The sequence below is a fragment of the Brachyspira hampsonii 30446 genome, assembly GCF_000316195.1.
GTDB classification, from domain to species: Bacteria; Spirochaetota; Brachyspiria; order Brachyspirales; family Brachyspiraceae; genus Brachyspira; species Brachyspira hampsonii_C.
Map to the genome: position 1 here is coordinate 245,605 of NZ_JH994111.1, position 57,671 is coordinate 303,275.

The 57,671-nt window shown below is 27.9% G+C and carries 53 protein-coding genes, 1 tRNA gene and 1 pseudogene; 35 read left to right on the forward strand and 20 right to left on the reverse strand.

What is annotated here, in order from left to right:
• The 11 genes and pseudogenes from A966_RS05950 to A966_RS05990 all read left to right on the forward strand — a co-directional run.
• A pseudogene (locus A966_RS05950) lies at window positions 1-1,306 on the forward strand (hypothetical protein); the annotation flags it as partial.
• Between the two features lie 20 nt (window positions 1,307-1,326).
• The gene (locus A966_RS05955; protein ID WP_008723563.1) at window positions 1,327-2,001 is read left to right on the forward strand and encodes a ribonuclease HII; all 675 of its coding nucleotides are present in this window, start codon (window positions 1,327-1,329) and stop codon (window positions 1,999-2,001) included.
• 39 nt (window positions 2,002-2,040) lie between these two features.
• Window positions 2,041-2,832: a Cof-type HAD-IIB family hydrolase gene (locus A966_RS05960; protein ID WP_008723565.1), complete on the forward strand. Its 792-nt coding sequence runs from the start codon at window positions 2,041-2,043 to the stop codon at window positions 2,830-2,832.
• Window positions 2,833-2,875: 43 nt separating this feature from the next.
• Window positions 2,876-3,010 carry a hypothetical protein gene (locus tag A966_RS13950; RefSeq protein ID WP_256093394.1) on the forward strand — a complete coding sequence of 45 codons (135 nt, stop codon included), beginning with the start codon at window positions 2,876-2,878 and terminating at the stop codon, window positions 3,008-3,010.
• Window positions 3,011-3,037: 27 nt separating this feature from the next.
• Window positions 3,038-3,310: a hypothetical protein gene (locus tag A966_RS13260; RefSeq protein ID WP_008723568.1), complete on the forward strand. Its 273-nt coding sequence runs from the start codon at window positions 3,038-3,040 to the stop codon at window positions 3,308-3,310.
• Window positions 3,301-3,373, forward strand: a tRNA-Gly gene (locus A966_RS05965). The genes A966_RS13260 and A966_RS05965 overlap by 10 nt, the downstream gene beginning before the upstream one ends.
• A gap of 80 nt (window positions 3,374-3,453) precedes the next feature.
• A complete protein-coding gene (locus tag A966_RS05970; protein WP_008723570.1) occupies window positions 3,454-4,764 on the forward strand; it encodes a trigger factor in 1,311 nt (436 codons plus the stop codon).
• 43 nt (window positions 4,765-4,807) lie between these two features.
• The gene (clpP, locus tag A966_RS05975; protein ID WP_008723572.1) at window positions 4,808-5,389 is read left to right on the forward strand and encodes an ATP-dependent Clp endopeptidase proteolytic subunit ClpP; all 582 of its coding nucleotides are present in this window, start codon (window positions 4,808-4,810) and stop codon (window positions 5,387-5,389) included.
• 178 nt (window positions 5,390-5,567) lie between these two features.
• Window positions 5,568-6,803, forward strand: coding sequence for an ATP-dependent Clp protease ATP-binding subunit ClpX (gene clpX / locus A966_RS05980; protein ID WP_008723575.1), 1,236 nt, complete (start codon window positions 5,568-5,570; stop codon window positions 6,801-6,803).
• Window positions 6,804-6,865: 62 nt separating this feature from the next.
• The gene (gene efp / locus A966_RS05985; protein WP_008723578.1) at window positions 6,866-7,429 is read left to right on the forward strand and encodes an elongation factor P; all 564 of its coding nucleotides are present in this window, start codon (window positions 6,866-6,868) and stop codon (window positions 7,427-7,429) included.
• The gene (locus A966_RS05990) at window positions 7,429-7,992 is read left to right on the forward strand and encodes a hypothetical protein (protein WP_008723580.1); all 564 of its coding nucleotides are present in this window, start codon (window positions 7,429-7,431) and stop codon (window positions 7,990-7,992) included. The genes efp and A966_RS05990 overlap by 1 nt, the downstream gene beginning before the upstream one ends.
• A gap of 400 nt (window positions 7,993-8,392) precedes the next feature.
• On the opposite strand, the gene A966_RS05995 is transcribed toward A966_RS05990, so the two are convergent.
• The gene (locus A966_RS05995) at window positions 8,393-9,979 is read right to left on the reverse strand and encodes a peptide ABC transporter substrate-binding protein (protein ID WP_008723583.1); all 1,587 of its coding nucleotides are present in this window, start codon (window positions 9,977-9,979) and stop codon (window positions 8,393-8,395) included.
• 89 nt (window positions 9,980-10,068) lie between these two features.
• Window positions 10,069-11,670 carry a peptide ABC transporter substrate-binding protein gene (locus A966_RS06000; protein ID WP_039955696.1) on the reverse strand — a complete coding sequence of 534 codons (1,602 nt, stop codon included), beginning with the start codon at window positions 11,668-11,670 and terminating at the stop codon, window positions 10,069-10,071.
• A gap of 929 nt (window positions 11,671-12,599) precedes the next feature.
• On the opposite strand from A966_RS06000, the gene A966_RS06005 reads away from it, so the two are divergent.
• The 8 genes from A966_RS06005 (at window position 12,600) to A966_RS06040 (ending at window position 22,717) form a co-directional block, all read left to right on the forward strand.
• Entirely contained in the window at window positions 12,600-13,946 is a 1,347-nt protein-coding gene (locus tag A966_RS06005) for a butyryl-CoA:acetate CoA-transferase (RefSeq protein ID WP_008723587.1), read from the forward strand.
• A gap of 64 nt (window positions 13,947-14,010) precedes the next feature.
• Entirely contained in the window at window positions 14,011-15,930 is a 1,920-nt protein-coding gene (locus A966_RS13955) for an acyl-CoA dehydrogenase family protein (protein WP_008723589.1), read from the forward strand.
• Window positions 15,931-15,969: 39 nt separating this feature from the next.
• Window positions 15,970-17,184, forward strand: a complete 1,215-nt coding sequence (locus A966_RS06015; RefSeq protein ID WP_008723591.1) for an FprA family A-type flavoprotein — start codon at window positions 15,970-15,972, stop codon at window positions 17,182-17,184.
• Between the two features lie 137 nt (window positions 17,185-17,321).
• Window positions 17,322-18,944: a hypothetical protein gene (locus A966_RS06020; RefSeq protein WP_008723593.1), complete on the forward strand. Its 1,623-nt coding sequence runs from the start codon at window positions 17,322-17,324 to the stop codon at window positions 18,942-18,944.
• 86 nt (window positions 18,945-19,030) lie between these two features.
• Window positions 19,031-20,107, forward strand: a complete 1,077-nt coding sequence (prfA, locus tag A966_RS06025; RefSeq protein ID WP_008723594.1) for a peptide chain release factor 1 — start codon at window positions 19,031-19,033, stop codon at window positions 20,105-20,107.
• A gap of 6 nt (window positions 20,108-20,113) precedes the next feature.
• On the forward strand, window positions 20,114-20,821 hold the full coding sequence (locus tag A966_RS06030; RefSeq protein WP_008723597.1) for a hypothetical protein: 708 nt from the start codon (window positions 20,114-20,116) through the stop codon (window positions 20,819-20,821).
• A gap of 22 nt (window positions 20,822-20,843) precedes the next feature.
• Window positions 20,844-22,283 carry a spiro-SPASM protein gene (locus A966_RS06035; RefSeq protein ID WP_008723599.1) on the forward strand — a complete coding sequence of 480 codons (1,440 nt, stop codon included), beginning with the start codon at window positions 20,844-20,846 and terminating at the stop codon, window positions 22,281-22,283.
• Between the two features lie 2 nt (window positions 22,284-22,285).
• Window positions 22,286-22,717 carry a hypothetical protein gene (locus tag A966_RS06040; protein ID WP_039955577.1) on the forward strand — a complete coding sequence of 144 codons (432 nt, stop codon included), beginning with the start codon at window positions 22,286-22,288 and terminating at the stop codon, window positions 22,715-22,717.
• A 59-nt stretch (window positions 22,718-22,776) separates the two neighbouring features.
• On the opposite strand, the gene A966_RS06045 is transcribed toward A966_RS06040, so the two are convergent.
• The 10 genes from A966_RS06045 to A966_RS06090 form a co-directional block, all read right to left on the reverse strand.
• Entirely contained in the window at window positions 22,777-23,763 is a 987-nt protein-coding gene (locus A966_RS06045) for a sugar phosphate nucleotidyltransferase (RefSeq protein ID WP_008723603.1), read from the reverse strand.
• Between the two features lie 83 nt (window positions 23,764-23,846).
• Window positions 23,847-24,401, reverse strand: coding sequence for a DJ-1 family glyoxalase III (locus A966_RS06050; RefSeq protein WP_008723605.1), 555 nt, complete (start codon window positions 24,399-24,401; stop codon window positions 23,847-23,849).
• Between the two features lie 66 nt (window positions 24,402-24,467).
• Window positions 24,468-25,055: a tetratricopeptide repeat protein gene (locus A966_RS06055; RefSeq protein WP_008723607.1), complete on the reverse strand. Its 588-nt coding sequence runs from the start codon at window positions 25,053-25,055 to the stop codon at window positions 24,468-24,470.
• Window positions 25,056-25,200: 145 nt separating this feature from the next.
• Window positions 25,201-25,827 (reverse strand): bifunctional 4-hydroxy-2-oxoglutarate aldolase/2-dehydro-3-deoxy-phosphogluconate aldolase, encoded by a 627-nt coding sequence (locus tag A966_RS06060; RefSeq protein WP_008723609.1) that lies wholly within the window; start codon window positions 25,825-25,827, stop codon window positions 25,201-25,203.
• Window positions 25,828-25,870: 43 nt separating this feature from the next.
• Window positions 25,871-27,277 carry a glucuronate isomerase gene (uxaC, locus tag A966_RS06065; protein ID WP_008723612.1) on the reverse strand — a complete coding sequence of 469 codons (1,407 nt, stop codon included), beginning with the start codon at window positions 27,275-27,277 and terminating at the stop codon, window positions 25,871-25,873.
• Between the two features lie 82 nt (window positions 27,278-27,359).
• Entirely contained in the window at window positions 27,360-28,427 is a 1,068-nt protein-coding gene (uxuA, locus tag A966_RS06070) for a mannonate dehydratase (protein ID WP_008723614.1), read from the reverse strand.
• Between the two features lie 19 nt (window positions 28,428-28,446).
• A complete protein-coding gene (locus A966_RS06075) occupies window positions 28,447-30,075 on the reverse strand; it encodes a mannitol dehydrogenase family protein (protein WP_008723616.1) in 1,629 nt (542 codons plus the stop codon).
• 81 nt (window positions 30,076-30,156) lie between these two features.
• Complete coding sequence (locus A966_RS06080; protein ID WP_008723618.1) at window positions 30,157-31,596, reverse strand: MFS transporter; 1,440 nt, start codon at window positions 31,594-31,596, stop codon at window positions 30,157-30,159.
• 76 nt (window positions 31,597-31,672) lie between these two features.
• Complete coding sequence (gene uidA, locus A966_RS06085; protein ID WP_008723620.1) at window positions 31,673-33,478, reverse strand: beta-glucuronidase; 1,806 nt, start codon at window positions 33,476-33,478, stop codon at window positions 31,673-31,675.
• 40 nt (window positions 33,479-33,518) lie between these two features.
• Window positions 33,519-34,391, reverse strand: coding sequence for a hypothetical protein (locus A966_RS06090; protein WP_008723621.1), 873 nt, complete (start codon window positions 34,389-34,391; stop codon window positions 33,519-33,521).
• A 321-nt stretch (window positions 34,392-34,712) separates the two neighbouring features.
• Here A966_RS06090 and A966_RS06095 point away from each other — a divergent pair, with 321 nt between their 5' ends.
• On the forward strand, window positions 34,713-35,420 hold the full coding sequence (locus tag A966_RS06095) for a GntR family transcriptional regulator (protein ID WP_008723624.1): 708 nt from the start codon (window positions 34,713-34,715) through the stop codon (window positions 35,418-35,420).
• A 5-nt stretch (window positions 35,421-35,425) separates the two neighbouring features.
• Here the strand turns inward: A966_RS06095 and A966_RS06100 are convergent, their stop codons facing one another.
• From A966_RS06100 to A966_RS06125, 6 genes are all read right to left on the reverse strand, one after another.
• A complete protein-coding gene (locus A966_RS06100) occupies window positions 35,426-36,448 on the reverse strand; it encodes a sugar kinase (RefSeq protein ID WP_008723626.1) in 1,023 nt (340 codons plus the stop codon).
• A 170-nt stretch (window positions 36,449-36,618) separates the two neighbouring features.
• The gene (locus A966_RS13270; protein WP_218069654.1) at window positions 36,619-36,906 is read right to left on the reverse strand and encodes a thioredoxin family protein; all 288 of its coding nucleotides are present in this window, start codon (window positions 36,904-36,906) and stop codon (window positions 36,619-36,621) included.
• Between the two features lie 140 nt (window positions 36,907-37,046).
• Window positions 37,047-37,364 (reverse strand): thioredoxin-like selenoprotein Sec.1, encoded by a 318-nt coding sequence (sec1, locus tag A966_RS06110; RefSeq protein ID WP_218069652.1) that lies wholly within the window; start codon window positions 37,362-37,364, stop codon window positions 37,047-37,049.
• Between the two features lie 85 nt (window positions 37,365-37,449).
• The gene (locus tag A966_RS06115; RefSeq protein WP_008723632.1) at window positions 37,450-37,755 is read right to left on the reverse strand and encodes a thioredoxin family protein; all 306 of its coding nucleotides are present in this window, start codon (window positions 37,753-37,755) and stop codon (window positions 37,450-37,452) included.
• 17 nt (window positions 37,756-37,772) lie between these two features.
• Window positions 37,773-38,786, reverse strand: a complete 1,014-nt coding sequence (locus A966_RS06120) for a permease (protein ID WP_008723634.1) — start codon at window positions 38,784-38,786, stop codon at window positions 37,773-37,775.
• Between the two features lie 16 nt (window positions 38,787-38,802).
• On the reverse strand, window positions 38,803-39,126 hold the full coding sequence (locus tag A966_RS06125) for an ArsR/SmtB family transcription factor (protein ID WP_008723636.1): 324 nt from the start codon (window positions 39,124-39,126) through the stop codon (window positions 38,803-38,805).
• Window positions 39,127-39,308: 182 nt separating this feature from the next.
• Here A966_RS06125 and A966_RS06130 point away from each other — a divergent pair, with 182 nt between their 5' ends.
• Genes A966_RS06130 through A966_RS06140 form a run of 3 tightly spaced genes read left to right on the forward strand, consistent with a single transcriptional unit; the run spans window position 39,309 to window position 41,663 of the window.
• A complete protein-coding gene (locus A966_RS06130) occupies window positions 39,309-40,334 on the forward strand; it encodes an aldose epimerase family protein (protein ID WP_008723638.1) in 1,026 nt (341 codons plus the stop codon).
• A gap of 46 nt (window positions 40,335-40,380) precedes the next feature.
• Complete coding sequence (locus tag A966_RS06135) at window positions 40,381-41,022, forward strand: class I SAM-dependent methyltransferase (protein ID WP_008723641.1); 642 nt, start codon at window positions 40,381-40,383, stop codon at window positions 41,020-41,022.
• A 26-nt stretch (window positions 41,023-41,048) separates the two neighbouring features.
• A complete protein-coding gene (locus A966_RS06140; protein WP_008723643.1) occupies window positions 41,049-41,663 on the forward strand; it encodes a rubrerythrin family protein in 615 nt (204 codons plus the stop codon).
• Window positions 41,664-41,725: 62 nt separating this feature from the next.
• On the opposite strand, the gene A966_RS06145 is transcribed toward A966_RS06140, so the two are convergent.
• The gene (locus A966_RS06145) at window positions 41,726-42,976 is read right to left on the reverse strand and encodes an NAD(P)-dependent alcohol dehydrogenase (RefSeq protein WP_008723645.1); all 1,251 of its coding nucleotides are present in this window, start codon (window positions 42,974-42,976) and stop codon (window positions 41,726-41,728) included.
• Window positions 42,977-43,684: 708 nt separating this feature from the next.
• Between A966_RS06145 and A966_RS06150 the strand changes: the two genes are divergently transcribed.
• From A966_RS06150 to leuS, 3 genes are all read left to right on the forward strand, one after another.
• On the forward strand, window positions 43,685-43,885 hold the full coding sequence (locus tag A966_RS06150; protein ID WP_008727892.1) for a type II toxin-antitoxin system HicB family antitoxin: 201 nt from the start codon (window positions 43,685-43,687) through the stop codon (window positions 43,883-43,885).
• On the forward strand, window positions 43,882-44,088 hold the full coding sequence (locus A966_RS06155) for a type II toxin-antitoxin system HicA family toxin (RefSeq protein WP_008723648.1): 207 nt from the start codon (window positions 43,882-43,884) through the stop codon (window positions 44,086-44,088). The genes A966_RS06150 and A966_RS06155 overlap by 4 nt, the downstream gene beginning before the upstream one ends.
• A 462-nt stretch (window positions 44,089-44,550) precedes the next feature.
• The gene (leuS, locus tag A966_RS06160; RefSeq protein WP_008723650.1) at window positions 44,551-47,112 is read left to right on the forward strand and encodes a leucine--tRNA ligase; all 2,562 of its coding nucleotides are present in this window, start codon (window positions 44,551-44,553) and stop codon (window positions 47,110-47,112) included.
• A gap of 661 nt (window positions 47,113-47,773) precedes the next feature.
• Here the strand turns inward: leuS and A966_RS06165 are convergent.
• Window positions 47,774-48,778, reverse strand: coding sequence for an AAA family ATPase (locus tag A966_RS06165; RefSeq protein ID WP_008723652.1), 1,005 nt, complete (start codon window positions 48,776-48,778; stop codon window positions 47,774-47,776).
• Window positions 48,779-49,203: 425 nt separating this feature from the next.
• Between A966_RS06165 and hisA the strand changes: the two genes are divergently transcribed.
• The 9 genes from hisA to A966_RS06210 all read left to right on the forward strand — a co-directional run bounded on the left by hisA (window position 49,204) and on the right by A966_RS06210 (window position 57,614).
• A complete protein-coding gene (gene hisA / locus A966_RS06170) occupies window positions 49,204-49,920 on the forward strand; it encodes a 1-(5-phosphoribosyl)-5-[(5-phosphoribosylamino)methylideneamino]imidazole-4-carboxamide isomerase (protein WP_008723655.1) in 717 nt (238 codons plus the stop codon).
• 82 nt (window positions 49,921-50,002) lie between these two features.
• Window positions 50,003-50,962, forward strand: coding sequence for an FkbM family methyltransferase (locus tag A966_RS06175; RefSeq protein ID WP_008723657.1), 960 nt, complete (start codon window positions 50,003-50,005; stop codon window positions 50,960-50,962).
• Between the two features lie 87 nt (window positions 50,963-51,049).
• On the forward strand, window positions 51,050-51,535 hold the full coding sequence (locus tag A966_RS06180) for a bactofilin family protein (protein WP_008723659.1): 486 nt from the start codon (window positions 51,050-51,052) through the stop codon (window positions 51,533-51,535).
• 17 nt (window positions 51,536-51,552) lie between these two features.
• Window positions 51,553-52,347 (forward strand): type I methionyl aminopeptidase, encoded by a 795-nt coding sequence (gene map / locus A966_RS06185; protein ID WP_008723661.1) that lies wholly within the window; start codon window positions 51,553-51,555, stop codon window positions 52,345-52,347.
• A 328-nt stretch (window positions 52,348-52,675) separates the two neighbouring features.
• The gene (locus A966_RS06190; RefSeq protein WP_008723663.1) at window positions 52,676-53,506 is read left to right on the forward strand and encodes a tetratricopeptide repeat protein; all 831 of its coding nucleotides are present in this window, start codon (window positions 52,676-52,678) and stop codon (window positions 53,504-53,506) included.
• Between the two features lie 144 nt (window positions 53,507-53,650).
• Window positions 53,651-54,577, forward strand: coding sequence for a hypothetical protein (locus A966_RS06195; RefSeq protein WP_008723665.1), 927 nt, complete (start codon window positions 53,651-53,653; stop codon window positions 54,575-54,577).
• A gap of 155 nt (window positions 54,578-54,732) precedes the next feature.
• Window positions 54,733-55,407 carry an L-serine ammonia-lyase, iron-sulfur-dependent subunit beta gene (gene sdaAB, locus A966_RS06200; RefSeq protein WP_008723670.1) on the forward strand — a complete coding sequence of 225 codons (675 nt, stop codon included), beginning with the start codon at window positions 54,733-54,735 and terminating at the stop codon, window positions 55,405-55,407.
• Between the two features lie 25 nt (window positions 55,408-55,432).
• A complete protein-coding gene (gene sdaAA, locus A966_RS06205; protein ID WP_008723672.1) occupies window positions 55,433-56,314 on the forward strand; it encodes an L-serine ammonia-lyase, iron-sulfur-dependent, subunit alpha in 882 nt (293 codons plus the stop codon).
• A 328-nt stretch (window positions 56,315-56,642) separates the two neighbouring features.
• Window positions 56,643-57,614, forward strand: coding sequence for an ankyrin repeat domain-containing protein (locus A966_RS06210; RefSeq protein ID WP_008723676.1), 972 nt, complete (start codon window positions 56,643-56,645; stop codon window positions 57,612-57,614).
• The last annotated feature ends 57 nt before the right edge of the window (window positions 57,615-57,671 follow it).

The following is a 57,671-nucleotide window of genomic DNA, read 5'->3' on the forward strand; positions in this document are numbered from 1 at the left end:
AAATCAATTAGGAATTAAAACAGAAGATAATAAAAAAGAGATAGACGGCTTAAATACTAGAGTAGAAGAGGTTAGAGAAGAACAAACTAAATTCCTAGAAGAAGAAAAAGAGAATTTAAATAATTTTAAAGAAGAACTATCTAATAATGTAGATGAAAAGATAGACGAAAAAATAGAGAAAAACAATGCTAATTACAACAGTATAATGCTGGAACAGAATCTCAAGAATTTTAAAGAAATATCTGGTTTGAAAAAAGTACAGAAAGATTTAGAAGATTCTATATTAGTAAATAATTCTAAGTATGATGAATTAATAAATCAATTAGGAGTTAAGACAGAAGATAATAAAAAAGAAATAGACAGCTTAAACACTAGATTTGAAGAAGCAAGAGAAGAGCAAACTAAATTTTTAGAGGAAGAAAAAGAGAATTTAAATAATCTCAGAGAAGAATTATCTAATAGTATCGCTGAAACTATAGATGAAAGAATAGATAAAAATAATTCTAATTATAATAATATAATGCTTGAGCAGAATCTCAAGAATTTTAAAGAAATATCTGGCTTGAAAAAAGTACAGAAAGATTTAGAAGATTCTATATTAGTGAATAATTCCAAATATGATGAATTAATAAATCAATTAGGAGTTAAGACAGAAGATAATAAAAAAGAAATAGATATTTTAACTAATAAGTTAGAAGAAAGCCGAGAAGAACAAACTAAATTCCTAGAAGAAGAGAAAGAGAATTTAAATAATCTCAAAGAGGAACTATCTAATAGTGTAGATGAAAAAATAGACGAAAAAATAGAAAAGAATAATACTAATTACAACAGTATAATGCTGGAACAGAATCTCAAGAATTTTAAAGAACTGTCAGATTTGAGAAAACATTATAAAGAATTGGAAGAAGAGATTAATAAACTTGCTAATAAAGATATTCAATATAATCCTAGCGATTCTAATTTTGAAGAGTTTGCTGATATTATAAATAAAAGATTGAATAATCAGGAAGCAAAGAATGATGAGTTCATAAAAACTGTAAATGATATTTTAAATAAAAATAATATAAAGTATGAAGAGTTATTTGATTCAGTAAGCAGAAAATCTGAAGTTTATAATAATAATAATAATAATTCTGAATATATAAGATATGTGAAAAATAAAGAAGAAAGATGTAAAGATATTAATGCAGATAGAGTAATTAAAGATAATAAAACATTAGATAAAAAAATAAATGATGTTACTATATTATCCATTTCTATTTTTGCTGTTATAGTTGTTATATTTTTGGCATATCAGCTATTGTAATTTTCTATGAAGATGTGTATATGTTTTTTGATAATAAAGAAGATAAATTTGTCTATGAAAGAGAATATTTATCATTGGGGCATAAATATATATGCGGTATAGATGAAGTAGGCAGGGGATGTTTATTTGGACCTGTTACGGCTGCGGCAGTTATAATGCCTTTAGAACTTTACAATGATACTGAATTAAAAAGAGAAAATATAGTAGAAGATATTGATGATTCAAAAAAAATATCTGCTAAAAAAAGAGAAGAGCTTTATGATAAAATTATAGATAAGGCTTTATCTTTTAGCATTTACTCAGTTGATTCAAAAACTATAGATGAGATAAATATTTATAATGCCGTAAAACTTGCTATGATTAAGTCTATTGAAAATTTAACTATTAAACCTGATATATTATTAATAGATGCTATGAAGCTGGATACTAGTATAAAGCAATGTTCTATAATTAAAGGCGATTCTAAATCCTATAGTATAGGCTGTGCAAGCATATTAGCAAAAGTATATAGAGACAGAATGATGAATGAGCTTTCAGATTTTTATCAGAAATATAGAGTTTCAAAAAATAAAGGATACGGCACTAAAGAGCATATAAAGACAATAGAAATGTACGGACCAAGCGATATGCATAGATATTCTTTTGATCCTATAAAGTCAAATTATAAAAAAACAGAAGATAATTTATTATTATAAAATACTTGTCTTTGATAAATTTTATGATAATATATTTATATGATTAATAATATAAAATTAGTAGCAACAGATTTAGACGGAACATTTTTTAATGGCAATAGTTCTATAAGCGATTATAATAAAAATATTTTTCAATTTCTGATGAAAAACGGCATAGAAATAATACTTGCCACAGGAAGATCTTTCAGCGGTATGAAGCCTTATAAAGATATTCTTTCTAATGATAATTATTCTATAATATTTAATGGTGCTATAATAATAGATAATAAAGAAAATTTTATATATGATAAGGTTATAGATTCTGATACATCAAAATCTATTATAGATATTTATGATAAGTATGATGTTCATTTGCATGTTTATAAGGGAAATAGACATATAGCATCTGAATCTGATTTTTATTTGGAGAAATATATTAGAAAGTCAAAAATTAATGATATATCTATCGGTTTAGAAAATATTGATAATTTTGAATTTAATAAAATGGTATTTATAGGTGAGAGAGAAGAGCTAGAAATACTTCAAAATGATATAAGAAATAATTTTAATGTTCATACATGTTTTTCCCATACTAATTTTTTAGAGATATTGGCTTCAGATGTTAATAAAGGCAGTGCTTTGGAATGGATATGTTCTAAAAAAGGAATAAATAGAGATGAAATAATAGCTTTTGGAGACAATTATAATGATATTGAAATGATAGAATATGCTGGAATTGGAGTTGCTATGGGAAATGCCGAAGAAGAATTAAAAAGAAAAGCCAATTATATATGTTTAAGCAACGATGAAGATGGGGTAGGGAGATTTTTAAAAGATTATTTAGAAATATAAAATAAAAGAGTTAACTATAAAAACAAGTAGAAAAAAAGAGGACATGGAATCTATTTATGAAGTTTGGAAGGATATAGCATCAGAGAAGATTCATTTTATGGTTTTAAATAATTACCATATAATATCAAAATATTATAATTATGATAATGATGGATATTATGATATTACTATAATGTAATTAGATTATAAAATATTTGAAAATTCTATGATTAATAAAGATAATTTTAAGAAATATGAAGCTTTAGGTGAAAATATAATAGATGCTTCGAATAATGTTTGGAATAAAGTTTATGAAGATATTGATAATATCTTCATAAAAAGATCATTTACAGAAGATTATGAATGTTCTTTTCATTCTAATCAGACTAATTTGGTAATGATTATATATATCTATTTTATAAACAATCTTTTTATTTTTATGCTATTGACTTTTTTTTTATTTTATGTTATATTTCTGTCAATGTCTATGCGGGAATAACTCAGTTGGTAGAGTTTCTGCTTGCCATGCAGACTGTCGCGGGTTCGAGTCCCGTTTCCCGCTCATTAATAAACCCCAATAGATATGTTTTTTCTATTGGGGTTATTTTTTTTATTTTTTAATTTAAAAAGGTATTGTTAAAAATGGATATTAAAGATTTAAATTTTGAAACTTCAACCGATGAAAAAGATTTAGTTACACTTAAAATTACTATTTCTAAAGATGCTTATGATAAAGAATTGGAAAAGCAAATAGAATATTATAAGCCTAGAGTTAATGTTAAAGGTTTTAGAGTAGGGCATGCCCCTAATAATATTATACTTTCCAGATACAGAGATGCTTTGGAAGGTGCTACTAATGAAGTTTTGATAGAAGAGGCTTGGAATACTTATCATGATGAAAAAAATGTTAAGGCTTTAGGTACTCCTAAACTTCTTAATTTAGAAAAAAAAGATGATGGGCTTCATCTTGATTATGAATATTATCCTATACCTGAATTTGATTTGCCTGATTTGTCATCTATTAATGTAGAAAAAAATAAATATACAGTTGATGATAATGTTGTAGAAGAAGCTTATAAACTTTCTCTTCAAAGATTTTCTCACTTTGAAGAAAGCGAATTGAAATCTGAACTTGGCGACAGAGTTTTTGTTAAAATAGAATTTGATGATGATGAAAATAAAAAGTATGATAAAGAATTAACAGTTGTTGCAAGCGATGATGAAAATGAAAGCATATTTGCTAGAAATGCTGTTGGAGTAAAAAAAGATGATAAAAAACTCCTTAAAACTTATGTTGACGGCAGAGAAGCTACTTTGATGATGAATATAGTAAAAGTAGAAAAACCAGATATGAAAGATGATTCCAATGAGGAAGACAGACAAAAAGTAAAAGAATCCTTAAAAGAACATTTAATAAAAAGAGCAGAAGATAGAGCAAACAGCGAACTTATTAATGATACATTATTCAATAAATTAATAGAGTTAGTTAATATCACGCTTCCAAAAGGTTATTTTGAAGAACAATTAGAAATCTCTTTAAACGAATTTGATAGATCTATGTCCAGCAGAGGAATGAGCAAAACAGATTTCTTAATTTCTGTTGCTAAAACAGATGAAGATATCAGAAAAGAATATGAAGAGAATGTGAGAAAGCAAATAACTTTTGATATGATTATGTCCAAACTTTCAGAAACTTATAAAGATTCTATAACAGTGAATGAAGAAAAGGCTAAAGAATATGCTAATAGAATGTATCAGTATCAAAGCTATATGGGACTTTCTAAACTTCCTAAAGAAGAACAGCAGAATATAGTTAATTATATAATGCGTGATGCTCATACAAGAGCTGCTTCTGAAGCTATAATGGATTATGTTAAAGAGCATGTAAATGTTTCAGAAAAAGATGCTGGTGAATTTAAGCCTGAAGAAAGCGATATTTGGGGCGGATATTAATAATTAATGATGATAGAGGTAATTAGAAATGGAGAAGAATTATATGACTATACCTTATGTAATAGAGCAAACAAGCAGAGGAGAGCGTTCCTACGATATATATTCTAGACTTTTAAAAGACAGAATTATATTTTTGGGCGGTGAGATTAATGATGATGTTGCTAATATAGTTATAGCACAGCTTTTATTTTTGGAATCTGCTGACCCAGAAAAAGATATTTCTTTATATATAAACAGTCCTGGCGGAGTTGTTACTGCTGCTTTGGGTATGTATGATACTATGCAGTATGTAAAGCCTGATGTTGCTACTTTGTGCGTAGGACAGGCTGCTTCAGCAGGTGCTTTGCTTCTTGCAGGAGGAGCTAAGGGTAAAAGATTTGCAACTGCCAATTCAAGAATAATGATACACCAGCCTTCAGGCGGTTCCAGAGGTATGGTTACTGATATGGAAATACAGCTTAAAGAAACTATTCGTTTGAAAAGCATACTTAATAATATTATGGCTAATCATACAGGTCAGGATATTAAAAAACTTGAAGCTGATATGGATAGAGATTATTTTATGAGTGCTGATGAGGCTAAAGAGTATGGTATTATAGATAAGGTTTTTTCAAGCAGAGAATAATTTTTTAGTATTAAAATATAAAAGCTAATAATCTTTTTACTAAGTTTATTAGCTTTTAATTTTTTTATTGTAATTTTTTATTTTAATTTTTTATTGCAATAGTTCTATTATAATATAGAATATGTTAATTAAATTTAAATTATTTTTATAAAAAATAATATTGTTATATTGGAGATATATGTCTAAAAAGAATAATGATAAAAAAGAAGTTTGTTCTCTATGCGGAAGAGAATTAAAAGAATTAAGCCGATATATTGAAGGCAATGAAGGATATTTATGTTCTGATTGTTCTGCTATAGCGAATGATTATTTTAACATGAATGTTCAAAAGAAAAAATCTAAAGAAAAAGATTATGATATAAAAATACTTCCTCCGAAGCAGATAAAATCTCTGCTTGATGAATATGTTGTAGGACAGGATTATGCTAAAAAAGTTTTGTCTGTTGCTGTTTATAATCATTATAAGAGAATAACACAGAATACTGAAGATAAAAATGATGTTGAGATAGAGAAGTCCAATGTACTTTTGATAGGTCCTACCGGAAGCGGTAAAACATTACTTGCCCGTACTTTAGCTAAGGCTCTGAATGTGCCTTTTGCTATTGCTGATGCTACTACTGTAACAGAGGCTGGATATGTGGGTGATGATGTTGAAAATATTCTCTTAAGACTCATACAGAATGCTGACGGCGATATAAAATTAGCTGAAAAAGGTATAATATACATTGATGAGATAGATAAAATTTCTCGTAAAAGTGAATCTCGTTCTATTACAAGAGATGTATCAGGAGAAGGCGTGCAGCAGGCTTTGTTAAAAATAGTTGAAGGTACTGTTGCTACAGTTCCTCCCCATGGAGGAAGAAAACACCCTCATCAGGATAATTTGCATATAGATACTTCTAATATACTTTTTATATGCGGCGGTGCTTTCATTGATATAGAAAAATCTATTGCAGAACGAACTTCTAAAAAAGGTTTGGGTTTTGCAGCTGAGGTTAACTCTATAGATAATCTTAATTACGATGAAATAATGAAAAATATTTCTACAGAAGATTTAGTTAAATACGGACTTATACCTGAGCTTATAGGAAGGCTTCCTGTTATAGCTACTTTGGAAGAGCTTAAAGAGGAAGAGCTTATGAAAATATTAAAAGAGCCTAAGAATGCTTTAACTAAACAGTATCAGAAATTATTTTCTTATGACAATATAGAATTAAAAATAGATGATGAGGCATTAAAAGTAATAGTTAAAAAAACTATGGAAGAGCATACAGGTGCTAGAGGTTTAAGAGCTTTATTTGAGAGAGTTATGCTTGATGCTATGTATGATATGCCTAATGATAGTAAAGAAAAACAAGTATTTGAGCTTGATAAAGAGTATGTTGAAAGCAGATTGGGGGCTATAAGCGAATAATTTTACATATTTAATTATATTACAAATAAAAAAATAACAAAATAATTTTTTAGGGAGTTTTAATGTTACCAGTAAATGATTTAAGAAAAGGTGATGCTATAATTTTAGACGGAGAGACTTATTTAGTTGTAGATGCACATTTCCACAGAGCACAGCAGAGAAAAGCAAATGTAAAAACAAAATTAAAAAATATGCTTAAAGGAAATATGATAGAAAAAACTTTTTCTTCTACTGAAAGTGTTGAAGAAGCTGATTTATCATATAAAAAAGCCCAATATCTTTATGAAGAGGGTGATAGCTATGTGTTTATGATATTAGATAATTATGAGCAGGTTCATGTAAGTGCTGATATTTTAGGAGACAGCAAATATTATTTGTTAGACAGCAGCGAAGTTGATTTACAATACATTAATGATGAAGTTACCGCTGTTCGTTTCCCTATTCATGTAATATTAGAGGTTACTTATACAGAGCCTGGTTTTAAAGGCGATACTACAGGTTCTACTTTGAAGCCTGCTAAACTTGAAACAGGCATAGAGGTTAATGTGCCTTTATTCATTAATATCGGTGATAAAATTAAAGTTGATACTAGAGATGATAGTTATGTTGAGCGTGTAAATAAATAATGCTTTATATACTATATATCGTTTCAGCTTTATTTTTGTTAATAACTATATTTTTTATTAAAGTTAATTATTTGATATATATTGCAATAGCTTTTTTTATACTTCATATAATATTTACTAAATCTATTTTTATGACTATAAAAAAGCTATTGTATTTAATACCTTATTTTCTAGCTATATTTATAATTCAGGCTTTAAACTCAAGAGGGGAATATTATACTATTTTAGGTATTTATCTTGATAAGGTTGGAGTGGATTTTACTATTATCTATTTTATTAGAATAGCCTCTGTTCTTTATTTATTGTCAATTTTCTTTATTATCATAAAAAAGCTAAAAGTTCCTAGAGGGTATATTTTTGACGAGATGATAAGGATAAGTATTTTTATGCAAATAGTCAGAAAATCATTTTTTACAGAATTTGCTAAAATAAGAGATAAAAATAAAACTTTTAAAGATAAGCTTAATTTAATAAAAAATTTACTTGAGAATGTTTATGATGATTCTTTTAAACTTTATCCTTATGATATGCTAATTTATCACTATAGAAATTCAAAAAAATAAATTTATTCTAATTTGCCCGCCCCATATATTTACTGCTTTATTTTTTGTAAGAATTTTATTATTTCTCATTGTTTAATTCAGATATTATAGTATCCCACCCAAGCGGAGTTTAAATTTTTTATTTCTCAAACGCACAGTTAGTGAATCTAAAGTTTTTGAATTAATTTATAAATACAATTTTTATTATATTTTAAATTTTGCTAACCGTGCGTTAAAGAATACAATAAACCTAATAACAACTAGGGTTGGGCATGCTTTTTCTTTTTTAGCCGTATATCTTATAAAAACTATGAGTACAGTGTTAACAATAAATTTAAAGGGTGGGGTATGTAATTGATTTTAATAAAAAAAGGAAACCAGTAAAACTGACTTCCTTTTTATTTAATTTTTTATTTTTAAATTACTTTTCTAAATAAGAGTAATGGAATCTATATTTAGCTAAAGGATCTAATTTGTAATCTTTAAGCTGTTTTGAAACCATTAAAGCATTTGCTCTATAATGTATAGGTATTATAGGCATATCATACATAAGTATTTTTTCAGCATCATGAAGAACTTTCATTCTTTGCTCCGGATTAACTATATGTTTAGAGCTTTCTATAAGTCTGTCATATTCAGGATTATTATATCCCGGATTACTTGGAGCATAACTTAAATATAATTCCAGCATAGTCATAGGATCATTATAATCACCTGTCCATCCGCTAAGTACCATTTGATAACTTAAATCTCTGAAACTCTGAAGTATAACGGCCCATTCTCTAGGTACTATAACTGCATCAACACCAATATTCTTCCACATTTGCTGTATAGCTTCAACCATAACAACATTTCCGTCATTTGATACTAAAACTTCTAATACAGGATAATTTTCTCCATTAGGATATCCTGCTTCAGACATTAATTTTTTAGCTTCTTCTATATTTTTTTGATAATCGTTAGCTTGTACGCTTATATAATCTCCTCCTTTAGCTCTGAATTCCCCCTCATAATCACTGATTAAAGGAGGAACAAAAGCACCGGCAGGTTTCTGACCGGATTTATTTATTGAATCCACTATATAGTTTCTGTCAATAGCAAGAGCTAAAGCCCTTCTTACTCTGGAATCTTTCAATGCTTCATTTGTAAGATTCATTTCAAAGAATACAGTACCATATGCCTGATTCATCACAATTAATCCTTCTTTTTGCAGATTTTCAACTTCCTGAGCAGGTACTAAAGTAGAGAAATGTATTTGTCCGTTTCTTAAAGCAGCCAATGCAGTATTTTTATCTGATATCATTGATACAGTAATTTTTTTGGCTACTATAGAGTCTTTATCATAATAGTTAGTATTAATTTCCATAACTATTTTGTCATCTCTTATTCTTTCAGTCATTTTATAAGGTCCGTTTCCAATATAGCTTTCAGGGTTAGAAACCCAATCATCACCATATTTTTCTATAATGTCTTTTCTCACAGGTACAAACATATCAGCAAGTTCTAAAAAATATGCAGTAGGATTTTCTAATGTTATTTCTATAGTGTAATCATCAATCTTTTTTATTCCTAACTCTTCAACATTAATATCACTGCTTGATATTTTTAAAGCATTTTTTATAGGTGCCATAAGCGAAGCATAGGGAGCTGCAGTATTAGGATCAACAAATCTTCTATAGCTATATACAAAATCATCAGCAGTAATAGGCACTCCGTCAGACCATTTAGCATTGGTTCTTAAATAGAAAGTATAAGTGATTCCATCTTCACTCATTTCATATTTTTCAGCCATTCCTCCAACTAATTTTCCTTCTTTATCTTTTTTCATAAGCCCTTCAAAAAAATGTCTTATATAAACAGTACCAGCACTTGCAGTATTAAGATGAGGATCTATAGTAGCAACTTCTCCTCCTAAAGATATAACTATTGAATCATCTTTAGCTTCTTCAGATGAGCATGAAAATATCAAAAGTGATAAAATAACTATTAAGATTAAAATTTTTTTCATTGTATTTATCCTTTTATGAGTATATTATATTCTAGTATGAAATTATAAAAAGTACAAATTTTTATAAAAATATTATTTTAAATAATATATTATTTATCTATGTAGCAGTAGTTAAATCTGTGCCTTCCAAATGGATTTAAAACAAGTCCTTTTAAATTAGTTGATACTATGAAGGAATCAGCCTTGTAATAAAGCGGTATTATAGGCATTTCATCTAATAATATAGCTTCAGCCTGCTTCATATTTTCAATTCTTAATCGGTTATTTGTATATATTGTCTTAGCTTCCATTATTAATTCATCATATTTTGCATTAGAAAAACCTGAATGATTAACCCCTCCATAACTAACCATAGTATCAAGCATTGTCATAGGATCATAATAATCTCCAGTCCAGCCCATTCTTGCTATTTGATATCTTTTTTTTGTAAGAGATAATAAAGTAATAGGAAACTCCTCTTCTAAAAGTTTAACATCAATATTGAGATTATCTTTCCACATTTTTTGTATAGCTTCACCTATTTTGTAAAATAATCCCGGAGACACTTTAAGTTCTAAAATAGGGTAATTTTTTCCATTAGGATATCCCGCCTCTTTCATTAACTCTTTTGCTTTTATTATATTTTTATCATAGTTATTTATATCTATAAAATTTGATGATTCTTTTCTGAAATAATCATTCAGCCCCTTTATAGCAGGCGGTACAAAAGCACCAGCAGGAGTTTGCGAACCTTTAATTATATTGTCAACCAAATATTTCCTGTCTATAGCCAATGATAAAGCCTGTCTTACTCTTTTATCATTTAAAGCCTTATTCGTTATATTTAATTCTAAATAAATTGTCCCTATAGCATTATTTGCTCTAATGAGTCCTTTTGCTTTAAGATATTCTATTTCGCTAGATGAAGGTTCTAAAGATGAGAAATGTACTTCATTTTTATTAATTTTTTCTATCATATCAAATACATCAGCACTGGATATAAAAGTGAGCCTTTCAGCAACTATTTCATTTTGATCATAATAAAAAGGATTTTTTTCAAATATTATTTTTTCATTTTCTATTCTATCTTTAAGTATGTACTGCCCATTGCATATATAGTTTTCTGGTTTTAAAGTCCATTCATTTCCATATTTTTCTATTATGTCCTCTCTCAATGGCAGAAATACAGTAGAAGATGCTAAAAAATCAGTAAAATATAAAGACGGAGTTTCTAATACCACTTTTAATGTATTGTCATTTACAACTTCTACTGCTAAATTTGTAATATCCATAATGCCGAGATTTATATTTTTAGCATTTTTTATCATTTCAAGCATATATGCGTATGGTGCATTCAAAGTTTTATCTAAAGCTCTTTTCCATCCGTATTCAAAATCGCTAGCTGTAACCGGTTTCCCGTCAGACCATTTGGCATTAGTTCTCAAATAAAAAGTATATGTAGTTCCATCTTCAGAAATATCCCATTTTTCAGCCATTCCGGGCTTTATATCATTGTTTTTATCAATTTTTGTGAGTCCTTCAAAAGAATGCAGTATATAAGCAGCAACTACTCCTATAGAGTTTAGGGTAGGATCAATACTTACAGGTGCACTTCCCATATTAATAATTATATCTTTACTTGAATTTGTCATATAATTTTTATTACAGGAAAATATTATAAGCGATATAAAAATGAATAAAATTTTTTTTATGTACACATATACCTCCTAGGAAAAGGACTAATATGTTTATAATATTATATTTTTTTTATATAAAGTCAATATAAATTATAGATATTGATTATGATTTTAATAATAAATATATATACTATTTAAATTAATATCATATAAGTTTTGTATATAAATTTTTATTTATTTAGATTTGTTTCAAAAATACTTGAGGAAATTATATATAAAATTTTAATCAATTAAAAATAATATTTTACATGTTGTATAAATTGTTATTTTAGTAATAAATATGCAGTCTTTTGTATCTTCGGGCTGTGTCTGTTTCTTGCCTGACGACACCTGCCAAAGGCAGGCTCCGTGAGGTGGGCATCACCGATTAGTAGACTATTTTGCAAAATAAGTCGAGTTTGATAGGACTGTATTTTTTTTCGTAGATATTCAGCAGAATTAATAAATAAAAATAGTTTTGAAACGAGTTTATTATGTCTTAATGTATTATATTTTTGAAATTAATGTGTAATTATAAAATTTTTAATATAAAATAGATTTTTTTATAAATAAAAATTTGATTAAATATAAATTTTTAATTATACTTTTTATATATTATACCAATACTGAGTATATATTAATTATGCTTTAATTATTATGTTTTTTGAAATTAGTATGTAAATCATATTGTAAAACAAAAAATAATTACATAGTTTAGCAATATGTAACTTTATTTGTGTTTAAATTATATTTATAAGTAACATTTATATATATAATATGTGTTTATTCACAATAAAAGGCATTTATTAATATATAGTTAAAAAAATAAATAATTAAATAAAAATTAATTAAAAAAAATGCCTAGAAATGAAAATTTAATTGACAATTGAATTTTATTTTACTATACTAGAGTTTATTAAAATAACAATTTATTTTAATAAAAAATATTAAGTGGGGAGTTTTTTATGGATTTTAAAGCATTATACAAGCAAAAATTAACAACAGCTGATGAAGCAGTAAAAGTAGTTAAATCAGGCGATTGGATTGATTACGGCTGGGTAGTTGCTACAGCAGTAGATTTGGACAAAGCCCTAGCAAAAAGATTACCTGAATTAACAGATCTTAATTTTAGAGGCGGTATATTAATGTGGGAACCTGAGATTTTCAAGATAGAAAATCCAGAAAAACATATTACATGGAACTCATGGCATATGGCAGGTTTAGAAAGAAAAGCAGTAGACAGAGGTTTCTGTTTCTATGATCCTATTCGTTATTCAGAAATGCCAAGATACTATAGAGATTTGCCAAGAGGAATAGATGTAGCAATGTTCCAAGTATCAGAAATGGATGAAAACGGATATTTCAATTTTGGTCCTAATGCTTCTCACATGCAGGCTATGATAGAAAGATGTAAATGTGTTATAGTAGAAGTTAACAAAAATATGCCAAGATGTTTAGGAGCTGCTAATATAGGCGGAGAGGCAGTACATATCAATCAAGTAGATATGATAGTAGAAGGCAGCAATCCTCCTATAAAAGAAATGCCAGCAGGCGGAGCTACAGAAGTAGATAAAACAGTTGCTAAACTCATAGTAGAAGAAATACCAAACGGTGCTTGCTTACAATTAGGTATAGGTGGTATGCCAAATGCTGTAGGTTCATTAATAGCAGAATCAGACTTAAAAGATTTAGGTGTTCATACAGAAATGTATGTTGATGCTTTCGTAGATATATCTTTAGCAGGTAAAATCACAGGCTCTAAAAAGAATATAGATAGAGGCAGACAAACTTATGCATTCGGTGCTGGTACTAAAAAACTTTATGATTATATACATAATAATCCAGAATGTTTATCAGCTCCTGTAGATTATACTAATGATGTAAGAGTAATATCTTCTATAGATAACTTTATGTCAATAAACAATGCTGTAGAAATAGACTTATTCGGACAAGTAAGTGCTGAATCAACAGGCTTTAAACATATAAGCGGTGCAGGCGGACAATTAGACTTTGTATTAGGTGCTTATCTATCTAAAGGCGGAAAAAGCTTTATCTGCTTATCTTCAACAGTAACAGGAAAAGACGGACAATTAAAATCAAGAATAGTTCCAAGTTTCACTAATGGTACTGTTGTAACAGATACAAGAGCTAATACTCATTATGTAGTAACAGAATATGGTAAAGTAAACTTGAAAGGTTTAACTACTTGGCAAAGAGCTGAGGCTTTAATATCAATAGCACACCCAGATTTGAGAGACGGCTTAATTAAAGAAGCAGAAAAAGCAAAAATTTGGAGAAAAAGCAATAAATAAATTTGAAAATTGATTATCATTTTATATACTATTAATTAAATAATATTGTTATAAGGAGAAGCAAATGTTTAAAACAACAGAAAAGCATGAAGAACTTCGTGCCAAAATTAGAGCATGGGCTGAAGAAGTTGTAACTCCAATAGCTCATGAGCACGATCAAACAGGTAAATTCCCAACAGAAGCTGTAAAACAATTAGGTAAAGCTAAATTAGACATAATGGGTTTGCCTTTTGAAACAAAATACGGCGGAGCAGGATTCGACAATATCGCTTATGCTATAGCTGTAGAAGAACTTTCAAGAGTAGATGGAAGTATGGGTGTAATTTTATCCGCACACTGTTCTTTAGGTTCTTATCCTATCTATGCTTTCGGTACTGAAGAACAAAAGAAAAAATATTTAGTTCCTCTTGCAGAAGGTAAAAAATTAGGTGCTTTCGGTTTAACTGAACCAGAAGCTGGATCTGATGCAGGCGGTACAGAAACTACTGCAGAATTAAAAGGTGATCATTACATCTTAAACGGTGAAAAAATCTTCATCACTAACTCTATAGAAGCTGAAACTTATGTAGTATTTGCAGTTACTACTCCTGGTATCGGAACTAAAGGTATCAGTGCTTTCATAGTTGAAAGAGGCTGGGAAGGTTTTGAATTCGGTGAAAAATATGACAAATTGGGTATTCGTGCTTCTGCTACTGCTCAATTATTATTTGACAATGTTAAAGTTCCTAAAGAAAACTTACTTGGTAAAGAAGGACAAGGTTTCAAAATTGCTATGCAAACTCTTGACGGCGGTCGTATCGGTATTGCTGCTCAAGCATTAGGTATTGCTCAAGGTGCTTATGAAGCTGCTGTTGCTTATTCTAAAGAAAGAATACAGTTCGGTCGTCCTATTGCTCAGCAACAAGCTATCGGCTTCAAACTTGCTGATATGGCTACTAAATTACGCGCTGCTAGACTTCTTATCTACAGTGCTGCTGCTATGAAAGACAGACATGAACCTTATGGTACTGAATCTGCTATGGCTAAATTATATGCTTCTGAAATAGGTTTGGAAGTTGTAAACCAAGCTCTTCAAATCCATGGTGGTAACGGTTATATTAAAGGTGCTTATATAGTAGAAAGAGCTTACCGCGATGCTAAAATTTGTACTATTTATGAAGGTACAAGTGAAATACAAAAAGTTGTTATTTCTGCTTCTATACTTGGTAAAATGCCTAAAGCTCCTGTTGCTGTTGCTGGTCCTATGGCTAAAAAAGGTCCTATCACTGGTGAAAGAAGAAATATCATCTTCAAAGAAGGTTCAGCTCAAGAAAAAGTTGATGCTTTAGTAGCTGCACTTAAAAAAGACGGAATTGACTTCTCTGTAGGTATTGATATTAATACACCTATTATTAATGCTGAAAGAGTTGTTTCTGCTGGTAAAGGTATCGGTGATAAAGGAAATATGAAACTTGTTGAGGACTTAGCTAAAGCTGCTGGTGCTGCTATAGGTTGTTCTCGCCCTGTTGCTGAAGAATTGAAATACTTACCTATCATCAGATATGTTGGTATGTCAGGTCAAAAATTCAATGGTAACTTATATATAGCTTGCGGTATTTCTGGTGCTAACCAACACTTGAAAGGTATCAAAAATGCTTCTATAATAGTTGCTATCAATATGAAAGCTTCTGCTAAAATCTTCAAAAATGCTGACTATGGTATCGTTGGAGATGTTAAAGAGATCCTTCCTTTATTAACTAAAGCTCTTGATACAGGTGCTAAAAAACCTGCAGAAGTACCATACAAAAAAATGAAAAAAATTACTCCTAAGAAAACAATCGAAATACCTAAAATCTATGTATGTAGCGGTTGTGGTTATGAGTATAATCCATTCATTGGTGATCCAGAATCTGAAATAGCTCCAGGTACAGACTTTACAGCTCTTCCAGATGAATGGGTATGTCCTGAATGTAGTGAAGAAAAAGCTAATTTCATTAAGGCTTAAAATAAAATTTAATTAATAATTTTTTTGAGGAGGAAAATAATGCATTGCGTTAGAAAAGTTACTGATGATTTATATTGGGTTGGAGCGAATGAACATCGCTTGGCTCTATTTGAAAATGTTCACCCTTTAACTAGAGGTGTTTCTTATAACTCTTATGTTCTTTTAGACGAAAAAACAGTTCTTTTTGATACAGTTGACTGGGCTGTTTGCAGACAATTCTTAGATAACTTAGAATATGTTTTAAACGGTAAAAAACTTGACTATATGGTTATTAACCACATGGAACCAGACCACGCTGCTTCTATAGACGAAGTTTTAATAAGACATCCTGAAACTAAAGTTATTGCTACTGAAAAAGCATTCATGTTTATGGATCAGTTCGGATTTACTATCCCAGACGATAAAAAAATCCAAGTAAAAGAAGGTGATACTCAAAAATTTGGTAAACACGAAGTTGCTTTCGTTGCTGCTCAAATGGTACACTGGCCAGAAGCTATGGTTACTTTTGATACTACTAATGGAGTATTATTCTCTGCTGATGCTTTCGGTACTTTCATCGCTTTAGACGGAAGACTTTTCAATGATGAAGTTAACTTTGATAGAGATTGGTTAGATGAGGCTAGAAGATACTATACTAACATAGTTGGTAAATATGGTCCTCATGTACAAAACTTACTTAAAAAAGCTGGCGGAATTATTGATAAAATTAAAATGTTCTGTCCTTTACATGGACCTGTTTGGAGAAGCAATTTAGGTTATATCCTTGACAAATACAACAAATGGAGTAGTTATGAACCTGAAGAAAAAGGTGTATTAATCGTATATGCTTCTATGTACGGTAATACTGAAAATATGGTTGGTGTTTTAGCTGCTAAATTAGCTGAAAAAGGTGTTACTAATATATCTATGTACGATGTATCAAGCACTCATGTTTCTTACTTGATCTCTGATACTTTCAAATATAGCCATATTGTATTAGCTTCTGTTACTTACAACCTTAATATTTATCCTCCAATGCATAACTATTTAGATGATATGAGAGCTCTTAATGTTCAAAAACGTAAGTTTGCTATCATAGAAAATGGTTCTTGGGCTCCTAAATCTGGTACTTTGATGCAAGAGTTCATTGAAGCTAACTTGAAACAATGCGAAATTTTAGATGCTCAAGTTTCTGTTTCTTCTTCTATGAAAGCTGCTAACGTTGGTGAAATGGACGCTTTAGTTGATGCTTTAGTTGAATCTATTAATAAATAATACCATAATTATTTATTAAGCTATATAATAAAGACCGATTCAGGTGATAAACTTGAATCGGTTTTTTATTAAAACATTATTAAATTTTGACGAAAATAAAAATAATATAGATAATATAGTTAAGGAAATAATTTTTTATGGTGAGTATTAAAAGACAAAGACAGATTAAGTTATTTTGTATATTATCTATTATATTAATAGTTATAATTTCTTTATTTATTATATTTGGATATTTTCCTTATGGGCTTCATAAAAAAGATATGTCTGAGGTTAGAATACCTAAAGATAATATTGCCTATGTAAGTGTTAAAAGTCTTGATAAAAGTTTGCTTAAATTTTCTGATTCCATATATGCTTATAGAATATCTCATGATGAATCTATGTATGACTTTTCTATTTTGCTTAGAAAGGCAGATGCATTTGCAGATAGGCTTAGAACAAATGATAATTTTTTTGTTAAAATGGCTTCTAAACCTATATTAAAAAGAAATGCAGCTTTACTTTTTTGGGGATATAATGGAAATTTGGATAATGCAGAAATTTTTTATCTGTTTGATATAGGAAGATTAAATTCTTTTATATTAAGCTCTTTTTTTAATTCTGAGAGTTTAAATATAGATAATATTGATTATGAAGTAAAAAAAATTAATTATAACGGAAAAAGAATATATGCTTTAGATAATGGAAGCCCTTATTTATTTTTTCATTTTCATAAAGGGCTTTTAATAGTTACTAAAAACTATAATCATATAAAAAAATTAATTGATTTTTTAAATTCAGATGCTGAAAGTATTAATGAAATAAGATTGCTTAATAATGTTGAAAATAAATATGAATCTGATATTTCTTTTTATGTTAATAAACAGCTTTTTGATTATAATAATTGCCAAGGATCTTTATTATTTACACCACTAAAATATTTTAATAAGGCATATATCATATATGGAAATGCAAAAATAAATAATGATAACGGATTAATCGATATTTTTGTTGATTATGAATACGGAGGATCTGAAAGATATTCGCTTTATGGTTTGGAAGGTGAAATAGATATACAGAATTATCTGCCTAAAGAAAAAACTGTTATGTATTTTGCATTAAAGTCATATTTAGCAGGACTTTATCCTATAATATATAATGATTTGAAAATGGATCATAGTAATAATAAGCTTTATTTAGAATTATATAATCTATTTACAAAGATGAATGATGTTTACTCATTTGGAAGTATCGTAAATGATTTGTATGGTGAAATGGCTGCTGCATATATAGAATCAAAGAGATCCGGATTAATTTATCCTCTGATTATTTTTAATATAGAAAATGATATTGATTTGCTTCCTAAGTTGGAAATAGCTCTATTAGAAAAATATGATAATCTCATCAAAAAAGAAAGAAATTATAATAATCATTATATATATTCTTATGATTTAAATAATGGAAATATGTTTTATTATACTTTTATAGATAAAATATATTTTGTCAGTGAGAATGAAAAGGCTATAGAAACTATTATAGACAGTGTTTATGATGGACAATCTTTAGATACTTATATAACAGAACAAATATCAAAAAATATTAATCCAGATTATATATTTACAATACAGCTTTCAAAATCTCAGGATATATTAAGATATTTTAATATACCGCTAAGAACTTGGAGCTATCCTAATAGTATTATAGTTGGATCTTCTATTAATTCTAATTATACACATATTAATATAGATTTTGAAGCTAATTTTAATAGCGTAAGTAAATAATTAATAGTTTCAAAAATTATATAATAGTTGATAAATATCAGTATTTGTATATAATTATACTTATTTTTTGGAGTGAAATTTATTTTATGTCAATAATTGATAAATTGTCATTAGTGGAAAAAACTTATGAAGATATAGTGCAGAAACTTAATGATGCTAATATAAAAGACAACAGAGTTATACAGGATTTGATGAAAAAAAAATCAGAAATTGAAGATATTGTAGAGGAATATAAAAAGTTAAAAGTGGTATTAAAAGAAATTGAAGAATCTAATGAAATGATTAATAATCCTGATACTGACAAAGAACTTAAAGACATGGCATTATTAGAGATAGAAGAACTTAATCAAAAGAAAGAAGATATAATTAATGGACTTAGACTTCTTCTGCTTCCTAAGGATAAAAATGACGGTAAAAATATTATAGTTGAGATTAGAGTTGGTACGGGAGGAGATGAATCTGCATTGTTTGTGGGCGATTTATTTAGAATGTATACTCGTTTTATAGAGAGAACTAATTTAAAAATGGAAATAATAGATACTAGTCCCACAGAGCTTGGCGGATATAAAGAGGTTATATTTTCAGTATCCGGAAAAGATGCCTACAGAACATTAAAATTTGAAAGCGGAACTCATCGTGTACAGAGAATACCTGCCACAGAGTCCGGAGGAAGAATACATACATCTGCCTCTACTGTTGCGGTTATGCCTGAAGCTATGGAAAGCGATGTTGTCATAAAAGATGAAGATATAAGAGTTGATATATTTCGTTCAAGCGGACCGGGAGGACAGTCTGTTAATACTACTGACAGTGCTGTTAGAATTACTCATTTACCTACTGGATTGGTTGTGCAGTGTCAAGATGAAAAGAGTCAGCACAAGAACAAGGCAAAAGCATTAAAAGTTCTTCGTGCTAGAATATACGAAAAAGAAGAAGCTGAGAGAAAGGCTAAAGAAGCTAAAGAAAGAAGAGAGCAGATTGGTTCGGGTGACAGAAGCGAAAGAATAAGAACTTATAATTTCCCTCAGAATAGAGTTACGGATCATAGGATAAATGTTACTTTGTATAAATTAGATAGATTTATGGACGGAGAAATTACAGAGATAACAGATGCTTTATTTAAAAAGGAACAAGAGGATATGCTTGCTTCATATTCTGATTAATATTTTATGAAAGATATAGAAAATATATTAGGCGAAGAAAAGATTATTCATAAATTATATGATGATGATCCTGTTATTAGATATATAAAAAGTTTTGACAATGTTTTGTATGCTGATTATTCTTACAGCGTCAATGATTCTTATGAAACTTATGATTCTTTGATTGGATTATTTGCTTATCATAAAAATGACAAATATTTATTCGGAGAATTCGGATATTTTAAAGAAAATAGAGAAGAATTAAAACTTATTGTAAGCGATTATCCTGAATATATAACTTTAGACAATTATAAACTTACTTATGAAATATTTAATGATTTGATTAATTTGCATAATATTTATATGAATCAGTTTAATGCTTTAATGATAGGAAAAAATGAAATAGATAATATAAAATCTAATTCTTTGAAAAAAATTACTTTAGATGAATATATAGAAATTTTTCCTCATAGATATATAAATAACAGAATAAAATTTTCATCAAAATATAAACGCTATGAAAGAATATATATAGATGATATACCAGAGGATTTAATTTACAGATGTTCCTATTGCGGATGTTCTAATTTTGCTGAAATAATAAATAATGATATTAATAATTTGAAGGATATTGATATTGCTAATTATGATGATAATTCAGAAAAAAGTTTGTATATATGCAAGGTATGCGGTTTAATATCAAGAAGTCCTGATAATATTATGGATTATATTTAATTAATTTAATAAGAGGTAAAAAATGAGTTTTTTAATATTAGCTGACAGAACTTTTTCTAATGAGTTTTCTATAATATTTGATGATATTTTTAATGATAAGATAAATACTTTAAAAGAGAAATTAAATTGCGATGTTAAATATATAGAAAATAATGATCTTGAAAAAATAGAAAATTATTTAAATAATATATATAGAGAAAGCGAGAATTATGATAATATAATTTATATACCCGGCAATATGCCTTTATTTAATGCTGATGAAACTATTAAATTAACTAAAATACATGAAGAAAATATATCATATTTTAGTTATGGAGAAAATTATCCTGCTGGTATAGTACCTTTTATAATAAGAAGAACCGCATTTGAGAAATTATTTAACATTATAAAAACAAAAGATATTAAAGTATCTGAAAATGCTATAAGCAATATTGTATTTGTTGATCCGAATTTTTTTGAAATAGAAATACTCATATCAGAATATGATATGAGATATTACAGACTTTATCTTTTTGCTGATAGTAAAAGAAATGCTATTTTAATAAAAAAACTTATAGCCTATAAAGATTATAATGAAATGGTTAAGGCAATAGAAGAAAACCCAAGTATTAGAAGAACATTACCATCATTTATAGAGATAGATATTAGTAATAGACAAAATGTGTTAAACAAATATTTATTAAAAAATCAAACTATAAAAAATGAACTTTCAAAAGAAGAAAAAAATATTACTTTAGATGAGTTTAAAACTATATATGATAAACTTTATAATTTTTGCGGTGATTTCCATATTTCTATAGGAAGTTATTATGAGCCTCTTTTGAATAAAGATATTTTTGATATATTAGAATATTCTACAAGAAATAAAAATGTTCAGGTATATTTAGAAACTAATGCTTTGCTTCTTGACAGTGTTAATGCTAAAAGATTATTATCTATGCAGTCAGAGAGAGATAATCTTAATGTTATTATACATTTAGATGCTGTAGAAGAAGATGTTTATAATATAATATATGATAGCGGTGATATAAAAACTATTATGTCTAATATAGACTATTATTTGCTTAGGGAGCCTAAAAATACTTATTTGCAGATAACAAAACAAAAAGATAATTTTGATTATTTAGCTTCTTATTATAAATATTTTGATAAATATAAAATAGATATTATAATGCAGAAATATTATAATTACAGAGGAATTATAGATGATAATAGAGTGGGTGATATGGCACCTCTTATTAATGTAGGATGCTGGCATTTGGCTAGGGATTTATTTATAGATAGTTATGGGGATATTTATATTTGCAGATTTGATATAAACAAAGAAAAAAAAATAGCTTCTATATATGAGGAAAATTTAGAGGATATATGGAAGAAGCTTGAAAATTATTTTTTAGATAATGTTTCTAAGAAATTAGATTTTTGTAATAATTGTGATGAATGGTATTTATATAATTTTTGATTATGGAAAATATAATAGTAAGATATTTAGAGTTTGTTTTGGCTTGTTATGTAGTTAGATTTTTAGCTACTAGATTGATATTAGAATTCCAATCGGTTAAAAAATTTTATTATAGAAGAGAAATACTGCCCGGAGTTCGTAATTGGAATAATAGAATTAAAATGCTCTATTACTCTGAGTTTTTTTCTTTTATTCAAAGTTTATTAATCGCATTATTTTTTATGGTATTTTTTTATTTTATACCATTAAAAGAACATATAAAACTATTTGTAGGATTTTTAACATATTCAGCTTTAATAATAGCAGACAAGGTAAGATTTTCAATACTTCTTACTAATTATCCTTATTCTCTTTTGATAATGGATACGGGAATATTTTTATTTGTGAGTTTTTTGCAATTTATTGTAATGGGATTTATGAATGCTACATTATAAAAATAAGGAAGCTATCTATTTATAATAATAACTTCCTTTTTAATATTTCAGATTAAAAGTTAATTTTGTTCTATAGTTATAGAAGCCCCTATATCCATTGAAGTAGTTTTTCCTATGTATTTAACTTTTTCAGATATTATAGAATTATCCATAAAAGCATTTGATATACTAACATCTTCAAATATAATACAGTTTTTTAATATAGAGTTTTCTATTTTAGAGTTCTTTCCAATATGTACATAAGGACCTATTACTGAATTTTCTATTTTTACATCCTTATCTATAAATACAGGAGGTATTATAGCTGTGTCTTTTATACCTTTACTTAATATATCATGTTTAATAATGGATCTATTTGTTTCTATCATAGTAGATTTTTCGCCGCAGTCATACCAGCCGTCTAATTTGAATGTTTTAAATATTATTGAATTTTTTATCATATATTCCAAAGCATCTGTAAGCTGATATTCATTTTTAGTTTTTATATCATTTTTAATAATATAATCTATAGCTTCAAATAATTCTTTAGTATTTACTATATTATACATTCCTGTAAGAGCTAAATTGCCTATAGGTTCTTGAGGTTTTTCAATCAACTTTGTTATAATGCCTTGTTCATTCAATATTGCTATTCCAAATCTGCTTGGATTGTCAACTTCGCATACACCAAGAGAGTTTTCATTTTTGCTTACTATATTTGAAAGATTTAATTTGAATATAGTATCACCTAAAATAATAAATATTTTATCATCATCTTTTATATATTCTTTTGTAAGCGATATTGCATGGGCTAAACCTTTGTACTCTTTTTGTTCTACGAATCTAAGTGTTATATTTTTATATTTATCAGTCAAATATTCAATCATCTTATCTTTTAAATATCCTACTATAAATATTACTTCTTCTAAATCCTGTATTGAAGATATTTCATTCATTATGAAATCTATAATTGTAGAACCTGCTATAGGAAGTATTGGTTTTGGTTTTGTAATTGTATGAGGTCTTAATCTAGTGCCTTCTCCGGCTGCTGGTATAATAACTTTCAATTTTATAATCCTTAAAAAATCTTTTCATTTATATAGTATAATAATATATATAAAAGATTAATAAAATCAATATTTTTTATTATTTATTTTATTAGATTAACTAATAAAGCATTAGCTAATTCTTCATTAGAGCCTGTTAAGTATTTTACTAATTCTAAAGCGAAAAATACAGTAGTGGCAGGACCTTTAGAAGTAATAACATTATCATTGCAAACAACAATATCTTTTTCTATGTATTCTCCGCCTTTAACATCATTTTCTAAACCAGGGTAGCAAGTATATTTTCCTTTAATAACTCCAGCCTCTCCAAGCACTATAGGCGAAGCACATATTGCTGATACTAATTTTTTAGCCTCATACATGCTTTTAATTTTTTCTAATACTCTTTTATCTGCTTTTAAGTTATTCATTCCTCCGTAACCACCTGCAAGTGCTATACCATCAAAATCAGAGTTAACTATTTTTTCAAAAGAAGTGTCTGCTTTTATTATAATATTATGAGAACCCTTTACTTCTAAATTATCAGTTAAAGAAGCAGTTACTACTTCTATATTAGCTCTTCTTAAAACATCAATGATAGTAATAGCTTCAATCTCTTCTGCACCTTCTGCCAATGGAACAAGAACTTTTTTTGACATAATTTTATCCTTTCTTTTATTTTTATAGATTAATAATATTATTAATTGTATAATATTGCAATATTATTAATTATTAATTATTTTATATTCTTCTATAGCTTTTTCATATCCTAAATCAGCAGATTTCTGTAAGAATTTTTTAGATTTTAATAAATATTTTTCTTTTGTCTCTTCATCTTTTTCATGTTTAGAGATTATATTATAAAGTTTATATAAATCATAATAGGCTATGTAGTCTTCGTTATTAAATTCCAATGTTTTTTTTAAATATTTTATTGCTTTTTTATATTTCTTTTTTCTTCTATAAGCTACAGACATTAAGTAGTATGCATCAGAATATGCTTCATTTTTTAATATGCTTTTTTCTAAATCTTCTATAGCCTTATCATAATCTTTTTTGTTTAAATAAACTTCTGCTCTATAATAGTATGCATCGCTGTCATGCGGATATATTTCTATAGATTTATTGTATGTATCTATCGCTTTATCATAATTTTCCATATCATGATAAACTCTTGCTAAATTATGATAGGCATCTAAATTATTGGGATCTATTTCTATAATTTTAATCAGATCATTAATAGCTTCATCGTATTTTTTATTTTGTATATTATTTAATGCACTATAAAAATATTTGTTTTCTTCACTAATCATATTATTATCCTATTTTTATATTAAAAATTATAATATATAAATTATATAAAAAATAATAAGTGAATGCAAATTTATTTTATATAAATTTATACTCACTTATTATATATAAAATTTATGAGATAACAATAAAAAAGCCTTATTAGTTTTACAATTCTTTTATTAAATTATGAGCTTCTTCAAATCTTCTTTTTATTTCTTTCCAATTTTTCTCTTCCATTAAGTTTCTAGGACATAACCAAGAGCCTCCGCATGCAAATACATTTTTGTTTTGCAAATATTCTTTTACATTGTCAATGCTCACTCCCCCCAAAGGCATAAACTTAACACCTGTATGCTGATAAACAGGAGCTATATTTTTTATCCAATTAATTCCTCCAAATAAACCAGCATGGAAGAATTTTATATATTTATGCCCATAAGCTAAACACTGCTCAAGTTCAGCAGGAGTAGCAGCCCCAGGTATATAATTATATTTTTTAGTTTTAGCATATTCCAGCATTACAGGCTGAAAACCTGGGCTTATTATTAAATTAGTTCCCAAATCAAGTATTTTATCAACTTGCTCTGTACTTAAAACAGTAGCAGCTGCCCTTGGAAGAGTAGGGTAGTCTTTTTCTAATATTTCTAATGCTTTATATCCGTATTCTGTTCTAAGTGTTAATTCTATAGAAGGCAGAAACTCTAAACAAAGCTCAGCTATATTTCTTATCTCTTCTTCATTTTCTACAACCACTACAGGTATAATTTTATTTTGTATATATTTTTCAAACATAAAATGCTCCGTAATAATAATAGGTAATTTTAATTTATCATACTTAACTATTAAAGTAAATATTAGAATTATTAAAACATATATTTTCTATTATACTTCCTAAATATTTAATATCATTAGGCACTTCTCCGTCTTCTGCCCATTTTCCTATTAAATTGCATAATATTCTTCTAAAATATTCATGCCTTGAGTATGAAAGAAAACTTCTTGAGTCAGTGAGCATTCCTACAAATAAGGCTAAAGAACCGCTATTGGCAAGCACTTTTAACTGTTCTTCCATTCCGTCTTTATTGTCTAAGAACCACCAAGCAGAACCAAGCTGCATTTTACCTTTTATGCCTTCATCTTGAAAACAGCCCATAAGTGTAGAAAGCGGATAATAATCTTTATTGTTAAGACTATAAAAAATAATTTTTGGAAGTCCGCCGTTATTATTCGCAGTCTTCAATAGTGATGATAATTTTTCTATAATATTAGAATCTCCTACAGAATCATATCCTGTATCAGCACCTAGTTTTTTAAACATTACTTCATTATTGTTTCGCATAGCTGAAATATGTATCTGCATAACTAGTTTTGCTTCTTTATATTTTTGAGTTAATTTAATAAGTATATATGTTTTGTATTTTTCTATTTCTTCTAAAGACAATTTTTCTTTATTCATAGCCTTTTTGAAAACAGCATCTATATTATTTTCATCATCTAAATTAAAAGGCACTAATGACAAAGAACAATCGCTTGATACACAGCCTAAAGTTTTAAAATAATCTATTCTCTTATATAAAGCTTCAATTAATGATTTTATATCTTTTATATTAACAGAGCTTGCTTTTTCTAACTTTTTTATATATTCGCTGAAGTCCGGCATTTCTATATTAATAGCCTTGTCTGGTCTGAAAGAAGGAACAACATTTGTATCAATTTTACCTATTTGAGCTTTTCCTTCTCTGATTAATTTATGATATTCTAAATCATCTATTGGATCATCGGTGGTGCCTATTGTATGAACTTTAAATTTTTTAAGAATATCTTTAACAGTCATATTCTGCAATTTTTCATTAGCTTTTTTCCAAATTATATCAGCATTATCTTCGTTTATAATTTTATAAATATCAAAATATCTTTGAAGCTCCAAATGACTCCAATGATATAAAGGATTTCCTATTAAATTAGGTACAGTTTTTACCCAAGCTCTAAATTTGTCATAATCTTCAGCATCTCCTGTTATAAACTTCTCATCTATTCCATTTGCCCGCATCATTCTCCATTTATAATGATCTCCGTAAAGCCAAATTTCAGTAAGATTATTAAATTTTTTATTTTCAGCAATTTCTTTAGGACTCAAATGGCAATGATAGTCAAATATAGGACATTTTGAAGCATAATCATGAAAAAGTATTTTAGATGTGTCATTGTATAATAAAAAATCTTTATCCATAAAATTTCTCATAATATTTATCCCTCTTAATTAAAAATAAATGCAATACAATTATAATATTTATAACTGTATTGCATCTGTGATATATGTATAATTATTTACTCATTTTTTCTATAGCTTCCCATAAACCTTGTAAATAAACAGCACCTAATGCCCTATCATAAAGTCCGTATCCGGGCATAGATACTTCGTCCCAAATAGCTCTTCCATGATCAGGTCTGAAAGGTCCTTCAAAACCTATATCATAAAATGCTTTCATAATGGCGAACATATCCATAGAACCGTCGCTAGATAAATGTGCTGCTTCTTGGAATTTTCCAGGTGCAGTATGCTCTAGGTTTCTAACATGTGCAAAGAAGATTTTGCCTTTCAAACTTCTTACTATATCAGGTATATCATTTTTAGGATTAGAACCCAAAGAACCAGCACATAAAGTTACACCATTGCAGGGACTATTAACACTATTAACCATTCTCAAAATATTTTCTTTATTAACTATGATTCTAGGAAGTCCGAATACAGGCCAAGCAGGATCATCAGGGTGTATAGCCATTTTTATATTGTATTTTTCACAAGTAGGCATTACCGCATTTAAGAAATATTTTAAATTTTCAAATAATTTCTCATCATCAACACCTTTATACATTTCAAAAAGTTCTTTTAATCTGCTGAGTCTTTCAGGCTCCCAACCTGGTAAAACAAATCCATTAGAGCTTGAATCAATTTGTTCAAACATCTTTTGAGGATCTATTTTATCTATTATATCTTGATCATAGGATAAAACAGTAGCTCCGTCTGGTCTTACCTTTGCTAAATCGCTTCTAGTCCAGTCAAATACAGGCATAAAGTTATAACATACTAAGTTAATTCCATTTTTTCCCAAAACTTCTAATGTTTTTATATAATTTTCTATATATTTATCTCTACTAGGCAACCCTATTTTTATATCATCATGTATATTTACGCTTTCTATGCCGTATATTTTTAATCCTGATTCTTCAACTTCTTTTTTTAATTTTTGTACATCTTCTTCTTTCCAAGCTTCTCCAACCTTACTGTCATATAAAGTTGTTATAACTCCTTTTACTCCGGGTATTTGTCTAATCTGTTTTAGAGTAACAGAATCAAAATTCTTTCCAAACCATCTTAAAGTCATTATCATAATAGAATTTCTCCTTAATTTATTTAATATATTTGTTTAGGCACTCTCTGACAGCATTTACACCTATTATCATTTCCTTGAAATATTCTTCTATTCTGTTTCCTAGATTTATTTTTTCGTCATATAAATCACAAGCAAATATTATTTTATTTGACAGTATAGGCTTTAAATTATCTCCTACACTATTTATATCTTTAAACTTGATGTTTTTTATATGTTTCTGCAATTCTTCAAGCATAGGATCAGGACTTATTTCCATAGTATTGCCATTGTCATCTATTCCCATTAAATATCTAAGCCAAGCTGCTATTGTTATAGGTATTCCAATTAAAGAAGAAGTATCAAGCCCGTTTTTTACATAAGATTTTAAAGTTTCCCCATATCTGATAGGTATTTTTTGCGAAGTATCTGTAGCTATTCTTTTAGGAGAATCTGGTATATACGGATTGACTAATCTTTCTTCTATAACCTCTTTTATGAAGTCCATTGGATTTAATATTTTAGGATTGATAACTACTTTCATGCCTTCATCATAGCCTATTTTTTCAACTAGCTTTTTTAATATAGGGTCTTTCATTTCATTATATATAAAATCATAATCTAAAAGACAGCCGAATATTGCTAAAGATGTATGAAGAGGATTTAAGCAAGTAGTAACTTTCATTTTTTCAGAGTTTTTTACAGTTTCTCTGTCTGTAATATATACTCCTGCTTTATTTAAATCAGGTCTTCCGTTTGGAAATAAATCTTCAATAACCAAGTATTCAGGCACTTCCGCATTAACAAAGCCAGCCATAGGATTATGTCCGACTTTAAATATTGACATGTCTTCAAGCCCTATACCCTCAAGTTTCTTTGATATAATTTCAGAAGGTCTTGGTGTAATTTTGTCAATCATACTAAAAGGAAAAGCAGCTTTTTTATTATCTTCAAGATATTCTATAAATCCATTGTCAGCGAAACCTTTTTTTACCCATTCTTTAGCTATATCAATAACAGCACTTTTTAATTTATCCCCATTATTAGAGCAGTTATCAATACTAAGCATTGCTATAGGGTAAGCTCCGTTTTTATATCTCTCTAAAAGCATAGCACAAGCAATACTCATAATATTTTTTGCTTTTTTAGGCTCATTTTCAATATCATCAGCAACTATTTTATTATAGTTACCGTTAGAATCTTTTATAGAGTAGCCTTTTTCTGTTATAGTAAAACTTGCCATTTGAAGTGATTTTGATATGAAAACTTTTTTTAATTCTTCATAATAATTGATAAAATCAGCATGAAGTATATCAGTAATGCTTCCTATAATTTTTTTATCTATATTACCATCACTTTTTATAGATGCTAAAAGAGTGAGATTATCAAAAGGCTTATAAACTTTATCAAGCATTTCATAATCATCATCTCTTCCAGCAGCATGCGTATCAACAGCTATTATACCAGTATCTATAATATTATCATTTAAAAGAGTATCAGCTATTCTCGCAACAAAACCTCTGAATATATTACCCGCTCCGAAATGAATCCAAGTAGGTTTTTCATTTGTATTTTTTTTAATTTGTTTTATATCATACTTTGGTATTTCTATATTATTTTTTTCAAAAAAGGCTTTATTGTTTATTAAGTTTTCAATATTGATTTTCATTTCATACCCTCTAAGTTGTATACTAGTATATTAATTCTACAAAAATAATATAAACTGTCAAGCAAAAATTAAATTATTATATTATTGGTTTTTAGCTTTTATCTCAGCTATAGCTCCTTGTATTTCTTCCATTTTCTCTCTAGTAAGAGGATAGAATCTCATAGCTATTATATTTAATACCCATCCAATCATAGGAGCAAGGAATACACAGAACATAGTTACCCAGAAAATTCCTGTTGAATAAGGAGTATCAGGAGTAGGCTGAGTAGTTTTGAAACCTATCATAGCAATTAACAGTCCTACTATAGTAGTAGCGAAAGATGATATTATTTTATCAACACAGCTGAATAATGTACCCATCAAACCAGGAACATATTTTCCAGATCTGTAAGTTTCATAGTCGGCACAGTCGGCAGTCATAGGTATAACTATATTAGTAGATATTCCAGCAAAACCCTGCATTAATATCCATAATACTATAAATGCTATAGTAAAGAAATTAGGATTTTTAAAGCTCATAGTAGTAGGCTCTCCGAATATGAATAATAATAATAGAAGAGCAGCAAATATTATACAGCCTATAGTACCAAATAATAATGCTTTTCTCTGACCCATACGGCTTGCTACAAATTTCATACCCAATATTATTATAATGATGCTTGGTATACTATATATAGCAGAAACTTCACCGCTTAGAGCATAATTTCCGCATATTATACCATAAAGCATAACTAATACTATAGAGTTAGATTGTATAGTAACAAAAAGTTTACTTGTAGAAGCAGCAATTACAAGCATTTGTATTGCTCTGTTTTTTGTTATAACAGTCCAATAATCTTTAAAAGTAATTAATTGAGGCTTTCCAAGTCCAAAATACTCTGTTCTGTCTTTAGTCCATAATCCTATTATAGCTAGTGCAGATAATACAGCAGATACGATTATAGTAAATATTAGGAAAGTATTAAAAAAATCAGCATTAAAACCGCCGTATTTTGGTATCCATACTTTAGAAACTACAATCTGCATACCGGCAAATAATACAACATTATAACTTCCGTCAAATATTGTAAAATAAGGTCTTTGTTTAGGATCATTAGTAAGACAAGTTTGAGCAGATTTTGTAACAACGCATTGCAAAGTATATCCTATAATATATACAGCATAAACCAATATAAATAATAATAATCTCATATTTTCAGGAGCTTTATATACAAATTTGTACATTATAAAACAAGATATAATCATTACAATATTTCCGGCAACTATAAAAGGTCTGTTTTTACCAAATTTTCCATTGGTTTTATCTAGTAAATAACCAACGAAAGGATCTGTTACAGCGTCCCAAATACGCATAGCAGTAAGGAGTGTAGATACTAAAACTACTCCTAATCCTAACATTCCTGTAGCGTAATAAGATATAAAAAACATGAAAAACATGTATAAATTAGTAGCGGTGTTATTAAAAGCAAAAAATGCTATCTGCCATATTTTGGCTCTATGATAATTAATTGTATTATCCATTGTATGTGTACCTCCTATTTTTTATAAAGGGTAGGAGAATTGTTTTTTAATTTCCTACCCATAGTTTTTTCAATTATTATTTTTTGTAATCTAGCGGCAATTTAGTCCATCTGCTTCTTATATAATGAGCAACTGCTTTAGGCTGACGAGTTCTAGTAAATATTCCTTTTTTGTTTCCATCTACTCTGAATATTCCTTCAGTAGTTTGGAAATCAGCAAAGTTCCATAACTGTTCGCCTATTATAAAGTCGTAACTATCAAAAACTTTGAAGTTCATTTCATAGTATTCACATTGATATTCTTCGCTCCACATAACAGAAGGAAGTTTATGAACACCTGCATAAGTATCAGCTCCGTATTCTGTAAACATAACAGGCTTGTTCATGTCTTTATATAGATTCATCTCTTCTCTGAATTTTTCTTCTGACATGTCTATTTCATAACCGCCCAAGAAATACCAGCCGTAATATCTGTTTAATGTAATTACATCGCATAGATGCATACATTTGCATTTACCCGGAGCAGATGCCTGAATAGCAGCAAAAGTTTTTGGTAAGTTTTGTTTGTCTATGCTTTTCGCAAAGTTAAATATATCTTCAAAGTATGGCAAAGCTTCATCTTTAGAAGTGTCAGGTTCGTTAAATAAGCTCCACATAACAACAGAAGGGTGATTCTTATCTCTTGTAATAAGTTCTTCTACAGCTTTTTTATGTATCTCTTTGGTCTTTGTATGTACTTCTTCTAAAGAGAAATAATCAGCCTTTGAAGCACCTGGATTTAATACAGATCCCACATCGAACATACCAACGGCAGCTATTTCATCTATAATAACTATACCTTCTCTGTCAGCAGCCTGCATTATCTCTTCACTATATGGATAATGTGATGTTCTAAATGAATTAGCACCTATCCATTTAATAAGTTCAAAGTCTCTTTTTATTACAGGCGGATTATAACCTCTTCCGGCTGTTTCACTGTCTTCATGTTTTCCGAATCCTGTAAAGTAGAAAGGCTTTCCGTTTATTAGGAATTTTGTGCCTTCAACTTTTATTGTTCTTATTCCAAAATCAAGATAGTATTCATCTATTAACTCTTCGCCGTTTTTGATGCATGCTTCAAATTTGTATAAATAAGCAGCTTTCGGATTCCACAATTTAGCATTTTTAATAGCTATTTTTCCATTTTTTCCTTCGGCACTTGCTATTTCTTTTCCTTCTTCATCGTATATTTTTACGAATACTTTATTTTCACCTGTAGTATGTACTTCATAATTTACTATACCATCATTTCCATTCACTTCAGATAATATATCTATATCATAAATATATTCTTTATTTGTAACAGTAATTTTTACAGGTCTGTTTAAACCAGCATAATTGAAAAAGTCAAAAGAAGGTTTAATATATTTTTTGCCTGAAGGTTTAGTTTCTGTATGTCCGCAAGGCAATGTAGTGTTGCTAAGCTCATTATTAACAACCACTACTAACTTATTTTTTTCTCCAAATACTCCGGCTTCATTGACAGGGGCATTAAAAGGCATAAATCCGCCTACATGCGTACATACTTCTTTTCCGTTAATATATACAGTAGCTTCATGTGTAGCACAGCCAAATCTTACATTAACATTTTTGTATTTCCATTCTAAAGGAAGATAGAATGATGTTTCATACCATATATCTCCGGCATGTTCTCTTATATTTTTATCTGTAAAAAGATCATTAAAGCTAGATGGTACAGGTATGAATGTAGTGTCTTTTAATCCGTTGGCATAACCATTTTTTCTTCCTTCATTGTTTGAATCTATCTTAAATTCCCACATTCCAGATATATCAACAACTCTTCTTGTTCTGCTTTCTCTAGGATATAACATAGAGTTAACCATAAATTCAATTTCCTCCGTAAATCTATAATTTATATATTAATTAATCAAAGAATAATTTTGTCAAGTCAATACCAACTTTAAGTTCAAATCCTAAGCCTTGTTTATTAGCTTCAGATGTTCCCATTTTAAATATTCCACCGTAGAATAATCTAGGTTCAAAGAAGAAAGTCCATTCTTCTAGGAAGAACTGTAAACGAGGATTAAATCTTATCCAATACCAATCTTTGAATGAAGTTTGAGCACCTGATAATATTTTGAATTGTATTTCTGGTCTTAAAGCAAACCAATCATTGAAACGCATTTGATATGCTACTCTAAACTCAGTACCGTCATACCAGCCTTGAGTTAATCTTCCAGAAGCAGGATCATACTGATTTCCTCTTATATATATATTCTGCTGAGCCATTACTGTTATAGAATGAGATTTGAAAGCTGCAACATCTGGAAGTCTTTTATTCAAATACATCATAAATACAAAATCTCCTGATGAAGTAAGTCCCAAGCTAAAAGTATTTAGGAAGTGTACATTTGCTGTTAATTCTAAATAATTAAAAGGATTGGCGAGGTTTTTACCAGGTCTATTTCCCTCAACTTTATTCCAACCTTCAAGATTATCATATTGTGCTTGGAATATAAATCCGAATCCTAACCAAGGTACACTTTTTAATGTTTGCAAATATGTAAGTTTTGTATCAAAGTTTTCCATATTTCTTGCACCTTTAGGATTGCTTCCCAATCCTGTTAAGTCTCCTGAAGCATATTCAATGTAAAAACTCAGCATTTTCATTGAGCCCGGATATACATTAAAGAATTGAAGAACAGGATTTGTTTGAGTATTTGCTGCCTGCTGAGCAAATAATGCACTATTTGCTAATAAAGCAAAAACTAAAATATTAATAAAAACTTTTTTCATAATAAAACTCCTTTACTAACATACTAGTATTTTAGTAAAAATAAAATCCATTGTCAATAAAAATGATGATTTTTTTATAAAAAAGTAATATTTTAGATTTTTTTATTTATTTTTTATTGCTTGAAGTTTTTCATAAATGATGTATCTTTAATATAATCTTTATGAAATAAAGAATATTTTGAGTTGAAAGTCGGTTTATGGCATGCAATAATAAAATATGTTTGTATACTCAAATAAATTTATCCTCTTATTATAGCCTGCCAATTAGCTGATTTATGTTTATAATTATAAAAAATAATTTTAAGGATATATTTTTAGATTATGCCGAAAGTTAAGAATAATAATGCAGATAATTTAATAATATTAGATAGAGAAATTAATGAGCCTATAGGTGATTATGCTGTTAGATGTTTAGAATATAATATTATCAATATGGCATTGCTTCCTGGTACTTTTATTAGTGAAAAGATAGTAAGTGAAGTGTTATCTATAAGCAGAACTCCTATAAGAGAGGCTTTCTCAAGACTTGAAAAGATGCATTTGATGGAAATATACCCTCAAAAAGGAACTATGGTATCATTGATAGACACTTCTATTGTTGAAGAAACCAGCTTTATGAGAATGGTGCTTGAAAAAGAAATAATCAAAATAGTTTGTAAGAATCAGACAGAAAAAGATTTAAAATTAATAAATAAAAATATAGAACAGTATGAAAAGAATATAAATACTAATAAAGTTTATGAACTTCTCAAATTAGATAATGAATTTCATGAGTTATTATTCTCAATAGCAGATAAAAAATTGACATTTAGTTTGATAAGAGATTCTATAAAACATTTTAACAGAGCCAGAATATTCAATATAATGGAAATGGACAGAACTAGAACATTAACAGAACATAAAAATATCCTTACTTACATAAAAGAAAAAAATATAAGAAAACTTATTCCCCTAATGGAAGTACATTTAACTCATGTAAAAGATGACTTGGTGTTTTTAAAAAATAAATTCCCTGAATATTTTAAATAGAGAATTTACCTTTTTACATCTAATCCGTCTTTAGATTTCATAAGATTCATTACCTCTTCTTTTGTTGTTAAATTCCAATCACCCGGTATGCTATGCTTTATACAGAAAGAAGCAGCAGCAAATTCCAATATATCCTGATAATTATCAAATAATTGTATGCCAGAAAGTATTCCCGCAGCAAATGAGTCGCCCGTACCTATTCTGTCAATAATATTTTTTATATAGTATTTTTTTGATTTATATAATTTTTTATCGGCATATAACATACTGTATATATTATTATGATTTGAGCTTATAGCCTCTCTTTTAGTTGTAATTACCATATCTAATGAATATTTATCTATTAATTCATTCATAATTGATTTGTAGTCCTCATCGCTTATATCAGAGTCAACATCAACATCACTTTTTACACCTAAAATTTTAACAGCATCATATTCATTAGCAAATACTATATCAGAATATTCTACTATTTCAGGCATCACATCTTCTATTTTTTTGCCGTATTTCCATAATTTTTTTCTATGATTAATATCGCATGAAACTTTTACATTTCTTTTTTTTGCTTCTTTTACGGCATATAGAGTGAGATCTGCAGCTGTCTGACTTATAGCAGGAGTTACTCCGCTTATATGAAAATAAGATGCATTATCAAAAACTTTATCCCAATCAAAATCTTCTATTAAGGCTTGTGATATAGAAGAATATTCTCTGTCATAAATAACATTTGAACTTCTGTAATTATTACCAGGATCTACAAAATATATACCAAGTCTTTTTCCTTCCCAAGATATTGCAGATGTATCAACTCTATGACTTAAAAGCAATTCCTCCACCTTTTTACCAATAGCATTGTTAGGAAGAGCAGTTACATATCTGCTTTTTAATCCGAATATAGAAGCTAAAACACAAATATTAGCTTCAACGCCTCCGAATGTTGCATTAAGTTTTGAGGACTGAAATAATCTTTCATTGTCTATTGATGAGAGCCTTAGCATTATCTCTCCAAATCCTATTATATATGACATTTTGCTGCCTCTGCTTATTAATATACTAGTATGTTACTAATATTATAATAGTACACTAAAGATTAATTGTCAAATAAATATTCAAAAAAAATCAATGTTTATTTAAAAAAGAAAAAGGTTAAATAGTTTTTGATATTTAACCTTTTATAATTTTAAGAATAGAAAAAATATTATAAATTTTCTTTTAATAACTTGATGATTTCTTCCTTGCTTAATACTTTACCATAAGAAAGAACTTTATCATCCAATACCAAAGCAGGAGTTGACATTACTCCATACGAAGCGATTTCAGCCATATCTTCTACATATTTAATTGCCAAATCAAGTTTAGCTTCTTCTATAGCAGCTATTGTATTTTCTTCTAATTTTTGACAATTAGAGCATCCTGTTCCAAGTATTTTAACTCTAGCCTCTATAGGCGGATCTTGTTTTATTTCCTCTTCAACGAAGGGATTAATAGAAGGACCTCAGCCGCAGCCTCCTCTTCCAAATAGAATATCTCTTAATGACATATTTATCTCCTTTTATTTTATTAATTAAAAATTATTTTCTAAAAGTAAAACAATTTTTATATTAATTACTAATTTTTTTATATAATTTATAATTTTTCTTTTAGAATACTAACTATTCTATCTTTATCTAATACTTCTCCATAAGATATTAGTTCATCATTAACTATAAGAGCGGGTAAAGTCATAACTCCGTAATAAGACATACTTCCTTTACTGTCTGTATATTTTATTGATAAATCCAAATCCAATTCTAATATAGCCTTCCTCAAATTTCCAAGCATATCTAGAGAGTTTTTATCATCATTTCCTAAAAGAAGTATTTTTTCTATTTCTCTTTCTATACCCTCCTCCTCTAGAGGGTCTGGCAAACAGCCTCAGCCGAATTGCATTCTATTTATAGCCATAATATGCCTCCAAAGTTGGTATATACATATTATAGGTATATATTAAATAATTGCAAATTTAAAAATACAAAAAATCATATATTTATTACAGTTTATCTTTTAATAATTCAATTATTTCATTTTTATTAAGCACTTTTCCATAGGACAATACTTTATCATCTAATACAAGGCTGGGTGTGGATATAACCCCATAAGCAGCAATTTTATCTATATCAGTAACATGACCTACTGTCAAATCAAGTCCCATATCTTTTAAAGCTTTTAAAGTATTTTCTTCTAATTTTTTACAGTTATTACAGCCTGTGCCTAATATTTTTATTCTAGCATTTTCCTCAGATGAAGTTTCACATGAACCTCCGCAGCAGCATTCTGATTTTTTCTTAAAGAACATAATCTTCTCCTTTTTTATTATATAAATATAAAATAAAAATTATTAAATAAATATCCAATAATTATTATGCCGATAGTTACAACTGACACAAAAAATATAAGCAGCGGCATCTTTACAACTTTTTTTATCATGATAATTGAAGGCAGAGATAAAGCAGTAACAGCCATCATAAATGATAAAACAGTACCAATTCCAGCACCTTTATAAAATAAACTCTCTGCTATAGGTAAAGTTCCGAATATATCAGCATACATTGGAATACCTACTAAAGTTGCTAAAGGTACGGAATACCAATTATTTTTTCCTAGTATATTATTTACCCAGCTTTCTGGTATTACATTATGAATAAAAGCTCCTATTGCCACTCCTATAAAAATATATAAATAAACTTTTTTTATAGTTTCTACAACTTGTTCTTTTGAATATATTAATCTTTCTTTTTTGGTCATAGTTTGTATTTCTAATTCTGTATTATTTGTTTTTATATTTTTTACAAAATCCTCTAAATATTTTTCCATTTTGAATTTTCCTATTAAAGTTCCGCCAGCAACAGCAAGTACAAGTCCTACAATAACATAAGCTATAGCAATCTTCATACCGAATATGCTTGATAAAAGTATTATAGAGGCTAAATCTACAAGGGGTGATGATATTAAAAAAGAAAATGACATTGATATTGGAATTCCAGCTGAAGTAAATCCTATAAAAAGCGGTATTGATGAGCATGAGCAAAATGGAGTAACAGTTCCAAGTAATGCTGCTAATATATTTGCATATATTCCGTTAAATTTGCTTAATATTTTTTTTGTTCTCTCAGGTGGAAAAAAAGATTGAATATATGATATACAAAATATAAGTACAGATAAAAGTACAAATATTTTTATAACATCATAAAAAAAGAATTGTAATGCTCCTTTCAATGTTTCTGATAAAGTAAAATTATTTAGTATATTGCCTATCAATGTATTTAGCCATTTCATTGATATTATTTGATCTTGTATAAATATAAATATTGTTTTTATGATTTCCATTTTTATAACTCCAAATTTATTTTTCACATTTGCATTTTGCTGTACTCTTAATATTTTTATATGATGATATATTTGTGTAATATCCTATCAATTTTTCTGCTTTTTTTATTCCTTCTTCATTAAAACTATAATAAGTCCATTTGCCTTCTTTTCTTCCTACAATGATTTTTGAGTCGCAAAGTATTTTCATGTGATGAGATAATGTTGATTGTACTATATTTAATTTTTCTAAAAGTTCGCAGGCACATATTTCTCCTTCTTTAATCATTTCTAATATTTTAAGTCTGTTTTCATCGCAGAATGCTTTGAATATAATTGCTTCTTCTTTATAATCCCTCATTTTTATAAACTATCCATTAATAATATATCGATTATTATCGATGTGTGTTATAATAGCATACATATCGATAATTGTCAATATGTTTATTATTATTTATTGATATTTATTGAAATAAAAACATATAATGATATAATTTAGTCTTTAATTAATTATTAATATTAAATAATTTGGAGTTTTATAGTATGCAGGCTAAAAATTTTGGAAGCGGTTATCTTTTGTATGAATTAAAAAACAAAAATGACATGGTATTAAAACTTACAGATATAGGTGCTTCAATAGTTGGAGTATTTTTTAAAGATAAAAACGGAAATGAAGTACAGGTATCATTCGGAAGCGATGATTATTCATTTTATTTAAAGCCTCATGATTATATAGGTGCTTCTGTAGGAAGGGTAGCTAACAGAATTATAAATGCAGAGTTTACTCTTGACGGACAAACATATAAATTAGCAAAAAATGATAATAATAAACATCATTTACATGGCGGTATAGAAGGCATTTCATTTAAGAAATTTGATTCTAAAGTATTGGGAAGTAATTCTGTATCATTTGCATATTTTTCAAAAAGCACAGAAGAGGGATATCCTGCTAATGTTAGTATTGAAATAATATACACCTTGACAGATAATAATGAAATATTAATAAATTATTTGGCAAATGTTGATGCTCCTACGCCTTTAAACTTTACTAATCATGCTTATTGGAATCTTAATGGGGAAGGCACTATATATGAACATGATTTATTTATAGATTCTTTATTTTATTTACCTGTAACAGATGAATGCGTTTCTACAGGAGAGATATTAAAAACAGAAAATACTCCTTTTGATTTTACTAAAACAAAAAAAATAGGTGCTGATATAGAAAAAGCAAATGGTTATGATAATTGTTTTATATTTAATGAAAAAAATATTTTATCAGATACAAATGACAGCAATAATTTTAATAAATTAAGGGCTTCATGCTATAGTGAAAAAACAGGAATATGTTTAGAGCTTTATACTACAAAACCAGCTATGCATTTTTATTCCGGCAATATGCTTGATAACAGAGAAGTGAGAAATACAGTTTTGAATAAGCATAATGCATTTTGTTTTGAAACTGAGTTTTTACCTGCTGCAGTTAATTTCCCTCATTTTCCTAGCATAATATTTGACTCTAATAAAAATTATAATCATAAGACTATATATAAATTATCATTGAAATAACTATAAAGAATTATAAAAATTATAGAAAATATTTTTGGAAGGGTGTATGAGTAATAACAATAAAAAATCAATTATAATAGAACATTACATTGAAAGGGTAAAAGATTTTAATATACCTGAATATCAGGTTTTAGATTGGGAATCACAAGATGCTCAGGAGGCTAGATTTAAGGCTTTGCTTAATCATTTTGATATAAGAAAAGCTATTTTGCTTGATGTAGGCTGCGGGCTTGGACATTTAGCTGAGTATATAGATAAACAGAATATTGATACATATTATATTGGAATAGATATAATGCCTGAAATGATTGGAAGAGCTAAGCATAAAAAATTTAAAAATATTAATCCTCAATTTATGACTATAGATTTTTTTAAAAGTTCTGACATAGAAGATGATTTTGATTATATATATTCTTCTGGTATATTTAATCTTAATCTCGGAAATAATAAAGAGTTTTTAAAGAATGCTGTAAGAGATTTTCTAATTGCTGCTAGAAAAGGAGTATGTTTTAATCTTCTTGATATTTCTTGCAAAGAAAAATACGGAGATAAGTATTATTATTATAAAAAAGATGAAGTATTTAACATTGTATGTGATATAGTAAAAGATTTGGATTTAAAATGCAAGATAAAAATCTCAGATGAGTATTTATCAAATGATTTTTCCGTATTTGTAGACATATTATAATCAATATATTTAATTACGGAGTATTTATGTTACAAAAGTTATTAATTATTTATCTTTTTTTGATTTGCAGTTTTTGTCTATATTCTCAAACTTCAAAAGAGGCTAATAACACTTTAGAAGCTGTATCTATAGCTTATGAGATTGAAATTAATTCTTCTTTTGCCTATGCTAAATTTTCTGCAGCTTCAGAAAATAAAGCTATAATTAATTTATTTCAGGCTGTTTCTGATTCAAAATCTTGTCATGCTAATATTTTATATGATGCTGCTATTGAAGATAATATAACAGATACTATTTTAAAAGCTCAGATAGGAGATCCTAAAGTTGGAGAAGATATTGAGAATTTGCAATCGGCTGCTTCAATGACTTCTTATGAATATACTAAAATGTATCCTGAATTATTGAAAGTAATAAATAAAGATAATAAAAAAGAAATGGCAGAAAAAATGAACAATATAATAAAAGTAGAGAAAGCACATAATTTTTTATTTACACAAGCTATAAATAATATTCAAAATAATAAGCCCTTAGCAGATAAGTATTATTTATGTGAAACTTGCGGTTATATTGAAGCTAACTTAGCACCAAATAAATGTCCTATATGCGGTAAACATAAAAATACTTTTAAAGAATATAAATAATTAATCATTAAAAAATAAAGACCGAAATTTTTTATTTTCAGCCTTTATTTTTGTTAAGATTTTTATTCATTTATAGTACTCATATCTATTACATATCTGAATTTTACTTTTCCGTCTATAACTTTTCTGTATGCTTCTTTTATAGTTTGAGTATCTGCTTTTATTATTTCCACAGTAGGATAAATATTATTTTCTATAGAATAATTAAGCATTTCTTGAGTTTCTTTTATTCCGCCTATTAAAGAGCCGAATAATTTTTTACTGCCATGTTGCCCTATCATAGCAGTAAGAGTAGGCATTTTTGAAGTTCTAGGAAGCCCTAATAAACACATAGTGCCTCCTCTTTTAAGCATACGCATATACATATTAACATCATAGTATGCTGGTATTGTGCTTATAATATAATTAAGAGTATTATTAACATTTTTTAAGTCATCAGCATTATTTACATTAACATATTTTACTGCTCCCATATTTAGAGCATCCTCTCTTTTATCTTCTGTTATATCAAAAACTGTAACTTCAGCACCTAGTTTTACGGCATATTTTACAGCCATAGAGCCAAGTCCTCCGAATCCTGCAATGCCTATTTTTTCTCCCTTTTTTACATTCATAGCTTTTATAGGTGAATAAGTAGTAATACCTGCACAAAGAAGAGGGGCAACTTTATCAAGTTCAGCATTATCTGGTATAAGTATTGCGAAGTTTTCAGATACTACTATATTGTCAGAGTATCCTCCTTGAGTTATCTCATTGCCATGAAATCTATCTCTTGAACCGTAAGTATAAACTGCTCTATTTAAACAATACTGTTCTAAATTATCCAAGCAGCTTTCGCATTGTCCGCATGAGTTTACCATACAGCCAACGCCAGCAAAGTCGCCAACCTTAAACTTAGTTACTTTACTTCCTACTTGTATAACTCTTCCAGCTATTTCATGTCCTACTACTAAAGGAGTACTGCTGGATTTTCCTTCAACAACATGTATATCACTATGGCATATTCCAGCATAAAGTATTTCTATTAGCACATCATTATCTCCTATAGCATGTCTTGTAAACTCATGATATTTAAAATCCATATTGGCAGAAACCGCAGCAAATCCTCTCGATTTTACCCTTCCATTTGCATTGGTTTGTATATTAATCGGTGCTTTTTTTAGTTCCTGATTATACATTGCATTTGAAGAATTATTCTGATTTTGTAAAGCATTATTATTTTCTGCATTTATACTTGTTTGAGCGTTTGATGAATTATTGCATGACAGCACATACAATATTGAGAGTATAGTTATTAATATAGCTTTTTTCATTTTTTCATCTCCTTCATAAATTTGTATAATTATATTATATCATTGAAGTAAACTCCAGAGTCAAGCAATTTTTTAATTTATTCATATATTAAATTTTATTCTAAATGCCCGCCCATTTTGTTTTATGGCTTTATTTGTTATTATTGTTCCATTATTCTTTTTAGTTTTTACTGTTACTATAACACCCACCCTAGATTTATTTAAATTTATAATCTTCACAACGCACGCAGTATAAAACTAAAAATATAAATTAATTATGAATTCTAATTTTAATGAAAAATAAAATTTCATTAATCGTGCGTGTAGTGAGTTTTTATATTTAATAATCGCTTGGGTGGGTACTTTAGTTTCTAATTGAGGCATAAATATAATAAAAATTATAATTTCAAAATAAAGTTATAAAAAATAAAGGGCGGGGTGTGTAAATAAAATTTTAAAATATAAAAAATTATTTATGCTATAATTTATAAAATAGTAGTATTCATTATAATTGAGCTTTAAATGTTAATATTTAATAATTTTTTAAAAAGAATGAAACTAAATCTAAATTAGAAAAATTTTGATTGAAATATTATAAAAAAGTTTTGGAATTATATCCTAATAATAATGCTGTTATAGAAAATATAAAGAAAATTGAAGATAAATATATTTTTTAATATATTGTTTTTTTTATTGATATTAAATATAATTATTTCAGAGGTATCTATTATGGTTTTTAAAGTTATTGTGCATCAAGATGAAGATGGTTTTTGGGCAGAAGTTCCATCTATAAAAGGGTGTTTTACTCAAGCTGATACTATGGAAGAATTAGAATTCAATATTAAAGAAGCTATTGAAGGATGTCTTTCAGTTGATATTGAAGAATATAATAAAGATAATATTATAAAAACTATTGATGTAGTATTATGAAAACCATAAGCGGTAAAAAATTTTGTAAATTACTAGAAAGTCATGGTTGGGTTCTTGCTAGAATAAATGGAAGTCATTATATTTATGTAAAGTCTGGTAGTGATTTAAGAATATCTGCACCAGTGCATAAAAATGATGATCTAAAGATAGGACTTTTGAAAAAATTATTAAAGATTACTAATATATCGGAAGATGAATTATAATAATTTTATACTATAGCCAGCCCATTTTGTTTTATGGCTTTCTTTGTTATTATTGTTCTATTATTTTTTTAGTTTTTACTGTTACTATAACACCCACCATAGATTTATTAAGATTTTGAGTTTCTACACCGCACGCAGAGTAGTATTATAAATATAAATTGTATTTGAATGCTAATTTTAATTATATATAAAATTTTATTAACCGTGCGTAGAGCGTGTTTTTAAACTTAATAATAGCTTGGGCGGGTACTATAATTTCTTGTTTGGCTATAAATATAATCAAAGTTAGAATTTAAAAATAAAGCTATATAAACAAAAGGGCGGGGTGTGTAATAAAATTTAAAATAATATTATCACTTGAAAAATATAGAGTTTTGCAATATAATTTTTGCCATAATAATATGTAAACAATTTTATTAAATTAATAAAAACTAAATAGTATCAAACTACGGAGTGTTAATCATGGAATATAATTTTACTACCATTGAAAAGAAATGGCAGAAATTCTGGAAAGATAATAATTCTTTCAAAACAATATCTAAACCAACAGACAAAAAATATTATGTACTTGAAATGTTTCCCTATCCGTCTGGTAAAATGCATATGGGACATGTTTCTAACTATACTATAGCTGACTCTATAGCTAGATACTATAGGCTTTTAGGATATGATATATTGCATCCAATGGGCTGGGACGCTTTCGGTATGCCTGCAGAAAATGCTGCTATAGAACATAAAACTCACCCTGCTGAATGGACTTTAAAAAATATTGCTAACATGAAAGAGCAGTTAAATTTACTAGGATACTCTTATGACTGGGACAGAGAAGTTACTACTTGTTTGCCTGATTACTATAAATGGGGACAATGGTTCATATTAAAAATGTATGAAAAAGGACTTTTATACAGAAAAGGCGGAGATGTTAACTGGTGCGATCATTGTAATACAGTGCTTGCTAATGAACAGGTTACTCCCGAAGGCACTTGCTGGAGATGCGACGGAGAGGTTACTAAAAAGAAACTTGAACAATGGTATATAAAAGTTACCGATTATGCAGATCAATTAGATGCAGATTTAAAATTACTTGAAGGATATTGGCCTGATAATGTTATAGCTATGCAGAAAAACTGGATAGGAAGAAGTGTTGGTGCTTATGTTAATTTTACTTTAGATGACGGAAAGGATTTTCCTATATTCACAACTCGTCCAGACACTATTTACGGTGTTACTTATATGGCTATAGCTTGGAATTATGACGGACTTTTAGATATGTGTACAGACGAACAAAAAAGTGCAGTAGAAGAGTTTATAAAAAAATCTGCTAAAATAGATCAAAAAACTGATTATGAGAAAGAAGGGGTATTTACTGGAAGGTATGTAATTAATCCTTTCAATAAAGAAAAAGCTCCTTTATACGCTGCTAATTTTGTTTTGGCTGAATATGGAAGCGGTGCTGTAATGGCGGTTCCTGCTCATGACCAAAGGGACTTTGAATTTGCTAAAAAATATAATATCCCTGTAAAAGTAGTTATACAGAATGCTGATAATTCTTTGAAAGCTGAAAACATGACTGAAGCATATACTGATGACGGAGTGGTTGTTAACTCAGATATTTTAAATGGACTTTCTACAAGAGAGGCTATTAAAAAGGCTATAAGTTATGCATCAGAAAAAGGTTTTGGAAGCGAGAAAGTACAATACAAACTTAGAGATTGGCTTATATCAAGACAAAGATATTGGGGCAATCCTCTTCCTTTTGTACATTGTGAGAAATGCGGAATTGTACCTGTGCCTGAAAGCGAACTTCCTATAACTCTTCCTATGGATATTGAGTTTACGGTTGGAGATAATCCTCTTAAAAAATCTGAATCATTCGTTAATACAACTTGTCCTAAATGCGGAGGAAAAGCTAAAAGAGAAACTGACACTATGGATACATTTACATGCAGTTCTTGGTATTATGCAAGATATACTGATGCTCATAATGATAAAATGCCTTTTGACAGTAATATAGCTAATGCTTGGCTTGGAGTTGATCAATATATAGGTGGTATTGAACATGCTTGTATGCACCTTTTATATTCAAGATTCTGGTACAAGTTTATGAGAGATATTGGACTTATCAAAGGAGATGAGCCTTTTAATAAACTTTTAACTCAAGGTATGGTTTTAGCAAACAGCTATGAATCAAGAGAGCTAAAAAAATTCTATACTCAGGAAGAGATGAATAATAAAGCATACGAAAAAGATGGCATTAAAAAAGAAGATATAATAGTAAAAATGGAAAAAATGTCCAAGTCAAAAGCTAATGGAGTTGATCCTGCTGAGATTATAGAGCTTTTCGGTGCTGATGCTGTTAGAATATTTGTTATGTTTGTTGCTCCACCTGAAAAAGATAAAGAATGGTCTGATGAAGGTGTTAAAGGTTCTGCAAGATTTTTAAACAGAATTTGGAACTTATTCTTAAAATACAAAGATGAAGAAGCATTCAAAAATAATAAATCATTTGATTATAATAATTTGTCAAAAGAAGGACAAAAATTATTCAGAAAATATAATAAGACTATAAAAAAAGTTACAATAGATATTAAAGACAGATTCCATTTTAATACTGCGATTGCTGCTTTAATGGAGCTTTTAAATGATATGTCTGTAATGAAGTTAGCTAATAATGATGATTATGCTATGTTTAAAGAGGTTATAAGAGGATATTTAATACTTCTTAATCCTATAGCTCCACATATTACAGAAGAGCTTTATCAGATATTAAACTTTGGAAAGATGATACTTGAAGAAAGCTGGGTTGAACATAATGAAGAGTATTGTAAAGACGATACATTCGAGCTTGTATTCCAAGTTAATGGTAAGATAAGAGATAGAGTAGAAGCTGATGTTAATATAAGCGAAGATGATGCAAAAACTCAGGCATTAGCAAGCGAAAAAGTTAAAGCATTCACAGAAGGTAAAAACATTATTAAAGTAGTTTATGTTAAAGGTAAACTTGTAAACATAGTAGTAAAATAAAAATATAATTACTAAAAATATATTAAAGAGTATGGATGAAAAAGTCTGTACTCTTTTTTATTTTGCTTTAATTACATTCCCGCCCTTTATGTTTTATTATTTTGTTTTCAAATTTTAATTTTTGTTATCTTTATAGATAAATCATAAATTCTAGCACCCACCCAAGTTTTTATTAGATTAAGAATTTTACTCAACGCACGGTTAACAAAATTTTATATATAGTTTAAATTAAAATTATAAATCAAACTATATATGATAACATTATTCTGCGTGCGGTGAGGAGATTGTAAATTTAAATAAAGCTAGGGTGGGCGTTATAATAACAGTAAAAGCTAAAAAGAAAAATAGCATAAAAATTACAAATCATGTTTATAAACAAAAAAGGGTGGGCAAGTGTAATTAAATTTTAAAACTTTAATTTCATGCCCGCCCTTTATATTTTATTGTTTTATTTTAAGATTATAATTTTTGCTATATTTATAGCTAAATCAGAAATTCTAGCATCCGCCCAAGTTTTTATTAGATTAAGAATTTTGCTCAACGCACGGTAAATGGAATTTTTATATATAGTAAAAATTAGAATTCATAATTAATTTATGTTTATAATGTTACTCTGCGTGCGTTATTAAGATTATTATTTTTAATAAATCTATGATGTAAATTATAATAATTCATTATCAATATTATAATTATAAGACCTAAAACCTTCTTCTTCAGTATTAGTTATATTAATAATATTTATTGAATCTTTTATATCATTAAATTCTTCGCTGTCATTTAATGTTTTATATAAAAGTCTTAATGTATCATAATTATTGATTGTGAAAAACATTTGCATATCATTATTTCTACTTAGATTTAAAATGCTTTTAAATAAATATTTAGCAGTGTCACTATCTAATGAGCTTGCTATATCATCTGCCAAAATTACATTATTCTTATTTGCTGCTATAGGAAGTATTATAGATAAATATTTTTTTAATCCTTCCCCCATTAAATTTAATATTAGTAATTCATTCATTCCTTCAATATTGAGATAAATATCATTATTAAGTACATTTATTGATTTTATATTATTATTAAAAAATGAAAGCATTTCTATTATAGGCTTTTCATTTTTGCCTTTTAAAATTTCTATTAAATATGCTGTTAATATATGATATTCTATTGTACTTGGTATATAAGTTTCTTCTCTATTTAGTATATTTTCAGCTTTTTTTCCCATCATAAATATATTATTATTAAGATTTGGTATGGTAATTTTTTTCTCTTCTATAGAACTATCATTAGAATCATCATTGTTAATAATAGTGTTATAATTTAATTCGATATTATTATCATTAGGTATTTTATTGTCTTTTAATATAGGACTAATATTAATATTATAGCTTTTATTATCTTTATTATAATTAAAATTTATATTGTTATTATAGTTGAAATTATAAAATAATGTTTTAATTTCGGTTTTATTTTCTTTTGCTCTGCTTATAGTTTTGATATTTTCTATTATGTTTATACGAGATTCTGATAAAATAAGCATTAAAGTTTCAAGTATAGTAGTTTTTCCTAAGTTGTTTTTTCCTACTAAGAAATTTATTTTTTTAAAATCATTTATTTCAATTTTATTAAAACATTTAAAATTTTCTATATATAAGTTTTTAATCATAAATAAAAATCCAACAAATTGTAATTACTATAGAATTAAATATCGGAGTTTTGAGAAAAAAATAGAGTTTATTAATTTTTACATTTATTAATTATATGCTATAATAGACTTGTTTCAAAACTACTTGACAAACAATTTTATGAGTTTATTAATTTGATGCCTAATTAGATAATATTAATTATTATTTAATTAAATGTTTTATATATGTTATAACTTATTATTTTAGTATATAAATATGCAGTCCTTTTGCTTCTTTGGGTCACCACCGAGTAGGTGCCTAGGTGGCAAAAGAAGTGGGGTTTGGGGCAAAGCCCCAATTATAATATCAAAATATTAAATTAAAAATTTATAAATATTAATAAATTTAGTTTTGAAACAAGTCTAATAAGCACTATTATAGATAAAAATATTTTTAGGGGATTAATATGTATATACTACCTGCAATAGATTTGAAAAACGGTGAAGTTGTAAGGCTTGTAGAAGGTGATTATGATAATAAAACTACTTATTTTAAGGATCCTTTGGAGGTCTTGGATTTTTTTATAAAAAGCGGAAGCAGTTATTTGCATGTAGTTGATCTAGACGGAGCAAGCGACGGAGAAACTATTAATTTTAAAACAATAGAAAAGATAATAAAGAACTGTAATTTATTTGTAGAAGTAGGCGGCGGTATAAGAAATGAAGAAACTATAAAAAAATATTTGGATATAGGAGTAAAAAGAACAATTTTAGGAACCGCTGCTGTTGAAAATATAGATTTTACTGAGAATATGATTAATAAGTATAAAGAACATATAGCCGTTTCTATAGATTCAAGAAATAGAATGATAGCAGTTAAAGGCTGGAAAGAAATAAAAAAATTGGACTCTGTAGAGTTTTGTATCAAATTAGATAGTATGGGAATAGATACTATTATCTATACTGATATATCAAAAGATGGAAAACTTTCCGGTACTAATTTGGAGATATATAAGGAGCTGAGAGAAAAACTTTCATGCAATATTATAGCTTCAGGAGGTGTTACTTTTGAAGATGAAATTATAAAATTAAGAGATATGAAAATTAATGGTGCTATAGTTGGAAAAGCTATATATGAGGGTAAAATGGATTTAAAAAGAATAATAGAAATAGCAGATATGTAATTATTAGCCTTTTGGGGGATTATAAAAATTGTGAGCGTCTAGCTAGACATTGTCAGCGAACAATTTTTATATTAGCAATAATATGAAAGAAATGAATAATATATTAGAAAAATGCAGAAAAATAGTAAATAAAAATTTCATAAAAGAAGAAATAGAGAAAATAGAAAGCCAGGATAATTTTATCAGAGCAATGAAAGAAGAAAATAATAATAGTTTTGATATTTTTTATAATATGCTTTCAGAATCTTATTCTAAAGATTTATTTGAAAAAATAGTAAGGTATAGATATTTACTTTCGTTTTACAGAGATGCTTATAATAATTCAAAAGAGAAAATAAAATTAAGTATGAAATATGGTTCTATTAATATATTTTCTTGGGGATTAAAGAGATTTTTGTTTTCTTTAGAGAAATATAAATATCCTAGCGAAATAGAAAATTTTTTACTTTTTTACATATTCGGACTTGAGCAATATAATGTAAAAAATATATTTGAAGTAGGCGGCGATAGTGTTATATTCGATATAGGTGCTTGGAAAGGAGATACTGCTTATTTCTTTTCAAAAAAGTGTAATGATAATGCAAGGATTTATGCTTTTGAGCCGGATATAAATGCTTTTGAAACATTAAAATTGATTAAAGAAAAATATAAATTAAATAATGTTGTTTTGGAAAATATTCTTTTTTCTAATAAGAATGAAAGCGTGGATTTTGTATCTATGACGCCTAACACACCTACAGTTAAGATGAATGCTGTTACTGTAGATGAGTTTGTTGAGAGTAATAATATAAGTAAAATAGATTATCTTAAAATGGATGTTGAAGGAGCTGAGATGCATATACTAGAAGGTGCTTTAAATACAATAAAAAAATTTTGTCCTTCTCTTGCTATAGCTATATATCATGGCGGCGAGCTTTTTATGGAGGATTTTTATAAAATTCCTGTGTTTATAAAAGAAATAACAGAAAATTACGAATATTATATAAGAACATTTTCTCCTTGGGGAGGAGAGACAATACTTTTTTGTATACCTAAAAAATAAAATTATGTTATAATTGTTATATGCTATATATAATATTGACTTTTTATAATGATACTTATAAAATGCAACTTTAGGAGATTAAAATTTATGGCAAGAAAAGATATAGTAAACAGCGTTATAGGAGATGGTTCATCTTTTAAAGGTACTTTTATCGTAAAAGGTTCTTTTCAAATAGATGGAAAATTTGAAGGTGAATTGAAGATAGACGGACATTTAATTATAGGTCCTAATGGTAAGGTAAAGACAAGCACTATTATAACAGAAAGCATTACAATAGCTGGTACTTTAATCGGCAATATAGATGCTCAAAAAGAAGTTATATTGATAGAAACAGGAAGAGTTTTAGGAAATATAGAAGCTCCTAAAATAGATGTAGGAGAAGGTGCCGTTATACAGGGAGAAATGACTATAACAGGCGGACAGAAAAAAGATATCACAAAAGTAGTGCATGAATCTTTTACAGGCATAAAAATTGAAGATGAGGTATCAGAAAATAATAATAATACTTCTGATAATAATACTTATAACTCTTATAACACAGATAATAATAATTCAAATAATAGTATTTTTTAATTAAGGTGTATTCATAAATGGCTATAAAAATAAAAACACAAGCTGAAATTAATTTAATGCGTGAAAGCGGACATATATTGGCTAATGTATTTAAAGAAGTTGAAAAAATAGTTCAGCCGGGTATCTCTACTAAAGAAATAGATAAATTTGTTTATGATTATATAAGAAAGCATAACGCCAAACCTTCATTTAAAGGTTACGGCAGACCTCCTTTTCCGGGTTCTATATGTTCTTCTATAAATAATGAAGTAATACATGGAATACCAAGTAAAAAGAAAATTTTAAAAGATGGGGATATTATAGGACTTGATATAGGTGTATATTATAAAGGATATCATTCTGACAGAGCATTTACATTTAAAGTGGGAAATGTATCAGAAGATGCTTCAAGATTGATTGAAGTTACTATGGAGTCATTTTATAATGGTGTAAAAAAAATAAAAGACGGAGTTCATTTGGGAGATGTTTCTCATGCTATTCAAAAAACTGCTGAAGATGCAGGTTATTCTTTGGTAAGAGAGTTTCAAGGTCATGGAGTTGGAGCAAATTTGCATGAAGAACCTGCTGTACCAAATAGAGGAAAAGAAGGAGCAGGTCCAATACTTAAAACAAATATGGTTATAGCAATAGAGCCTATGGTTAATATGGGCCATCATGCTATTTTAATAGAAGATGATGATTGGACTATAATTACCAGAGACGGATCATTGTCAGCACATTATGAACATACTGTAGCTGTCAAAGAAGATGGTGTTGAGATATTAACTGCTTTAGAAGATGATGAGATAGTAAAAAAATATCTTGGCAAATAATAGGTAAACTATATTATTTTAAGTTATAGATAAAATATTATAAAACTATGCTATTCTAAATATATAGAAATCAGGCAGAATATAGTTTATATAATTAATGTAAGATTAGTATGTTCTTCAGATAGAGTAATATAATGGTTGAAAATGTAGTATTTGTAAATTATGGTAATGCATTAAGCTTAAAGATATTCGTATAGCTAAAAATATGTTTGCTTATAGTTATTTATCTTAGAATAATCCTATCTGCAAGTAAATAAAAAAATAGTATAATGTAAAAATTTATTATACCGATACTTTAGACAATAAAACTTTATTTTTGATTTATATTATGAAACATATATTTTTTATATTTATTATATTAATATTGACTTGTTTATCAGTATATTCTCAGGGGCAATCGCTTAATACCCCTAACAGAACAGCAGATACTGCAAGAACTATTGAAATTGAGACTAATACCTATGAAGCATTATTCAAAGGTAAATTAGAGCCTGCTTGGGTATATATAGGAGAGGCAAAAAGAGCAATACATAATAATGATATTCCTTATGCTTTATTTATAATGAATAAAACCTTGATGTATTATCCTGATAATGCTGATGCCCATTATTTTCTAGGTTTAATATATGAAAAAGAAGCGGGAAACCCAGCAGAACAAGGTGGTGCTGCTTCTTATCGCTTGGCTATAGAAGAATATAAAAAAGCTATAAATTTAGCTACTAATCTTACAATACCGGCATATAAATTGGATGCATATTTCAGTCTTTTATATATATATGAAAGATTAATAGATGAAAATAATTATGCCAATATAGAAAAAGAGATTATTACTATGGCTGAAAATACATATAATAATTATGAAAAAGGAAGAATATATTTCAAATTAGCCGAACATTATGGTAATAGAAATAGAGGTACTTCTGCTGTAGATTATTACAGACAGTCCTATATTAATGGATACAGACAAAAATTATCTCTCTTTAGAATGTCTTTAATATATAGAAGAATGCGTAATTATGTACGAGAAAAAGAAACTTTAATGCTTGCTATTAAATACGATTTTGATAATGTTGAACCTAGCAATTTTGATGTTCAGAAGGCTATAGTTCAAAGATTAGAGGCATTGAAGAATGTAAGAATACCTAAGAAATTAAATTAATTTTATAATATGTATTAAAAATAAAAAGCAATGGTGTATTTTTTCATCATTGCTTTTATGTTTTTTATATATTTCTATTGAGAAAAAGTGATTATTATATTAGAATATTGTACTTAATAGTAAATAAATATTAAGAGATGTAAAATGAAAACAAAAATAATTCTAGTATTATTAATATTATTAAGTGCATTAAATTTATATTCTCAGGAAGATCAATTTAATAATGATTTAAATTTTTTAGAAGATGATTATACTTTCAGCAATCCTTTTCGTATATATGAAGTTGATAAATATTATATGGGCTGGCAGGATCCTAGGGCATTTATAGGACGCATATTATTTGCTAAGAATTTTAATGTAGAGAAGAATTTATCACTTATCGCTCCTGATGTTAATTGGGATTTTCAATCTTTATCAGTTTATGTTGAAGGGCGTTTAGCTAGCGAGATAATGTTTTATAGAAATAAATATTTTTCTGTAGGTATGGGCGGAGCTATGGAGATATCAATACTTGGAAGAAGCAGCGGATTATTTGATGTTTATGATTTTTCCGGGCAGTTTATGGTATTTGCTGATTTATGGCTTCAGAATCTTGTCGGAATTAACATGAAAATTAGATTCATACCTATGTATCATCAATCTACACATTTGGTAGACGGATTTAAAGGCGATACTCAAATAAAAAGCGGAAGCAGTTATGAATTCGGCTCTATCGCAGTTTATTATTATATTAAAAATTTTAGTATTTATTTAGGTTCTGAAATTTCATATAATGCTATAGGAAATAGTCCGCAGTTATTCAGAATACATACAGGATTAGATTATAGGTTTCCTTTATATAAAGATCAAATTAGTTTAATAACAGGAATAAATATTGCAGCCATTTTAGATAAAAAAGATAGGCTTGGACTTATAAAAGATCCTTGGCATGCTGCTGTTAATTTCGGTATAGGGGTTGAGTTTTATAGATATGCTGTGTCTTTAAAAGTTGGTTATGGAAAGCCTAGAGGAGCATCTAGTTATTTCGGATATGAAACTAAAGTTGGGCTTGAAATAAGTTTATTATTTTAAAATATTCCTATTAATAGTAATTATCTATAAATTAAATATATTTTTTAGAAATATTTATGATTTTTTTTCTTCATTATGATAAAAAATGATAAAAGACTATATTAAAAAAATATTTATTATGTTAAATTATAATTATGAAATGGAGGTAATTATATATGGCTGGATTATTCGATATAATAGGTCCTGTTATGATAGGTCCTTCAAGTTCTCATACAGCTGGTGCTTGCCGTATTGGGAAACTTGCTAAAAAGATTTTAGGTGAAGATGTGAAGGAGGCAAAAATATATTTGCATGGTTCTTTTGCTTTAACTTGGAAAGGTCATGGAACGGACAAAGCCATTTTAGCAGGACTTTTGGGATTTGAAACTGATGATCCTAATCTTAGAGACAGTTATAGTCTTGCTGAAAAGGCTAATCTTAAATATGAGTTTATTCCTACCAAATTGAGAGAGGCTTTTCACCCTAATACAGTATATATTGAAGCTAAAGGGGACACTAATGAAATTAATATATTAGCTTCTTCTATAGGCGGAGGTTTAATAGTTTTGGATAAAGTTAATGGTATAGAGGTACATTATAAAGGCGATTTTCCAACTATTGCTATAGTTAATAAAGATATTCCGGGTATTATAGCTAAAGTTACTTCTATTATATTTGAAAATGGAATAAATATTGAGAATATGAATGTAACTCCTCAATTTGAAGGTGTTAATAGAGGATATGCTATTATTGTTATTGGTATGACTGATGTTATATCAAAAGAGATAGAGGAAAAAATAAGAAATATAGAAAATATAAGAGACTTTGTATTTTTAGATAAGTTGTATTAAATATTTATGGAGTATAAAAAATATTATGGACATAAAATCTATAGAATCATTGGTGGCTTTAGCTGCAGAAAAGAAAGTAAAAATAAGTGATATAGTAATAGATATAGAGGCAAAATCAGAAAAAACTGACAGACAATCAGTTATTGATAAGATGACTTCTTATTATGATATAATGAAAGAAGCTGTTGAAAATGGAAAAAAGGATAAATTTAATTTTGTAACAGGTTTGCAAAATGAATGTGTAGAAATAGTAGATAAATTTTATAAAAACAAAAAAAGCATATTGGGAGAAATAGTTGGCGAGGTAGTAACTGCTGCGATGTCTGTAAGTGGTTATAATGCATGTATGGGTAAAATAATAGCAGCTCCTACTGCCGGAAGCTGCGGAGTAATGCCTGCTGTACTTACTGTATGTGAGAGCAGAGGATATAAAAAAGAAGATATAGTAAAATCAATGTTTACTGCGGCAGGATTTGCTGATATCATAGCACAGATAGCAACATTTGCGGGTGCTGAAGGCGGATGTATGGCTGAATGCGGTTCGGCTGCTGGTATGGCGGCTAGTGCTTGTGCTGAGATTATGGGGGGGACGCCTCAGCAATGTGCTGATGCTTTTGCTCTTACTATATCGGCTATGCTCGGACTTATATGCGATCCTATTGCGGGATTCGTTGAGGTGCCTTGTATGGGTAAAAATGTTATGTCGGCTGTTCATGCTATTGTTTCGGCTGAAATGGCTTGTGCTGGTTTTAAAAGTGTTATACCGGCTGATGAAGTTGTATCTGCTATGAAAGAAGTGGGCGATGGTATGGATGAAAGATTTAAAGAAACTTCTTTAGGAGGACTTGCAAACACTCCTACAGGTCGTGCTATATCAGAAAAACTATTGGGCAAATTAAATAAATAATAATGGTTTATTATATTATTTTATATGTATAAATAAAAGATCTCTGGTAATTTTTTTTATCAGAAATCTTTTATTTATTGCAAAATATAGTATTATTATTAAGTATCATATAAATTCACTTGCTTGATAATGTATTTGTTTAATTTTGATTATCAATAATAAAATATGCAATTATTTTTAGTATTTTTGTTCTAATTCGATTATATTAGTATTTATCTAAAATAATATTTATGCATATATTTTGATAAATAAGGCGGATGTATCATAATTGATATAATTAATAATATATGTTATTATATACATGATAATTCAATGTGTGGGGGCTATTATGAGATTTATTTCATGCACATTTTTATTATTGATGTTATTATCATGCACTCAAAATTCTAATACCAATGAAAATATTCAAAATAGCGAAACATCTGTAGAAAGTGCAAATATAGTTAAAGATTTATCTTTAGAAGATGCTATAGCAGAATATGAAGAATATCCTAGTATAGATATAATAAAAAGTCTGCTTGATTCAGGAAATATTAATAGTACTTTAACACAATCAACAAATATAGTAAATGCTGAAGATACAGAATATGATCTTAGTGTAGTTTTTGATGAGGGTACTACTGCTTTAATGATAGCTTCTTATTATGGATATGCTGATTTAGTAAATGCTCTTATAGAAAATAATGCTGATGTTAATATGAAAAATAAAAGAAATTATACAGCACTTTTATATGCTACAGATATATGGGCTAGACAGGGTATAGGAATATATGACAGTAATTTTAATGTTGTTGAGCTTTTAGTGATGACTAAAGCTGATGTTAATGCTGCTGATAATAATGGATGGACTCCTTTATTCTTTGCTGCTGATAATTCTAATTCTGATGTGGCGGTATTTCTAGTTGATAATGGTGCTGATATAAATATTGTAGATAATGAAGGAATAACTCCTCTTTTAGTAGCAAATGATGTTGAAACAGTTAAAATATTATCTAAGACAGTGAATATTAATAAACCTAATTTCTCTGGGATAACACCATTAATAGCATTTTCTATGAGAGATATATCTACAGAGGCTATTAATATTTTATTAGAGAATGGCGCCAATGTAAATATTGTAGATAAAGATGGTGAAACTGCTCTATCTTATGCTATTGAAAATGGTAATTTTGGGGCTGCTTTAATATTACTTGAAAATAATGCGAATCCTAATCTTGCTAAGAAAAAGGCAAAAGAGTTAGCAAATATAGCTAGAGAATTGGGAGATGAGGAAGTAGCTTCTATATTAGATAAATATTAATAAAATGTCTTTGTTGACAAATTATTTTATTTTGGTATATTTATTATTATATTGTAA

Bases quoted from the DNA above. Each gene is read 5' to 3' on its own strand.
- A966_RS05955 (WP_008723563.1), top strand. From the start codon at position 1,327: ATGTTTTTTGATAATAAAGAAGATAAATTTGTCTATGAAAGAGAATAT.
- A966_RS05960 (WP_008723565.1), top strand. From the start codon at position 2,041: ATGATTAATAATATAAAATTAGTAGCAACAGATTTAGACGGAACATTT.
- A966_RS13950 (WP_256093394.1), top strand. From the start codon at position 2,876: ATGGAATCTATTTATGAAGTTTGGAAGGATATAGCATCAGAGAAGATT.
- A966_RS13260 (WP_008723568.1), top strand. From the start codon at position 3,038: ATGATTAATAAAGATAATTTTAAGAAATATGAAGCTTTAGGTGAAAAT.
- A966_RS05970 (WP_008723570.1), top strand. From the start codon at position 3,454: ATGGATATTAAAGATTTAAATTTTGAAACTTCAACCGATGAAAAAGAT.
- clpP (WP_008723572.1), top strand. From the start codon at position 4,808: ATGACTATACCTTATGTAATAGAGCAAACAAGCAGAGGAGAGCGTTCC.
- clpX (WP_008723575.1), top strand. From the start codon at position 5,568: ATGTCTAAAAAGAATAATGATAAAAAAGAAGTTTGTTCTCTATGCGGA.
- efp (WP_008723578.1), top strand. From the start codon at position 6,866: ATGTTACCAGTAAATGATTTAAGAAAAGGTGATGCTATAATTTTAGAC.
- A966_RS05990 (WP_008723580.1), top strand. From the start codon at position 7,429: ATGCTTTATATACTATATATCGTTTCAGCTTTATTTTTGTTAATAACT.
- A966_RS05995 (WP_008723583.1), bottom strand. From the start codon at position 9,979: ATGAAAAAAATTTTAATCTTAATAGTTATTTTATCACTTTTGATATTT.
- A966_RS06005 (WP_008723587.1), top strand. From the start codon at position 12,600: ATGGATTTTAAAGCATTATACAAGCAAAAATTAACAACAGCTGATGAA.
- A966_RS13955 (WP_008723589.1), top strand. From the start codon at position 14,011: ATGTTTAAAACAACAGAAAAGCATGAAGAACTTCGTGCCAAAATTAGA.
- A966_RS06015 (WP_008723591.1), top strand. From the start codon at position 15,970: ATGCATTGCGTTAGAAAAGTTACTGATGATTTATATTGGGTTGGAGCG.
- A966_RS06020 (WP_008723593.1), top strand. From the start codon at position 17,322: ATGGTGAGTATTAAAAGACAAAGACAGATTAAGTTATTTTGTATATTA.
- prfA (WP_008723594.1), top strand. From the start codon at position 19,031: ATGTCAATAATTGATAAATTGTCATTAGTGGAAAAAACTTATGAAGAT.
- A966_RS06030 (WP_008723597.1), top strand. From the start codon at position 20,114: ATGAAAGATATAGAAAATATATTAGGCGAAGAAAAGATTATTCATAAA.
- A966_RS06035 (WP_008723599.1), top strand. From the start codon at position 20,844: ATGAGTTTTTTAATATTAGCTGACAGAACTTTTTCTAATGAGTTTTCT.
- A966_RS06040 (WP_039955577.1), top strand. From the start codon at position 22,286: ATGGAAAATATAATAGTAAGATATTTAGAGTTTGTTTTGGCTTGTTAT.
- A966_RS06050 (WP_008723605.1), bottom strand. From the start codon at position 24,401: ATGTCAAAAAAAGTTCTTGTTCCATTGGCAGAAGGTGCAGAAGAGATT.
- A966_RS06055 (WP_008723607.1), bottom strand. From the start codon at position 25,055: ATGATTAGTGAAGAAAACAAATATTTTTATAGTGCATTAAATAATATA.
- A966_RS06060 (WP_008723609.1), bottom strand. From the start codon at position 25,827: ATGTTTGAAAAATATATACAAAATAAAATTATACCTGTAGTGGTTGTA.
- uxaC (WP_008723612.1), bottom strand. From the start codon at position 27,277: ATGAGAAATTTTATGGATAAAGATTTTTTATTATACAATGACACATCT.
- uxuA (WP_008723614.1), bottom strand. From the start codon at position 28,427: ATGATAATGACTTTAAGATGGTTTGGAAAGAATTTTGATTCTGTTACT.
- A966_RS06075 (WP_008723616.1), bottom strand. From the start codon at position 30,075: ATGAAAATCAATATTGAAAACTTAATAAACAATAAAGCCTTTTTTGAA.
- A966_RS06080 (WP_008723618.1), bottom strand. From the start codon at position 31,596: ATGGATAATACAATTAATTATCATAGAGCCAAAATATGGCAGATAGCA.
- uidA (WP_008723620.1), bottom strand. From the start codon at position 33,478: ATGGTTAACTCTATGTTATATCCTAGAGAAAGCAGAACAAGAAGAGTT.
- A966_RS06090 (WP_008723621.1), bottom strand. From the start codon at position 34,391: ATGAAAAAAGTTTTTATTAATATTTTAGTTTTTGCTTTATTAGCAAAT.
- A966_RS06095 (WP_008723624.1), top strand. From the start codon at position 34,713: ATGCCGAAAGTTAAGAATAATAATGCAGATAATTTAATAATATTAGAT.
- A966_RS06100 (WP_008723626.1), bottom strand. From the start codon at position 36,448: ATGTCATATATAATAGGATTTGGAGAGATAATGCTAAGGCTCTCATCA.
- A966_RS06115 (WP_008723632.1), bottom strand. From the start codon at position 37,755: ATGTTCTTTAAGAAAAAATCAGAATGCTGCTGCGGAGGTTCATGTGAA.
- A966_RS06120 (WP_008723634.1), bottom strand. From the start codon at position 38,786: ATGGAAATCATAAAAACAATATTTATATTTATACAAGATCAAATAATA.
- A966_RS06125 (WP_008723636.1), bottom strand. From the start codon at position 39,126: ATGAGGGATTATAAAGAAGAAGCAATTATATTCAAAGCATTCTGCGAT.
- A966_RS06130 (WP_008723638.1), top strand. From the start codon at position 39,309: ATGCAGGCTAAAAATTTTGGAAGCGGTTATCTTTTGTATGAATTAAAA.
- A966_RS06135 (WP_008723641.1), top strand. From the start codon at position 40,381: ATGAGTAATAACAATAAAAAATCAATTATAATAGAACATTACATTGAA.
- A966_RS06140 (WP_008723643.1), top strand. From the start codon at position 41,049: ATGTTACAAAAGTTATTAATTATTTATCTTTTTTTGATTTGCAGTTTT.
- A966_RS06145 (WP_008723645.1), bottom strand. From the start codon at position 42,976: ATGAAAAAAGCTATATTAATAACTATACTCTCAATATTGTATGTGCTG.
- A966_RS06150 (WP_008727892.1), top strand. From the start codon at position 43,685: ATGGTTTTTAAAGTTATTGTGCATCAAGATGAAGATGGTTTTTGGGCA.
- A966_RS06155 (WP_008723648.1), top strand. From the start codon at position 43,882: ATGAAAACCATAAGCGGTAAAAAATTTTGTAAATTACTAGAAAGTCAT.
- leuS (WP_008723650.1), top strand. From the start codon at position 44,551: ATGGAATATAATTTTACTACCATTGAAAAGAAATGGCAGAAATTCTGG.
- A966_RS06165 (WP_008723652.1), bottom strand. From the start codon at position 48,778: ATGATTAAAAACTTATATATAGAAAATTTTAAATGTTTTAATAAAATT.
- hisA (WP_008723655.1), top strand. From the start codon at position 49,204: ATGTATATACTACCTGCAATAGATTTGAAAAACGGTGAAGTTGTAAGG.
- A966_RS06175 (WP_008723657.1), top strand. From the start codon at position 50,003: ATGAAAGAAATGAATAATATATTAGAAAAATGCAGAAAAATAGTAAAT.
- A966_RS06180 (WP_008723659.1), top strand. From the start codon at position 51,050: ATGGCAAGAAAAGATATAGTAAACAGCGTTATAGGAGATGGTTCATCT.
- map (WP_008723661.1), top strand. From the start codon at position 51,553: ATGGCTATAAAAATAAAAACACAAGCTGAAATTAATTTAATGCGTGAA.
- A966_RS06190 (WP_008723663.1), top strand. From the start codon at position 52,676: ATGAAACATATATTTTTTATATTTATTATATTAATATTGACTTGTTTA.
- A966_RS06195 (WP_008723665.1), top strand. From the start codon at position 53,651: ATGAAAACAAAAATAATTCTAGTATTATTAATATTATTAAGTGCATTA.
- sdaAB (WP_008723670.1), top strand. From the start codon at position 54,733: ATGGCTGGATTATTCGATATAATAGGTCCTGTTATGATAGGTCCTTCA.
- sdaAA (WP_008723672.1), top strand. From the start codon at position 55,433: ATGGACATAAAATCTATAGAATCATTGGTGGCTTTAGCTGCAGAAAAG.
- A966_RS06210 (WP_008723676.1), top strand. From the start codon at position 56,643: ATGAGATTTATTTCATGCACATTTTTATTATTGATGTTATTATCATGC.